This window comes from Kibdelosporangium philippinense, from assembly GCF_021390435.2.
In the GTDB taxonomy this organism is placed as follows: Bacteria; Actinomycetota; Actinomycetes; order Mycobacteriales; family Pseudonocardiaceae; genus Kibdelosporangium; species Kibdelosporangium philippinense.
In genome coordinates this window covers 225,962-283,632 of the sequence record NZ_JAJVCN010000002.1, presented here as the reverse complement: position 1 = coordinate 283,632, position 57,671 = coordinate 225,962, and the positions used below count along the sequence as shown (strand labels likewise).

At 66.0% G+C, this 57,671-nt stretch carries 51 protein-coding genes and 2 tRNA genes (1 of these 53 cut by a window edge); 34 read left to right on the top strand and 19 right to left on the bottom strand.

Translation table 11 applies throughout. The annotated features are described in order from the left end of the window. Both LWC34_RS20130 and LWC34_RS20125 read right to left on the bottom strand, forming a co-directional pair. Nucleotides 1-724: the 5' portion of a ribokinase gene (locus tag LWC34_RS20130; protein WP_233726717.1), read on the bottom strand. Its footprint begins 152 nt before the window's first position; the window shows 724 of its 876 coding nt (coding positions 1-724); its start codon is at nucleotides 722-724; the stop codon falls past the left edge of the window. A gap of 496 nt (nucleotides 725-1,220) precedes the next feature. After that, nucleotides 1,221-3,341 (bottom strand): MMPL family transporter, encoded by a 2,121-nt coding sequence (locus LWC34_RS20125; RefSeq protein WP_233726716.1) that lies wholly within the window; start codon nucleotides 3,339-3,341, stop codon nucleotides 1,221-1,223. Nucleotides 3,342-3,489: 148 nt separating this feature from the next. Between LWC34_RS20125 and LWC34_RS20120 the strand changes: the two genes are divergently transcribed. Next, nucleotides 3,490-4,209 (top strand): TetR/AcrR family transcriptional regulator, encoded by a 720-nt coding sequence (locus LWC34_RS20120; protein WP_233726715.1) that lies wholly within the window; start codon nucleotides 3,490-3,492, stop codon nucleotides 4,207-4,209. 11 nt (nucleotides 4,210-4,220) lie between these two features. After that, nucleotides 4,221-7,352, top strand: coding sequence for a hypothetical protein (locus tag LWC34_RS20115; protein WP_233726714.1), 3,132 nt, complete (start codon nucleotides 4,221-4,223; stop codon nucleotides 7,350-7,352). Here LWC34_RS20115 and leuS read toward each other — a convergent pair whose 3' ends face one another. Next, entirely contained in the window at nucleotides 7,353-10,178 is a 2,826-nt protein-coding gene (gene leuS / locus LWC34_RS20110) for a leucine--tRNA ligase (RefSeq protein ID WP_233726713.1), read from the bottom strand. It abuts the gene before it with no gap. A 145-nt stretch (nucleotides 10,179-10,323) separates the two neighbouring features. Next, on the bottom strand, nucleotides 10,324-11,406 hold the full coding sequence (locus LWC34_RS20105; protein WP_233726712.1) for an esterase-like activity of phytase family protein: 1,083 nt from the start codon (nucleotides 11,404-11,406) through the stop codon (nucleotides 10,324-10,326). Between the two features lie 68 nt (nucleotides 11,407-11,474). Between LWC34_RS20105 and LWC34_RS20100 the strand changes: the two genes are divergently transcribed. Beyond that, nucleotides 11,475-11,888 (top strand): SdpI family protein, encoded by a 414-nt coding sequence (locus LWC34_RS20100; RefSeq protein WP_233728771.1) that lies wholly within the window; start codon nucleotides 11,475-11,477, stop codon nucleotides 11,886-11,888. Here the strand turns inward: LWC34_RS20100 and LWC34_RS20095 are convergent. Continuing rightward, on the bottom strand, nucleotides 11,885-12,469 hold the full coding sequence (locus LWC34_RS20095) for a YqgE/AlgH family protein (RefSeq protein WP_233726711.1): 585 nt from the start codon (nucleotides 12,467-12,469) through the stop codon (nucleotides 11,885-11,887). The two genes, LWC34_RS20100 and LWC34_RS20095, sit on opposite strands and share 4 nt — an antisense overlap. 461 nt (nucleotides 12,470-12,930) lie before the next feature. On the opposite strand from LWC34_RS20095, the gene LWC34_RS20090 reads away from it, so the two are divergent. Further along, nucleotides 12,931-14,232, top strand: a complete 1,302-nt coding sequence (locus tag LWC34_RS20090; RefSeq protein ID WP_233726710.1) for an MFS transporter — start codon at nucleotides 12,931-12,933, stop codon at nucleotides 14,230-14,232. Here LWC34_RS20090 and LWC34_RS20085 read toward each other — a convergent pair. Then, nucleotides 14,143-15,630, bottom strand: coding sequence for a CCA tRNA nucleotidyltransferase (locus LWC34_RS20085; RefSeq protein ID WP_233728770.1), 1,488 nt, complete (start codon nucleotides 15,628-15,630; stop codon nucleotides 14,143-14,145). The genes LWC34_RS20090 and LWC34_RS20085 overlap by 90 nt on opposite strands. 55 nt (nucleotides 15,631-15,685) lie before the next feature. Between LWC34_RS20085 and LWC34_RS20080 the strand changes: the two genes are divergently transcribed. The 9 genes from LWC34_RS20080 (at nucleotide 15,686) to LWC34_RS20040 (ending at nucleotide 26,363) form a co-directional block, all read left to right on the top strand. Then, nucleotides 15,686-16,249: an NUDIX hydrolase gene (locus tag LWC34_RS20080; RefSeq protein ID WP_233726709.1), complete on the top strand. Its 564-nt coding sequence runs from the start codon at nucleotides 15,686-15,688 to the stop codon at nucleotides 16,247-16,249. Continuing rightward, nucleotides 16,246-18,426 carry a DUF6049 family protein gene (locus LWC34_RS20075; protein WP_233726708.1) on the top strand — a complete coding sequence of 727 codons (2,181 nt, stop codon included), beginning with the start codon at nucleotides 16,246-16,248 and terminating at the stop codon, nucleotides 18,424-18,426. Before LWC34_RS20080 ends, LWC34_RS20075 begins: the two co-directional genes overlap by 4 nt. Next, complete coding sequence (gene murJ / locus LWC34_RS20070; protein WP_233726707.1) at nucleotides 18,423-20,231, top strand: murein biosynthesis integral membrane protein MurJ; 1,809 nt, start codon at nucleotides 18,423-18,425, stop codon at nucleotides 20,229-20,231. The genes LWC34_RS20075 and murJ overlap by 4 nt, the downstream gene beginning before the upstream one ends. A 94-nt stretch (nucleotides 20,232-20,325) precedes the next feature. Then, nucleotides 20,326-21,927, top strand: a complete 1,602-nt coding sequence (locus tag LWC34_RS20065) for a protein kinase family protein (RefSeq protein WP_233726706.1) — start codon at nucleotides 20,326-20,328, stop codon at nucleotides 21,925-21,927. Between the two features lie 272 nt (nucleotides 21,928-22,199). After that, a complete protein-coding gene (gene sigM, locus LWC34_RS20060; protein WP_233726705.1) occupies nucleotides 22,200-22,826 on the top strand; it encodes an RNA polymerase sigma factor SigM in 627 nt (208 codons plus the stop codon). Continuing rightward, nucleotides 22,823-23,551 (top strand): RsmA family anti-sigma factor, encoded by a 729-nt coding sequence (locus LWC34_RS20055; RefSeq protein WP_233726704.1) that lies wholly within the window; start codon nucleotides 22,823-22,825, stop codon nucleotides 23,549-23,551. Before sigM ends, LWC34_RS20055 begins: the two co-directional genes overlap by 4 nt. Nucleotides 23,552-23,655: 104 nt before the next feature. Next, on the top strand, nucleotides 23,656-24,654 hold the full coding sequence (gene trxB, locus LWC34_RS20050; RefSeq protein WP_233726703.1) for a thioredoxin-disulfide reductase: 999 nt from the start codon (nucleotides 23,656-23,658) through the stop codon (nucleotides 24,652-24,654). Between the two features lie 14 nt (nucleotides 24,655-24,668). Beyond that, the gene (trxA, locus tag LWC34_RS20045; protein WP_233726702.1) at nucleotides 24,669-24,998 is read left to right on the top strand and encodes a thioredoxin; all 330 of its coding nucleotides are present in this window, start codon (nucleotides 24,669-24,671) and stop codon (nucleotides 24,996-24,998) included. Between the two features lie 222 nt (nucleotides 24,999-25,220). Next, a complete protein-coding gene (locus LWC34_RS20040) occupies nucleotides 25,221-26,363 on the top strand; it encodes an N-acetylmuramoyl-L-alanine amidase (protein ID WP_233726701.1) in 1,143 nt (380 codons plus the stop codon). A gap of 13 nt (nucleotides 26,364-26,376) precedes the next feature. On the opposite strand, the gene LWC34_RS20035 is transcribed toward LWC34_RS20040, so the two are convergent. Further along, nucleotides 26,377-27,006, bottom strand: a complete 630-nt coding sequence (locus LWC34_RS20035; RefSeq protein WP_233726700.1) for a GNAT family N-acetyltransferase — start codon at nucleotides 27,004-27,006, stop codon at nucleotides 26,377-26,379. A 151-nt stretch (nucleotides 27,007-27,157) separates the two neighbouring features. On the opposite strand from LWC34_RS20035, the gene LWC34_RS20030 reads away from it, so the two are divergent. Together LWC34_RS20030 and LWC34_RS20025 are read left to right on the top strand one after the other, a co-directional pair. Then, nucleotides 27,158-28,489 (top strand): aminotransferase-like domain-containing protein, encoded by a 1,332-nt coding sequence (locus tag LWC34_RS20030; protein WP_233726699.1) that lies wholly within the window; start codon nucleotides 27,158-27,160, stop codon nucleotides 28,487-28,489. A 7-nt stretch (nucleotides 28,490-28,496) separates the two neighbouring features. Beyond that, nucleotides 28,497-29,444: a D-alanine--D-alanine ligase family protein gene (locus LWC34_RS20025; RefSeq protein WP_233726698.1), complete on the top strand. Its 948-nt coding sequence runs from the start codon at nucleotides 28,497-28,499 to the stop codon at nucleotides 29,442-29,444. A 347-nt stretch (nucleotides 29,445-29,791) separates the two neighbouring features. Here the strand turns inward: LWC34_RS20025 and LWC34_RS20020 are convergent, their stop codons facing one another. The 8 genes from LWC34_RS20020 to rpmH all read right to left on the bottom strand — a co-directional run bounded on the left by LWC34_RS20020 (nucleotide 29,792) and on the right by rpmH (nucleotide 35,127). Next, nucleotides 29,792-30,784: a ParB/RepB/Spo0J family partition protein gene (locus tag LWC34_RS20020; RefSeq protein ID WP_233726697.1), complete on the bottom strand. Its 993-nt coding sequence runs from the start codon at nucleotides 30,782-30,784 to the stop codon at nucleotides 29,792-29,794. Further along, nucleotides 30,781-31,653 carry a ParA family protein gene (locus LWC34_RS20015; protein ID WP_233726696.1) on the bottom strand — a complete coding sequence of 291 codons (873 nt, stop codon included), beginning with the start codon at nucleotides 31,651-31,653 and terminating at the stop codon, nucleotides 30,781-30,783. Before LWC34_RS20015 ends, LWC34_RS20020 begins: the two co-directional genes overlap by 4 nt. A gap of 62 nt (nucleotides 31,654-31,715) precedes the next feature. Beyond that, nucleotides 31,716-32,375, bottom strand: a complete 660-nt coding sequence (rsmG, locus tag LWC34_RS20010) for a 16S rRNA (guanine(527)-N(7))-methyltransferase RsmG (protein WP_233726695.1) — start codon at nucleotides 32,373-32,375, stop codon at nucleotides 31,716-31,718. Between the two features lie 201 nt (nucleotides 32,376-32,576). Next, nucleotides 32,577-33,134: a Jag family protein gene (locus LWC34_RS20005; protein ID WP_233726694.1), complete on the bottom strand. Its 558-nt coding sequence runs from the start codon at nucleotides 33,132-33,134 to the stop codon at nucleotides 32,577-32,579. A gap of 29 nt (nucleotides 33,135-33,163) precedes the next feature. After that, nucleotides 33,164-34,261 carry a membrane protein insertase YidC gene (gene yidC / locus LWC34_RS20000; RefSeq protein ID WP_233726693.1) on the bottom strand — a complete coding sequence of 366 codons (1,098 nt, stop codon included), beginning with the start codon at nucleotides 34,259-34,261 and terminating at the stop codon, nucleotides 33,164-33,166. Between the two features lie 5 nt (nucleotides 34,262-34,266). Then, nucleotides 34,267-34,593 (bottom strand): membrane protein insertion efficiency factor YidD, encoded by a 327-nt coding sequence (gene yidD, locus LWC34_RS19995; protein WP_233726692.1) that lies wholly within the window; start codon nucleotides 34,591-34,593, stop codon nucleotides 34,267-34,269. After that, nucleotides 34,590-34,967 (bottom strand): ribonuclease P protein component, encoded by a 378-nt coding sequence (rnpA, locus tag LWC34_RS19990; protein ID WP_233726691.1) that lies wholly within the window; start codon nucleotides 34,965-34,967, stop codon nucleotides 34,590-34,592. The genes yidD and rnpA overlap by 4 nt, the downstream gene beginning before the upstream one ends. A gap of 16 nt (nucleotides 34,968-34,983) precedes the next feature. After that, on the bottom strand, nucleotides 34,984-35,127 hold the full coding sequence (gene rpmH, locus LWC34_RS19985) for a 50S ribosomal protein L34 (protein ID WP_173125295.1): 144 nt from the start codon (nucleotides 35,125-35,127) through the stop codon (nucleotides 34,984-34,986). A 504-nt stretch (nucleotides 35,128-35,631) separates the two neighbouring features. Between rpmH and dnaA the strand changes: the two genes are divergently transcribed. The 13 genes from dnaA to LWC34_RS19920 all read left to right on the top strand — a co-directional run bounded on the left by dnaA (nucleotide 35,632) and on the right by LWC34_RS19920 (nucleotide 50,979). After that, on the top strand, nucleotides 35,632-37,161 hold the full coding sequence (gene dnaA / locus LWC34_RS19980) for a chromosomal replication initiator protein DnaA (protein WP_233726690.1): 1,530 nt from the start codon (nucleotides 35,632-35,634) through the stop codon (nucleotides 37,159-37,161). Nucleotides 37,162-39,243: 2,082 nt separating this feature from the next. Beyond that, complete coding sequence (gene dnaN / locus LWC34_RS19975; RefSeq protein ID WP_233726689.1) at nucleotides 39,244-40,380, top strand: DNA polymerase III subunit beta; 1,137 nt, start codon at nucleotides 39,244-39,246, stop codon at nucleotides 40,378-40,380. A 17-nt stretch (nucleotides 40,381-40,397) separates the two neighbouring features. After that, entirely contained in the window at nucleotides 40,398-41,279 is an 882-nt protein-coding gene (gene gnd, locus LWC34_RS19970) for a phosphogluconate dehydrogenase (NAD(+)-dependent, decarboxylating) (RefSeq protein ID WP_308200110.1), read from the top strand. A gap of 1 nt (nucleotide 41,280) precedes the next feature. Further along, nucleotides 41,281-42,441, top strand: coding sequence for a DNA replication/repair protein RecF (gene recF / locus LWC34_RS19965; protein ID WP_233728768.1), 1,161 nt, complete (start codon nucleotides 41,281-41,283; stop codon nucleotides 42,439-42,441). Between the two features lie 61 nt (nucleotides 42,442-42,502). After that, nucleotides 42,503-43,117, top strand: coding sequence for a DciA family protein (locus LWC34_RS19960; protein ID WP_372496555.1), 615 nt, complete (start codon nucleotides 42,503-42,505; stop codon nucleotides 43,115-43,117). A 177-nt stretch (nucleotides 43,118-43,294) separates the two neighbouring features. Then, nucleotides 43,295-45,274 carry a DNA topoisomerase (ATP-hydrolyzing) subunit B gene (gyrB, locus tag LWC34_RS19955; protein WP_233726688.1) on the top strand — a complete coding sequence of 660 codons (1,980 nt, stop codon included), beginning with the start codon at nucleotides 43,295-43,297 and terminating at the stop codon, nucleotides 45,272-45,274. A 48-nt stretch (nucleotides 45,275-45,322) separates the two neighbouring features. Next, on the top strand, nucleotides 45,323-47,923 hold the full coding sequence (gene gyrA / locus LWC34_RS19950; protein ID WP_233726687.1) for a DNA gyrase subunit A: 2,601 nt from the start codon (nucleotides 45,323-45,325) through the stop codon (nucleotides 47,921-47,923). Nucleotides 47,924-48,121: 198 nt separating this feature from the next. Further along, nucleotides 48,122-48,898, top strand: coding sequence for a DUF3566 domain-containing protein (locus LWC34_RS19945; RefSeq protein WP_372496655.1), 777 nt, complete (start codon nucleotides 48,122-48,124; stop codon nucleotides 48,896-48,898). Nucleotides 48,899-48,960: 62 nt separating this feature from the next. Next, nucleotides 48,961-49,034, top strand: a tRNA-Ile gene (locus LWC34_RS19940). 180 nt (nucleotides 49,035-49,214) lie between these two features. Continuing rightward, nucleotides 49,215-49,352, top strand: coding sequence for a DLW-39 family protein (locus LWC34_RS19935; protein WP_168211497.1), 138 nt, complete (start codon nucleotides 49,215-49,217; stop codon nucleotides 49,350-49,352). Between the two features lie 62 nt (nucleotides 49,353-49,414). Further along, nucleotides 49,415-49,487, top strand: a tRNA-Ala gene (locus LWC34_RS19930). Nucleotides 49,488-49,795: 308 nt separating this feature from the next. Beyond that, the gene (locus LWC34_RS19925) at nucleotides 49,796-50,458 is read left to right on the top strand and encodes a lysophospholipid acyltransferase family protein (RefSeq protein WP_233726685.1); all 663 of its coding nucleotides are present in this window, start codon (nucleotides 49,796-49,798) and stop codon (nucleotides 50,456-50,458) included. 11 nt (nucleotides 50,459-50,469) lie between these two features. Next, a complete protein-coding gene (locus LWC34_RS19920) occupies nucleotides 50,470-50,979 on the top strand; it encodes an RNA 2'-phosphotransferase (protein WP_233726684.1) in 510 nt (169 codons plus the stop codon). On the opposite strand, the gene LWC34_RS19915 is transcribed toward LWC34_RS19920, so the two are convergent. Continuing rightward, nucleotides 50,894-51,460 carry a hypothetical protein gene (locus LWC34_RS19915; RefSeq protein WP_233726683.1) on the bottom strand — a complete coding sequence of 189 codons (567 nt, stop codon included), beginning with the start codon at nucleotides 51,458-51,460 and terminating at the stop codon, nucleotides 50,894-50,896. The genes LWC34_RS19920 and LWC34_RS19915 overlap by 86 nt on opposite strands. 68 nt (nucleotides 51,461-51,528) lie before the next feature. Between LWC34_RS19915 and LWC34_RS19910 the strand changes: the two genes are divergently transcribed. Genes LWC34_RS19910 through LWC34_RS19900 form a run of 3 tightly spaced genes read left to right on the top strand, consistent with a single transcriptional unit; the run spans nucleotide 51,529 to nucleotide 53,764 of the window. Next, nucleotides 51,529-52,374 (top strand): LysR family transcriptional regulator, encoded by an 846-nt coding sequence (locus LWC34_RS19910; protein WP_233726682.1) that lies wholly within the window; start codon nucleotides 51,529-51,531, stop codon nucleotides 52,372-52,374. A gap of 23 nt (nucleotides 52,375-52,397) precedes the next feature. Beyond that, a complete protein-coding gene (locus tag LWC34_RS19905; RefSeq protein WP_233726681.1) occupies nucleotides 52,398-53,078 on the top strand; it encodes an IspD/TarI family cytidylyltransferase in 681 nt (226 codons plus the stop codon). Continuing rightward, nucleotides 53,075-53,764 carry a FadR/GntR family transcriptional regulator gene (locus LWC34_RS19900; RefSeq protein WP_233726680.1) on the top strand — a complete coding sequence of 230 codons (690 nt, stop codon included), beginning with the start codon at nucleotides 53,075-53,077 and terminating at the stop codon, nucleotides 53,762-53,764. The genes LWC34_RS19905 and LWC34_RS19900 overlap by 4 nt, the downstream gene beginning before the upstream one ends. 37 nt (nucleotides 53,765-53,801) lie before the next feature. On the opposite strand, the gene LWC34_RS19895 is transcribed toward LWC34_RS19900, so the two are convergent. Then, complete coding sequence (locus tag LWC34_RS19895) at nucleotides 53,802-54,206, bottom strand: DoxX family protein (RefSeq protein WP_233726679.1); 405 nt, start codon at nucleotides 54,204-54,206, stop codon at nucleotides 53,802-53,804. A 120-nt stretch (nucleotides 54,207-54,326) separates the two neighbouring features. Here LWC34_RS19895 and LWC34_RS19890 point away from each other — a divergent pair, with 120 nt between their 5' ends. Further along, nucleotides 54,327-54,866 carry a DUF2020 domain-containing protein gene (locus tag LWC34_RS19890; RefSeq protein ID WP_233726678.1) on the top strand — a complete coding sequence of 180 codons (540 nt, stop codon included), beginning with the start codon at nucleotides 54,327-54,329 and terminating at the stop codon, nucleotides 54,864-54,866. Nucleotides 54,867-55,180: 314 nt separating this feature from the next. Here the strand turns inward: LWC34_RS19890 and LWC34_RS19885 are convergent, their stop codons facing one another. Next, nucleotides 55,181-55,600, bottom strand: coding sequence for a hypothetical protein (locus LWC34_RS19885; protein ID WP_233726677.1), 420 nt, complete (start codon nucleotides 55,598-55,600; stop codon nucleotides 55,181-55,183). A gap of 103 nt (nucleotides 55,601-55,703) precedes the next feature. Between LWC34_RS19885 and LWC34_RS19880 the strand changes: the two genes are divergently transcribed. Together LWC34_RS19880 and LWC34_RS19875 are read left to right on the top strand one after the other, a co-directional pair. Then, a complete protein-coding gene (locus LWC34_RS19880) occupies nucleotides 55,704-56,258 on the top strand; it encodes a peptidylprolyl isomerase (protein WP_233726676.1) in 555 nt (184 codons plus the stop codon). Then, nucleotides 56,251-57,180 (top strand): rhomboid family intramembrane serine protease, encoded by a 930-nt coding sequence (locus LWC34_RS19875; RefSeq protein WP_233726675.1) that lies wholly within the window; start codon nucleotides 56,251-56,253, stop codon nucleotides 57,178-57,180. The genes LWC34_RS19880 and LWC34_RS19875 overlap by 8 nt, the downstream gene beginning before the upstream one ends. On the opposite strand, the gene LWC34_RS19870 is transcribed toward LWC34_RS19875, so the two are convergent. Beyond that, nucleotides 57,169-57,579: a PH domain-containing protein gene (locus LWC34_RS19870; protein ID WP_233726674.1), complete on the bottom strand. Its 411-nt coding sequence runs from the start codon at nucleotides 57,577-57,579 to the stop codon at nucleotides 57,169-57,171. The genes LWC34_RS19875 and LWC34_RS19870 overlap by 12 nt on opposite strands. Nucleotides 57,580-57,671 lie beyond the last annotated feature (92 nt).

The following is a 57,671-nucleotide window of genomic DNA, read 5'->3' as shown; positions in this document are numbered from 1 at the left end:
CCGCACCGGTCGTGTCCACGGCTTCTACCTTGGGTGATTCGACTTGATGGGTGCCGTCCGCCTCGATCACGAGCGCACCACGGGCGCCAAGCGTGACCACGGCCGAGCGCGGCCCAAGGTCAAGAAGGCCGGATAGGTCCTTGTTGTCGCCAAGAAGTTGGGCGGCTTCGTGTTCGTTGACCACGACTGGGTCGAGAGCCGCAAGCGTTTCCGTGGACAGCTTGGCCATTGGCGAAATGTTGACAACCGGCCGGATTCCACGCTTCACAGCCAGCTCGACAGCGTGTTCGACCGTTGCCAACGGCACTTCCAACGAGGCAACAAGCACGCGCGCGTCAGCCAGTTCCACGTCTTGTTCGGCGAGTGCGGAGTTGGCGCCAGGTGAAACGAGGATGGAGTTCTCGCCGTCCGGAGTGACGAAGATGTACGCCGCACCAGTCGGCCGGTCACTGCGGCGAACCAAGGAAGTGTCCACACCGGCCGCACGCAACGATTCCAGCAATAGTTCGCCATACCCGTCACGGCCGACCGCGCCGAGCAGAGCCACCTTCGCGCCGAGTTTGGCGGCCGCGACCGCGGTGTTCGCGCCTTTGCCACCCGGCAGGACGGACGTGTCCGAGCCAAGCACGGTTTCCCCTGGCCCCGGCCGCCTTTCCACGGCGACTACCAGGTCGGCATTGGCCGAGCCAACCACGATAAGATCAAGTCCGAGATCAACACCCACGGGCGACACCTAACCATGCAGTGCTGCTGGCGGTCATGCGCATCTGTTAACGATTGCGGCTCTCTGTGGATGGTTGATGCCACAATGTGAGTGACAGTCGTGTATACCCGTCGGGTACAGGTAGACCCGCGCTGCGACCATCATCGCGGCGTTGGGGTTCAGTTCGCCGATAGGCGTAACTGAACTTCTGTGCTGTCGGTGTCGGTCGTGTAGCCCCCCGAGCGACCGGCACCGACAGCACATAAAAGAACTTCTGCCGACTCCCGCTGCCGGTCGTGTAACCCCGCGATGCCGATCCAGGGCGAACCGGCACCGACAGCACATAAAAGAACTTCTGCCGACTCCCGCTGCCGGTCGTGTAACCCCGCGATGCCGATCCAGGGCGAACCGACACCGACAGCACATAAAAGAACTTCTGCCGACTCCCGCTGCCGGTCGTGTAACCCCGCGATGCCGATCCAGGGCGAACCGACACCGACAGCACATATATGCACCACTAAACCTTCTCCAGTTCCTTCTCAGCCGGTGTATCAACCTCGCTAAGCCCGGCTTTCTGCTGGAGCCGCCGAAGTGGCTGCGGTGCCCACCAGACCGCGTCGCCAAGCAGCCGCATGATGGCCGGGACCAGCGTCATTCGCACAACGGTCGCGTCAAGAATGAGAGCGACAATCATTCCCACGCCGACAAACCGCATCATCGAAAGCTCGGACAACGCGAATGCTCCGGTGACCACGATGAGCAGAAGAGCCGCCGCACTGATCATCCGGCCGGTACGCACCAGCCCGGTCTGAATGGCGTCCGGCGTGCTCATCCCGGCGTGCCTGGCCTCGATCATCCTGGACAGCAGGAACGTCTCGTAGTCCGTGGACAGTCCGAAGACGACCGCGCCGATCAGCACGAACATCCCCGCCTGCAACGGTTCCGGGGTGATCCCCAGCCACGCGGCGCCGTGTCCGAATTGGAATACGAAGACCAGCACGCCATAGGTCGCCGACAGGCTCAACGCGCTCATCAGGACGGCCTTGATGGGCAACAGAAGCGACCCGAACGCCAGGAACATCAAGATCAATGTGGCCGCGACCAGTATGCCGATCATCAGCGGCGCGTTATCCACAATGGACTGGTTGGCGTCCATCACCTCGGCGGTCAGACCACCGACCAGTAGGTCCGGCGACAACGCACGCAACCCATCCACAGCCTGACGTGCCACCTCACCAACAGGTTCGCCAGCCAGCTGGGCATGGATCACCGTGACGCCGTCACGTCCACCGCCGGCCACAGCTTGTTCCACGCCGGGGACTTCGTTCACCTGCAAGACAAACTGGTCCACGTTCACCGAGCCGCGTACGACAATCTCGGCCGTATTGCTGCCTGCCGCAGGGAAGTTCTGGTTGATGGTCTCGATCGCCTGCCTGGTCGGATCGTCCGAGGGCAGCTGCTTCTCGGTCACCGCGCCAAAGCTGACCTTTGCGAACGGCAAAGCCATCACCAGCAGGACAGCCAGGATTGGCAGGGCGAACACGACCGGCCGCTTCGTCACCGCACGACCAAGCCGCGCGAGCCCACGTGGGTCGCTCACCGGCTTGTCGCGCCGCCACGGCAAGGACAGCTTGTCCACCTTGGGCCCGAGGATGCCGAGCATCGCGGGCAGCAGGGTCAACGAGATCACCGCGGCGATCGCGACCGCGGACATTCCGCCGTACGCCATGGATTTCAGGAAGTCGAGCGGGAACACCAGCAGCCCGGCCAACGCGATGACCAGCAATGTCGCCGAGAACGCGATGGTCCGGCCAGCCGTGGCCACTGTGCGGCGCACGGCCTCGGCGGTAGTGCGGCCTTCGGCGAGTTCTTCACGGAACCGCCCGACGGCGAACAATCCATAGTCAATAGCCAGGCCAAGGCCGAGCAGAGTGGCCACGTTGACCGCGAAGTTGTTCACGTCGACCACATAGGACAACGCGTTCAACACCCCAAGCGATCCGGCAATCGCCAGGCCACCGACAAGAACGGGCAGCAGCGCGGCAACCACACTGCCGAAGATCAGCAACAGCAACACCAGCACGACCGGAAGGGAAATGGCTTCGGCCATGGTCAGATCGGACTTGGAACGTTCACCGATGGTGTGTTCCATCGCGGTGTTGCCCGCGATTCGCTCCCGAAGTCCGGCTACCGCCAGCTTGTCCTTGACGCGTTCGAAATTCGCCAGCCGGTCGCTCTCGTCATCACCGGCGAGGGTAATGGTCACAAGGCCATATCGTTTTGCGGCGTCGGCGAGTGCCGGATTTTTGGTTTCCCAGTATGAAACGCGTTGTTTGACAGCATCCGCGGGCAACGCGTTGAGGTTGTCGACGACTCGTGTTGCCAACGCCGGATCGTCGACACTCTTGCCTTGACCCGCGTCGTAAACCACAACGACATCGCTTTCCCGCTGGCCAAGGGCCTGCTCGGCAATCCGGCCCGCTTCCGCTGACTGGCTGGACTCGTTGTAGTACCCGCCTTGTTTCATCCGGTCGAATACGCCAAGACCCCAGAGTCCACCGATCACCGCGAGGACCAGTACCGCGATGAGCACCGTCCATCGGCGGCGATATGCCACCATTCCCCACCTGTTGAACACGTGCTCGTCCTCCCGTTTCGGTGGTGCGTGACGGCAGTCGTTGACTACGGTCGGCGTGAACGAGGCACAACTCGGTAAACACCGTTCACTGTCGCTGAGGGCCACGGTACGGACGGTTAACGGTGTTTACAAGACGATGGAGTCAAGCATGACGGAGCCCACACGGCGCGAACGCGCCAGGGCAGCGACGGATCGCGACATCCGCCAGCAGGCACGCACCCTGCTGATCAACGAGGGACCAGAGGCGGTCACGCTGCGCGCGATCGCCCGTCAGCTCGGGATCACCGCACCGGCGCTCTACCGCTACTACTCCTCGCGTGAGGACCTGGTGCACCACGTCCGGATGGACATCTGCGCCGATCTCGCCGACGACCTCACCGCCGACCTGTCCGAGGTCCCCGAGCACGACACCGTGCTGCAGGTGATGACCATCTGCCGAGGCTTCCGGCGCTGGGCGCTGGCGCACCCGCGCGAGTTCTCGATGATCTTCGCGACCCCGAAGACCGGCGAGGACGACCTGTCGGCCGACCCGTTCGGCCGGATCTTCCTGTCGGTCGCGGGCAAGGTGCTGATCACCAAGCAGCTCACGCCGCCGCCGGACGACTCCGTGCCGCTGCCCATGCGGGCGGACCTTGAAGCCTTCCGCGCGGACCTGCTGTCGACGATCGCGCACTCGGGAGTGGCCGTCCCCGCGGACATCCTGAGCATCGGGACGGCGTACATGATCCTGCAGTTCTGGGTCCGGCTGTATGGCCAGGTCGCGCTGGAGGTGTTCGGTCACTTCCCGATGTTGATCAGCAATACCGAGAACTTCTTCGAGATCATGCTCGCTGATCTGATCGCCGACGCGGGACTGACCAGCGAGTGAAGAATGTCGGCATGTCCTCCTATGCCGACCGCCGCAGGCAGATCACCGCACGCGCGCCGCACACCGACCTGGCTGCCGCGTGGGATGAGGATCCCGACCTTGCTCTCGACATGGCCGAGGTGGTCAACCATCTGCCGACGCTGCACCGCGGGCTGACGTCCGGGGTCGTCGACCGGCAGCGACGAGTCGCGGCATCGTCCAGCCTGCCCCGGCTCAACCCCCATATGGTCGCCGAAGCCCTGCCTGACCTGCCGATGGACGTCCGGCGAGTGCTGTCCCGGCACATCAGGACCAGGCGTCTGTCCGCACTGGCCGACGCCCTGCTGTCATCGGCCCACGACATCTGGGGAGCAAGGGAAGCGGCCCGGCTATTGCCTGTCTGCAGCCGCCCGGTGGTCGAGGAGTGGCTGCCACGGTTGGAGCACGCCGTCTCGATGACCGCACTCGCCAAGCACCACCCAGCCGTGATGCTGGCAAGAGCCCAAGCAGAACTGCCCACTGCGGACCGCGACTCCTGGTGGTCACGACACCTGGCCGCGATCGACGAGCTGATCCCGTACGACCCGGCCGCGGTGCTTGAGCTGATCGAGCGGTACGGGCCGTCCGTCCACATGCCGTTTTCCCTGGCCAAGTCGGCTTATCTGGCACGGGTCGATGCGAGCCGGTTCATCAAGCAGCTGCCGGACCGGACCTACCGGTTGAGCAGGCCCGCATACCGGGCGTTGGTCGACGCGAACCCGCCTGAGCTGGTCTGGCTCGGCCGCCACAACATGCTTCCAGTGCTTCGAGCCATGCCTCCCTCGCGCCGGGAAGCGTTCTGGGACGCGGTCAACGCCGACAAGGACATGAGCCAGGCGACCATCGACTTGCCGACCATGCACGAACTGCCGCGTGCCCGGCGTGTTGCCGAAGCTCGCCGGATGCGCACGATCGCGCTGGCAAAAGGCCAAGAGGGCGCCGCCAACCAGGTCGCCCAGTTCCTGCCGTACGACGAGGCCAAGGAAACCTTGGTTGAGCTGACCCGCGCGGGCGAGGCGACCAGCCGCCTGGTCGGGTACTCGCTGCTGATCGCTTGCGCCGCCAAGGATTTCCGGCTCGACGAGCTGCTGCCATGGCTGGTCGACCGGCTCAAGCGGGACCAGGACCCGGTGCGGCTGGCCGCCTTCCAGGCATTGGCCGCGGCAAGCCCTCGCGCTTTCGGCGAGGCCCGCGAGCTGACGCAGCTCGCCACGGACGCTTTCAACGCGCGCGACCTGTCCTCGTATTCAACCGAGGCGCTGCTGCGGCTGTGCTGCAAGCTGCTGGCGCACAACGACTCACAGGTCGCCCTCGGCATCATCGAGGCCCTGTGGAAACGGGACGGCTGGACAGATCTGCCCCGGCTCGACCTGATGCTCCGGCGCGGCCAGGAACACGAGATCTACCGCGTCCTCAAACCGGTGATCGACGAACACAACGGCTGGACGGTCTACTACCCGCTGCAGAACCTCGTCGCGGCATTGGGCCGTCGCGCTTGGGACATGCCTGACCTGCTCGAACCGCTGTGGCCATCTATCACCGAAGGCGACGAGAGCGACGCCAGGTTCGCTGTGCGGCACCTGCTCGCGGATCCACGCACCCGCGATGTCCGTGTCGCGCGGATCCTTGACGCCGACCCGAGCGCGATCTTCCTGCCCGAGGTACTGGCGGTCGTCCAATCGACCAGGACGGATCTGCTCGACGTGGTGTTCGCCGACGAACCGCCCCAAGGCCGGTTCGCGCCAAGCGATGTCCGGCGGATTCCCTTGGGAATGGGCCAAACCCATCGCTGGCTGCCGTCCCAACGAGCCAGGTACGCGCAGCTCCTCGAGTCCTTGGCGGACTCGGAGCACGCAAGGGAAATCCGCGCGTCGGCGATCCGGACCTTGGGCACGGTTCGTGGCCACAACGCCGTTCGGTATCTGTCCTCGGAAGACGAACTGATCGCACAGGCCGCGCTCGCGGTCCTGCCATTCCACCCCGATCCGGTGGAAGCGTTGCAGCACTTGGTGGACCGGGCCTTGTCAGGCAATCGCGGCCAGGCCGAGCTCACCGCGATGTACACGATCAGGAGATGCGCCCGCCGAGTCACGCCGTCCCGGCTCGCCGAATTGGTTGTCGCGCAAAGCGGTCCTGTGACTGTGCGCAAGGAACTCCTCCGGTTGATCAGCTTCTTCAGGCTGCCGGACGCGGTCGGTTTGCTGCACCAGGCGTGGCATGTCGAGAACCAGCACCGGGATGTGCGTGCCGCGATCACGTTCCAGGCACTGTCCTGGTTGGACGATCCTCCGGCTTGGGAACTGTTGCGTGCGGCCGTAACCGGTCCTCGCGAGGTCGCGATGCAGGCAATCAGGGTCCAGCCGTACACCGTTCCGGTGCGGCACAGAGCAGGAGTCGCGGCACTGATCCACCAAGTCGCGATCGGCTCGGATGACTGGTTGCGCGCCACAGCGATGTTCGGGCTGTGTGACTGGTTGCCCTGGTATCCCGCTGCACTTTCCGCGTTGAGCAACGCGATCACGAATCTCGAAGAGCGCGTGGCCTGGGAGAACGCTGCCCGTGCTCTGCCCTACTTGGTGCAGCGGCCGGAAGTCGCCGCTCACCTGATCGACATACTGCGCACCTTGGCCGAGCTGACCAGCCACGACGCCGAAGCGGACCGGGACCGGCCCGCACTGCAGCGAATCCGCCTGATCTTCCGTTCGCTCCGGAGGTCGAGATGGCATCACGATGTGCACGGCTACGCCCGTGAACTGGTCGAAGCGCTCGCGGACATCGATGAGATCCGGCGAGAGCTGGCCCAACTGCTGCTCGCCACCGGGCGGTTCGACTCAGCCGACCACGCGATCGCGGATCTTCGTGCCGTCGACGAACTAGTTGCCGGTCGCCCAGTGCTTGCGAGCAATGTTCGGTGGAATGCCCAGCCGGGCCAATGGAACGCCGACACGATGCTCGCCGCAGCCAGCAGCGTTCAGAGCGGGCACCTCGCGGTCCGGGTCCTCGCTGCCGGCGGACCGCATTTCGGCTGGCCCGAGGGCTGGCGAGCGCTTCTGAAAGAGCTACGCCAGCACTCGGACGCCGAGGTACGAGACGCCGCCATGCAGATCATGACAGCGTCCGAGTGACTACAGCACCACGTTGACCAGGCGGCCAGGGACGACGATCACCTTGCGGGGCTCGTTGCCTTCGGTCAGCGCGACGATCTTCTCGTCGGCCAGGGCGGCGGCTTTGACCTCGTCCTGGCTCGCGTCCGCGGCCACGGTCACCCGGGTGCGGACCTTGCCGTTGACCTGCACCGGGTACTCGATCGTGTCCTCGACCAGGTACTTCTCGTCCGCGGCCGGGAACGGGCCGTGGATCAAGGAGTCCTTGCCCAGCCGCGACCACAGCTCCTCCGACACGTGCGGAGCCAGCGGGGCCAGCATCAGCACCAGGGGTTCGACCAGGGCACGCGGTGTGCCCGCGGTCGAGCTGTAGTTCTTGGTGATGTGGTTGTTCAGCTCGATCAACTTCGCGCCCGCGGTGTTGAAGCGCATCTCCTGGTAGTCCTCGTGGACACCGGCGATCGCCTTGTTCAGCGCGCGCAGGTCCGCCTCGGTCGGCTCGGCGTCGGTCACTCGCAGCGAACCGGACACCTCGTCGACCACGTTGCGCCACAGTCGCTGCAGGAACCGGTGGGCTCCGACGACGTCCTTCGTCGCCCACGGGCGGGAGACTTCCAGTGGGCCCATGGACATCTCGTAGAACCGGAACGTGTCCGCGCCGTAGCTCTCGCACATCTCGTCCGGCGTGACGACGTTCTGCTCGGTCTTGCCCATCTTGCTGTAGATCTGGGTGACCTCTTGGTCCTGGTAGAAGAACTTGCCGTTCTTCTCGACGACCTCAGCCGCAGGCACGAACTGGCCGCGCGAGTCCAGGTAGGCGTACGCCTGGATGTAGCCCTGGTTGAACAGCTTGCGGTACGGCTCAACCGAGCTCACGTGGCCCAGGTCGAACAGTACCTTCTGCCAGAACCGCGAGTACAGCAGGTGCAGCACCGCATGCTCGACGCCGCCGATGTACAGATCCACGCCGCCCGGGTCGTTCGCGCCGAACTTCTCGGCACGAGGGCCCAGCCAGTACTGCTCGTTCTCCGGGGCGACAAACCGCTCGTCGTTCGTCGGGTCGACGTAGCGCAGCTGGTACCAGCACGATCCGGCCCAGTTGGGCATCGTGTTGGTGTCGCGGCGGTAGGTCTTCTTGCCGTCGCCCAGGTCCAGTTCGACATTCACCCACTCGGTCGCGCGCGACAGCGGCGGTGACGGATCGCTGTCCGCGTCCTCCGGGTCGAACGTGGTCGGGGAGTAGTCGTCGACCTCGGGCAGCTGGATCGGCAGCATGCTCTCCGGCACGGCGTGCGGCAGACCGTCCTCGTCGTAGACGACGGGGAACGGCTCGCCCCAGTAGCGCTGCCGGGAGAACAGCCAGTCGCGCAGCTTGTACTGGATGGTGCCGCGGCCATGGCCGTGCTCCTCCAGCCAGGCGATGATCGTCTTCTTGGCTTCGTCGATGCCCATCCCGTCCAAGAAGCCCGAGTTGACCGCGGGCCCCTCGCCGGTGAACGCCTCGCCTTCGAAGCCTTCCGACGGCGCGACGGTCCGGATGATCGGCAGGTTGAACGCCGTGGCGAAGTCCCAGTCGCGCTGGTCCTGGCCGGGCACCGCCATGATCGCGCCGGTGCCGTAGCCCATCAGCACGTAGTCGGCGATGAACACCGGGATCTTCGCGCCGTTGACCGGATTGGTCGCGTACGCACCGGTGAACACACCGGTCTTGTCCTTGTTCTCCTGACGGTCCAGATCGGACTTCAGGGACGCGGCACGCCGGTACGCCGCAATGGCTTGCGCCGGGTTGGCCGCGCCTCCGGTCCACGTGCTGTCCACATCGGACGGCCACTCGGCCGAGGCGATCGTGTCGATCAGCGGGTGCTCCGGCGCCATGACCATGTAGGTCGCACCGAACAGCGTGTCGGGACGGGTCGTGAAGACCTCGATCTCACCGCCGTCGACCGCGAACTTGACCTGCGCGCCGTGCGAGCGGCCGATCCAGTTGCGCTGCATCGACTTGATCTTCTCCGGCCAGTCCAGCCGGTCCAGGTCGTCGATCAGCCGGTCGGCATACGCGGTGATCCGCATCATCCACTGGCGCAGGTTGCGGCGGAACACCGGGAAGTTGCCGCGCTCGGACCGGCCGTCGGACGTGACCTCCTCGTTGGAGATCACCGTGCCCAGCCCGGGAACCCAGTTCACCGGCGCGTCCGACAGGTACACCAGGCGGTACGAGTTGATGATCGTCTGCTGCTCGGCGACGGTCAGCTCACACCAGTTGCGGCCGTCCGGCGTCCGGCGCTTGTCCTGCGCGAACTCCGTGATCAGCTCGGCGATCGGCCGGGCCTTGCCCGCCTTCTCGTCGTACCAGGAGTTGTAGATCTGCAGGAAGATCCACTGTGTCCACTTGTAGTACTCCGGATCGATCGTCGAGATCCGGCGTCGCTCGTCGTGGCCCAGGCCCAGCCTGCGGATCTGCCGCAGGTAGGTGTTGATGTTGTCCTCAGTGGTCTTGCGCGGGTGTTGCCCGGTGCGGATCGCGTACTGCTCGGCAGGCAGGCCGAACGCGTCGAACCCCATCGTGTGCAGCACGTTGCGGCCCTGCATGCGGTGATACCGGGCGAACACGTCCGTGCCGATGAAGCCCAACGGATGCCCGACGTGCAGGCCAGCGCCCGACGGGTACGGGAACATGTCCTGGACGAACATCTTGTCGTCGGGGACGGGTCCAGCGAGCGGGCCGACCGGGTTAGGCGCCTCGTAGGAGCCGTGCTCCTGCCAGTAGTCCTGCCATTTCCGCTCGATCTCGCCGGCCAGCGCGGCCGTGTAGCGGTGCGCCGGTACAGCGTCAGCGCTTTCGCTCATCGCCAGTCCTTCCCTGGATTTTCGGCCCTGAACAACGCGAAACCCCTCAGCCCTGTCAGGGCATGAGGGGTCGCCGCGCCAACCAGATCCTGTAGGTCAGCGCGGCCGGCGAAGAAGTCGGCGGGCCGTGCCCATGTCAGCGAGTTTAGCGGACCGCCAAAGCGACTATCTGGGTGACCTGGGCGGCGGAGAAGTTGTTGTCGCTGATCAAGATCAACGAACGCTCCCCACCGGACAGCCGCGGTCCCCACGTGATGCCCTCGATGTTGTCCAGCCTGCTCAGCCCGACATCGGCCAGATCCACGAGCAGCTTCTTGCTCATCGGCTTGGCCGTGCCGAGGTCCTGGTCGTAGACGTTGGACGCGCCAACCGTGGACGCCTCGTAAATTCGGATCTTGTTCCCGACGCCGGTCACGAACGCCCGCTCGACCACCAGGTACCTGGTCGGGTCGAGCGGGTCGGCGGCCACGAGCGCGGAGATGCCGTTGTTGCCCGGAGGTGCGGTCGCCGGGACAGGCGAGGCGAACACCGGCTCAAGCGGGTAGGCGTACTGCGCGACCACGTGGCCGGTCCTCGTCTGCACGGTGATCCGCGACAACGCGCCGCTGGTCACGGTCGGCGAGGCGCCGTCCTGCTTGAGCGGTGCCTCGACCGAGGACACCACGAGCGTTCCGGCTGCCGCGTAGGTGAGGCCTTCGAGCACGTCGTTCGGCTTCGGCCCGGTCGTCGGGGTGACGTGCAGGTTGTTCGGCAACGGCAGCTCGCCCGCGAACTTGCCGTCCCGAGTGACGTTTTGGATCGACGGGTCGAGCGAGAAGGGCGCGACGCCGCCTTCCTGCGACCAGGTGTAGCGACCGGTCCACGGATCCACCCGAATCTCCTCCGGGTCGACCGCGCCAGCGGGGTAAGTGGTTCCGTCCTTGCGCAGGAACGGGTGCGTGCCAGTGAACTCGACACCGAGCCCGTTGGCGCCCACGTCGATGCGAGCGGTGTAGAACCGCGCGGGCTGCAGAGCCGACCGGTCGTCGCTGATCAGGACGTACTCACCGGTCTTGGGGTCACGGTCGATCCCGGACAGTCCGCCAACCGTGGTGTCCTGGAAGGTCAATGCGTTTGGCACGACCGTCTCGCCGAGCAAGCGCACCCGTTGCGACGCGGATGCCGGTGCGGCCAGCAAGCCGGTGGTGATGATTGCGGCGGTGGCCGCAGCGATGAAGCGTGCAGACATGGCGTGAAGCACATCCGATGAGGGTGTCCGTTGGGTTGCTTGCAATCGACACTTACCATCGCTTCGTGATGGACGGAGCGCTGGTCGTGGCAGTCATACTCGTTGTAGCCGGCCTTGCCGTCTCTGTGACGGGCGTACTCGCTTTCCTTGAGCGGCTTCCACTGAACAGGTACGCGGGCGTGCGCACCACAGCCTCGATGCGTGACGCGGAGACCTTCCGGGTCGCCAACAAGGTCGCTGGACTGCCCTTCGTCGTCGCCGGGCTGGTCGGCCTGCTCGGCGGAGTGCTGACGTTGGTCCTGCAAACCGGTGGTGTGGTGGCACTTCTGGTCAGCCTTGGCGGGATGATCATGATTGCCATGGCCGGTGGGCTGCTCGGCCACAAGGCCGCTTTGGCCGTGCCAGAGCCCGAACCGGAACTGCCTGCCGGGTGCGCGGGGTGCGCCTGCGGCAACTGCGGCGTGGCCAAGCTGCGCGGCTAGTTCGTCCGCACGTCGCCTGGATGCGTTGCCAGCAAGGCGACTGGCATGCCCTGCCTGCGCAACACCCGGCCCCACAAGTCCTGTGTGGGCGAAGCCAGCACGTCGTTGGGCAACGCGGGGACCACGATCCAGTCGCCGCGTTCGATCTCGCCGCCGAGCTGATCAACATCCCAGCCCGCGTAACCAGCGAACACCCGCAGCCCCTTGACCTTCGACGCCAGCGTGTCCGGATCGGCGTCCAGGTCCACGAGTGCGACCGGCCCCCGAACGCTGATCACGCCCTTGAGGCTCGCCGCGTCCTGGCCCGTGCGCAACGCGGCCAGGCACAGCGCGGTCTTCTGCTCGACCGGGCCACCGACGAACAAGGACTGCGGCTCGCTGACGTGATCACCCCACGCCGGTAAGACCTCGTGCACCGGCACTTCGCTCGGCCGGTTGAGTACGACACCGAGGGTGCCCTCGCCACGCCGATGATCTATCACGTAGACCACCGTCCGGCGGAAGTTCTCGTCGAGCAGGGTGGGCGCCGCCACTAGCAGCGTTCCTGGCTCTACGTCAGCGTCGGGTCGCACAACGCACATGATCCCATCAGCCCCGGGGAACAACTTGAGACCCCAGCTGGTTACAAAAAACACCGGATCATCCATTGGAACAATCCGAGGACCCGGTAACGTTAGTAGCTAGGTCGGCGCGCCAATGTGTCCCCCGGGCTCAACCACAGAAGCCTTCATGGAATACCGGTAACGCAGGAGCCATGTCGCGCCTATCGCCGTGAGGCGACCTTGCGCGCCGACCCCTCGCTCAGGGCGACCCTGCTCGCCTCGCTTTGCTCGGACTCGCCGGGTCGCTCGGAATTATTTTGGGGGGCCAAGCCCCCCAAACCCCCCACGGTGCGAGCTCCTTCTGACCCAGCGCTGGGCACGTTTCGTTTTGACCAGCACTCGGCAGCTGCGCTGCCATCGGTACTGCTTGCGGCTGGATTCATGTGGGCGAGAAGTTGATGTTGGCTGTCGGTTTCCTGTTTTGCGTAGGCTGGACGCTCGTGACACTGGTAGTCGACGACAACAAGAAAGTGCCTGCGCGGCAGCTGCTGGCACTGCGCGAGTTCCGTCGACTCCTCTACCTGCGCTTTTCCTCGCAGTGGGCAGACGGCTTGTTCCAGACCGGACTGGCCGGAGCGGTGATCTTCAACCCCGAACGTGGCGCGGACCCGCTGACCATCGCGACCGGTTTCATGACGTTGCTGCTGCCGTACTCCATCGTGGGCCCGTTCGCGGGCGCGCTGCTGGACAGGTGGGATCGCAGGCGGGTGCTCGTGGTGGCGAGCTTGCTGCGGGCCGTGCTGATCCTGACTGCGACGGTCGGGTTGCTCGTCGGGGCGCCGAGTGGGTTGTTGTTCCTGATGTCTTTGATGGTTCTCGGTGTCACGCGGTTCATGGGCTCTGGTCTGTCCGCGGCCTTGCCGCATGTCGTGCCGGAACGAAATCTGGTGCAGGCCAACTCGATCGCCGTAACCCTTGGCTCGCTTGTGGCCGTTCTCGGCGGCGGGTGCGCGATCGTTCTGCGCAAGGTCTTCGGTGAGGACGACTATGGATCCGGCATCACCACGTCCTTCGCGATCATCGGCACCTTGCTGGCGGTTTTGTTCGCGGTGAGGTTCGCGCGCGGCAAGCTCGGACCGGACGAAGTGGACGAACCGGATGGCGCGTTCATGGCGGTCGCGCGTGGCTTGTTCGACGGGGCCAAGGCGGCCTGGAACGCGCCGCGGGTGGTCGCTGGCTTCGTCGCGTTGTTCGCGCACCGGATCTCCCAGAGCATCGCGCTGCTCATGGCCGTGCTGCTGATGCGCTACTACTTCACCGATTTCGGCTGGCTCAAGGCCGGGTTGACCGGGCTCGGGGAGATCGCCGCGTTCGCCGGGGTCGGGATCTTCATCGCCGGACTGATCACGCCGAAGCTGGTCGACCGGTTCGGCAGGCATCCGGTGATCATCGGCGCGCTGCTGCTCGTGGCCGCCGCGATGGCCGGGTTGGGTCTGCCGATGACCTTGCCGACCATGCTCGGCGCCGCGTTCCTGCTGTTCGGCGCCGGTCAGGTGATCAAGCTCTGCGTTGACGCGGTGATCCAGGCTGACATCGGCGACGAGTCCCGTGGCCGGGTGTTCTCGCTCTACGACATGATCTTCAACGTCACGCAGGTCGCCGCGATCGCGGTGGCCGCGGCGGTCATTCCCGTCAACGGCCACTCGCACGGCCTAATCGTCGCGACGATCGTCTTCTACCTGCTCGGCGCCGTCGGCTACATCTTCGCCAGCCGCAGGGACCACGCCACTCACGTTGTCTAGCGCCCATTTCTGCAACTCGGCCACGGCTTCGTCGTGGTCGAGCGGGCCGCGGTCGAGGCGCAAGTCCTTGAGGAACTTCCAGGCCTTGCCGACCAACGGTCCCGGCGGGAGGCCGAGCAGCCGCATGATCTCGTTACCGTCCAGGTCCGGCCGGACCCTGGCGAGGTCTTCGTCGGCCGCGATCCGGGCGATCCGGGTCTCCAGATCGTCGTACGAACGCTGCAGCGCCTGTGCCTTGCGGCGGTTACGAGTCGTGCAGTCCGCCCTGACCAGCTTGTTCAACCGGTCGAGCAGGTCACCGGCGTCGGTGACGTATCGGCGCACTGCCGAGTCGGTCCATTCGCCCTTGCCGTAGCCGTGGAACCGCAGGTGCAGGAACACGAGCTTGGCGACGTTCTCGATGATCTCCTTCGAGTACCGCAGCTCGCGCAAACGCTTGCGGACCATCTTGGCGCCGACCACCTCGTGGTGGTGGAAGCTCACCCCACCGCCGGGGATGTGCCTGCGGGTGTCCGGCTTGCCGATGTCGTGCAGCAGCGCGGCCAGCCGCAGGATCAGATCCGGCTCGGTGCCGTCCTCCTCGAGGTCGATCGCCTGCTCGAGTACCACGAGTGAGTGCTGGTACACGTCCTTGTGCTGGTGATGCTCGTCGATCTCCAGCCGCATCGCGGGCACCTCGGGCAGCACGTGGTCAGCCAGCCCGGAGTCCACCATCAGCTCGACGCCCCGGCGCGGCTCGATGCCGCACAGCAGCTTCGACAGCTCGACCTGGACGCGCTCGGCGGTGATCCGCTGGATCTGGTCGGCCATCCGCCGCATCGCCTCGACCACGCGTGGCGCGGCCGTAAAGCCCAACTGGCTGGTGAACCGCGCGGCCCGCATCATCCGCAGCGGGTCGTCGCCGAAAGACTCCTCCGGCGTCGCCGGGGTGTCGAGGACCTTGGCCTCCAGCGCCGCCATCCCGTCGTACGGGTCGACGAACTGCTTCGTGGCCAGGTTCACCGCCATCGCGTTGACGGTGAAGTCCCTGCGCTTGAGGTCTTCCTCGATCGAGTCACCGAACTTGACCTCGGGGTTGCGCGAGACACCGTCGTACTGGTCCGCCCGGAACGTGGTGATCTCGCAGGTCAGGCCGTCTTTCGTGGCGCCGACCGTGCCGAAGGCGATGCCGATGTCCCAGACCGCGTCGGCCCAGCCCGACACCAGCCGCATCACCTGTTCGGGGCGGGCGTCGGTGGTGAAGTCCAGGTCTTTGCCCAGTTTGCCGAGCAGCGCGTCACGCACGCTCCCGCCGACAAGGAAAAGGCTGTGACCTGCCTTGGCGAACAAGGCGGACAACTCTTCCGCGACCGGGGAGATACGCATGAGTTCCACTACCGCATTCTGCTTGGCAAGCATCGTCGACACGGCGAATCAGGCTAGTTGACGTGGCGAGACGATTACGATCGAGTTCATGTCCCCGTCATCCGGCCGTCCCGATGGCGCCCGGTCCGGGCGCCGCGGCAGGCGCCGGTCAAGACGGCTGACCACGGTCGATGAGACGTCAGCCGGTGGCCTGGTGATCGACGAGAACAGAGCCAAGGCAGTGGTCATCGGCCGGCTGGACCGCAGGGGACGGCTGCTCTGGTCACTGCCGAAGGGGCACATCGAGGACGGCGAGACGCCGGAGCAGACGGCCGTGCGCGAAGTCAAGGAAGAGACCGGGATCACCGGCGAGGTGGTCCGTGCCCTCGGCTCGATCGACTACTGGTTCGTCGCGGAGAACCGGCGGGTGCACAAAACCGTGCATCACTATCTGCTGAACGCGCTCTCCGGTGAACTGTCCGATGAGGACACTGAAGTGACCGAGGTGGCATGGGTCGCGCTAGATGATCTTGACGATCGGCTGGCGTATGCGGACGAGCGCCGGTTGGTCCGCAAGGCGGTGCAACTACTCTCTGAGCCGACAAACACACCGGATGAGGGTGATCTGTCGTTCTCGGACGGCCTCGATGCGCCGAAGGGTCGAAACCAATGAGTGGGCTGCGTCATGCAACCCGTCACAAGCTTTCCGCCGCAGTCGCGGCGGGTTTTCTGCTGGTCGGATCAGCCCCGCTGACCGCTGCCGCCCAGCCCGGTCCCGAGCCGCTCTACGCGCCGATCGGGCTGGCCCGCACACAGCCGGCGAACCTCCCGTCCCGGCTCAAGCTGGACATCGATCAGCTCGACCCCAGGGTGATCCGGTCGGACACCCCAACGGTCACCATCAAGGGCCGGGTCACCAACGTCGGTGACCGGCGGATCGACCAGGTCGAGGTCCGGCTGCAGCGGGGCGAGGCGGTGACCGACGAAGGCAAGCTGCGCGCCGCGATGACCCAGCCGCCGAGCGCGGAGATCGCCAAACCGCCGTTCACCCAGATCACCAAATCGCTCGGCCAGGGCGAGAGCGCCACCTTCACCGCCACGTACTCGCTAGAGCAGCTGAAGCTTGACCAGCCAGGCGTCTACCCGGTGCTGATCAACGTCAACGGCAGGCCGGAGTACGGCGGCGCGGAACGCCTCGCCGGGTTGAACGTGCTGCTGCCCGTTCTCTCGCTGCCCGGCCGTGGCGCTTCGACGCCGCCATCGCCCGCGAAGATCACGTTGCTGTGGCCGTTGGTCGACGATCACCCACGAGTGGTCCGGCAGGCCTCCGGTGACCAGCAGCTGGTGCTCGGTGACGACGAACTGGCGTCCTCGCTGCAGATCGGCGGCCGGCTCTACGGGATGCTCAACGCGGTCGAGAGCGCCACGAAGAACAACTCCCAGCTGATGTCCTCGCTGTGCTTCGCGGTCGACGCCGACCTGCTGGAGACCGTGCAGGGGATGGCCAACGGCTACCAGGTCCGCACCTTGAGCGGTACGACAGCACCCGGCAAGGGCAGCGCGTTCGCGCAGCGTTGGCTCGTCACCCTGAAGTCGTTGACCGCCGGGCAGTGCGTGATCGCGATGCCATACGCCGACGCCGACCTGTCCGCACTGTCGCGTGCGGGAGCGGCGGATCTGGCGAAGACGGCTGTCAACCAGAGCTTCGCCACGATCGGCAACGTCCTGCAGCCCACGAAGCCGCTGCCGGGCGTGATCTGGCCGATCGACGGCAAGATCGACCAGCGTGCGCTGAGCGATGTCGCCGGTGCGACGCCGACGACCGTGCTCGCTGATCCGGGGCGTCTGAAGGGCGTCAACGGGTCCGCGCCCTACGCCGTCGGCCAGTCCGAACGGGTCGTCCCGATCGACGAGCTGACCTCGTCCTCGCTTGCTGGGGCCGCCGCCGCGGCCACCGGACCGGTCTCGGTGCAGAACGGCCTGGCCACGCTGCTGTTCCGGGCAGCACAGTCCGGCCAGTCCGTGCTGGTCGCGCCGCCGCGGCGGTGGACCGCGCCGGCCAGTGAGCTGACCGTGTACCTGCAGTCGATCGGCCGGATGTTCACCGACCGGCTGGCCACGCCCGTGCCGCTGGAAGACCTGACCGGCACGACGTCCGGCACCGCGACCGGGCTGGACTACCCGGAGCCGGACGTCGCCGCCGAGCTGCCCAGCTCGGTGCTCGACCGGATCGCCAAGGCCAACGGCATCCAGCGGGACCTGCTCGGCGCGATGCTGCCGGACGACACCCGCCCGGTGAACCCGGAAACGCTGATCTTCCCGATCCGCAACAGCCTGCTGCGCGCGAGCTCCGGCGCGTGGCGTGCCAACTCCAGCGGCGGCGACCAGGCCACGGCGATCGCGACGGGCGAGCTCGACGGTCTGCGTTCGCTGGTCACGGTCAACCCGCCGGGGCCGCCGATCACGCTGGCCTCGTCCAACAGCCCGATCCCGATCCGGATCGCCAACAACCTCCCGGTGACCGTACGGGTGAAACTTGTCATCCCGGAGAGCGCGGGCCTGCGGCCGGGCACCGTGACCGAGCGGCCGATCGCCGCCCGCAGCACGTTCACGGACCTCGTACCAGCGGAATTGCTGCGCGCGGGCAAGTTCACCGCGGACGTGTGGGTCACCACACCGGGTGGCACACCACTGGGCTCGGTCTCCAGAATTGAGATTTCGTCAGGGTCCTACGGGACCATCACGGTGGCTGTGACCAGCATCGCCGGTGGCATGCTGGTACTGCTTGCCGCCCGACGCGTCTACCGTCGCATGAAGCAGAAGAAGCACCAGGAGCCCACACCGGCTTGACCAGAGCGAGGACGAACGTGCCCCCCGCTGGCGGCGGCAGACAACAGCAACCCCCGAGACCTCCTGCGCGACGGCCACAACACCCGGCGCAGCGTCCGCCTGCCCGCAATCAGAACCAGCCACCGCCGCGTAACCCGGCGCCGCCTCGGCCTGCCCAGAAACCGGCTGCCCAACAGCCGCAGGCACAGCCGAAGTCGACACAGCCGAGCAAGGGGTCGTTCGGGCGTGCCGTCGGCTCGATGGCGTTGGCCACGCTGATCAGCCGGATCACCGGGTTCCTGTGGAAGCTGATGCTCGCCATCGCGGTGGGCCTCGGCGCGATCAACGACTCGTTCACCGTCGCCAACACGCTGCCCAACATCGTCTTCGAAATGCTGCTCGGTGGCGTGCTGGCCAGCGTGGTCGTGCCGCTGCTCGTGCGGGCCCAGGACGATCCCGACGGGGGCGTGGCGTACACCAACCGCCTGCTGACCGTCGGTTTGACGCTGCTCGCGGTCGGCACCGTCATCGCGACCGCCGCGGCGCCGTTCCTGACCTCGGTGCTCGTCGACGATTCGACGGGGCGGGCCAACACCGAACTGGTCACCGCCTTCGCGTACCTGCTGCTGCCGGAGATCTTCTTCTACGGCCTGTTCGCGCTGCTCACCGCGATCCTGAACGCCAAGCACGTCTTCGGGCCGACTGCGTGGGCGCCGGTGGTCAACAACATCGTGGTGATGCTGACCATCGGGATCTACGCGATCGTGCCAGGCGAGATCTCGCTGAACCCGGTCCGGATGGGCGACGCGAAACTGCTGATCCTCGGCATCGGCGTGACGCTCGGCATCCTCGTGCAGTCGTTCATGCTGGTGCCAGCGCTGCGCCGGATCGGCTTCAAGTTCCGCTGGAACTGGGGCTTCGACGAGCGGCTCAAGGAGTTCGGCGGGCTGGCCCTGTGGATCATCGGCTACGTCGCGATCAGCCAGATCGGCTACGTCATCAGCACCCGCGTGCTGACCGCTGGCGCGCCCGGTGGTGCGGCCATCTACAGCTACGCGTGGCTGCTGCTGCAGCTGCCGTACGGCGTCATCGGGGTCTCGCTGCTGACCGCGATCATGCCCCGGTTGAGCCGTGCCGCCGCCGATGGTGACGATCGCAAGCTGATCACCGACCTGTCGTACGCCAGCCGCCTGTCAGCTGTGATCCTCGTGCCCATCTCGGCAGTCTTGACGGTCACCGGCGCGTCCATCGGTGTCGTGCTGTTCTCGCACGGTGAGAGCAACACGGTTCAGGCCGCGAGGCTCGGTGAATCGCTCGCCGTGTCCGCGTTCGGCTTGCTGCCGTATGCGCTGGTCATGTTGCAGCTGCGGGTGTTCTACGCGATGAAGGACGCCCGGACCCCGACGCTGATCATGGTCGTGATGACCGCGGTGAAGGTCCCGCTGCTCTACATGTGCGAGGCGGTACTGGCGCCGGAGCACGTGGTGATCGGCGTGATGATGATCAACTCGCTGAGTTTCGTTGTCGGCGCGGTGCTCGGGCAGGTCTGGCTCTGGCTGCGGCTCGGGCACCTGAAGACCAAACGAGTCGTCGGCGTGACGCTTTTCTCGATATTCGGCGGCGGGCTCGGCGTCGCCGCGGGGCTCGCGGTGTCGAGTCTGCTCAGCGGAATCCTCCCGGACGCGGCCACACCTAGGGCTTTGCTGTCACTTTTCATCGAGGGAACGGTCGCGGGCGTGGTGTCGTTCGGCGTGCTCGTGGCGCTCAAGGTCGAGGAGCTCAAACCGGCGACGGCCAAAATCACCCGTCTGATTCGTCGCCGCTGAGCTGGGCGACGCTCATGGCTCGTGGGTTTCCCGTAGGCTCGCTACGAGGTATCCGTTGCGCGCGGATAGGTGGCGCGTCAGACGGGAGAGTGCGGTGACGACCAGGAGGACCGACAACAGCAACGACGCGACCGTCAAAGGCGTTCGCGCGCTGGCTGGCGACCTGCTTCCGGGCGGGATAATCGGTGATGGTCGCTATCGTCTGCTGGCTCCGTTCGGAGTCGATCTACGCGGCAACGCCCACCTGTGGCGCGCCCGAGACGGCCAACTACGCCGTGACGTCGCTCTCACTGTCCTGGTCGGTGACCCGACCAACCGCGAAGCGACCGTCGCCGCCCGCCGGACGTTGGAGCGCGCCGCCCACGCCGCCAGGTTCACCAGCCCGTCCGTCTCCCGAGTGCTCGACGTGCTTGGGGTGGGCAGCGGCGTCGACCCGAGCGAAGGCGTGCTCGGTGTCGTGGTCGCGGACTTCGCGCAGGGCACAGACCTCGTCGACCTGATCGCCGAACACCCACTGCCCGCCGGAACCGCGGCCCGCTTGGTCGAACCATTGGCCATCGCGGTCGAACAGGCCCACCACACCGGCCTGGTGCTGGGCGTCGATCATCCCCAGCGCGTCCGCGTGGGCCCGGATGGGGCATTGCGCCTGGCATTCCCTGGCCCACTGCCACAGGCCTCGTTGCAGGACGACGTCAAAGGCCTCGGCGCGATCCTCTACTTGCTGCTGACCGGCCGTTGGGCCCTGCCCGGCGGACCGCCGACCATCCCAGTCGCACCCCGCGAACGCGACGGCTCGCCTGTCTCGCCTGCCTTGCTGCGTAACGACGTTCCGGACGACCTCGCCGATCTGGCGGTGCGCAGCATCGCGGACACGTCGCTCGGCAACATCAGGACCAGTTCCGCGCTGCTGACCGTGCTCGAAGGAATCGCACAGCGAGCCGAACTGCTCGAGCAGCAGACAGACCTGCTCAACCCGGTGATGCCAAGCGGAGATCAGCTGTCCGACCAGGACACGATCTGGACCACGAACAAGCGTCCCCCCAAGGACGACGGCCGCCGCCGCAAGCTGGCCATCGGTGTCACGGCACTGACCGTGGCCACCGTCAGCGTGCTCGCCTGGGTCGGCTTCCAGCTGATCAGCTTCTTCGGCAGCGACCCGGTGCCCGCAGCCGTCCAGCAGACCGTGGCACCCACGTCACCGTCTCCCACCGGCAACCAGCCGCAGAACAATCCGCCACCCGCGCCGAAATCCGCGGGCCCGGTCAAGCCAACCAAGGTCGCGGTCTTCACGGCCAAGGGCGACAAGGACAACGCCCGCACGGTCGGCCGGGTGATGGATGGCAAGCCGGGCACGATCTGGTCGACGCTGAAGTACAAGCAGCCCTTCCCAGCGGCCAAACCAGGCGTGGGAGTACTGGCGACCTTCAAGGACCCGACCAAGCTGGCCCAAGTGATCATCGACTCGCCAAGTGAAGGCACGGTCGTAGAGATCCGTTCGGCTCCAACGGCAACGGCGAAGTTCGACGACACCAAGGTGATCGGCACCGCGACCCTGGTCAACGGCAAGACGGAGATCGCGCTCCCGGCAGCCGAGCCGACCCAGTTCGTGCTGGTGTGGATCACCAAGCTCGGGGTGGACCAGGACGACCAGAACGTCACCCAGGTCCGCGAGATCGAGTTCCAGCTAGCCCAGTAGTGCGTTGCTGGCGAGCCTCGCTTTCCCAGCCCGGCTGGTTGAATCGAATTACCGCGTGTCCGCCCCACCGGCACGGCGTGTCAAACTGCTCGACTCGCTGCCAGCCTGCCTGCTCGCCACCGTGCGCCGCTCGCGGGTTCAACACGCCATGCCGGAGCGGCAGACACGCGCGGGCACCCGTCACGGACTTCTCGCCTGTTCGCTTCGCTCACGGCGATACGTCGCTCGTTACCGGGTGCTTGCGCGCGGGTGGCCACCACTAAGCTGCCCGGGTGACCGCCGCAGCAAGCTCGGACGCAGCGCTGATCGCGTCCCATGCCGCCGGGGATCCACACGCGTTCGCCGAGATCGTTCGCCGCCACAGAGACCGGTTGTGGGCCGTGGCGCTGCGGACTCTGCGTGATCCGGAAGAGGCCGCCGACGCGTTGCAAGAGGCTTTCATCTCGGCTTTCCGCAACGCAGGCTCGTTCCGTGCCGAGTCACAGGTGACGACTTGGCTGCACCGGATCGTGGTGAACGCGTGCCTGGACCGAGTCCGGCGCCGCCAAGCGCGCCCGACTGTCCCTCTGCCGGAGACCGGGCCTGGGGAGCCCGTCACTCCCGGCGATGCCATGGCCGACCGGGAGACCAGCCTTGTCGTGAAGAACGCGTTGGCTGAGCTGTCCGAGGAACAGCGGGTGCCGATCGTGCTCGTCGATGTCGAGGGCTATTCGGTCGCCGAGACGGCCAAGCTGCTCGGCATCGCCGAGGGCACCGTGAAAAGCCGCTGTGCCAGGGGCCGGGCCAAGCTCGCCAAAGTTCTCGGGCATCTACGGAACCCGATTGCTGATGCGAACGTCCCAGGTGAGGCAAGCGAAAAGCGCGAGGGGCGTCCACGGCGTCAGTGGGAGGGGACATGACCGGCATCGGACGGGGGAGCGGCGGGCCGCCGTGGTCGGTCGACCTGCTCGCCGATCTCCAGGCGGGTGCGCTGGACCCTCGTGAGGCCGAGCAGTTGTGGCCACAAGTCAACGCCGACCCGGAGGCTCGGGAGATCCTGGCCGCCCTTGACGCGACGCAAGCGGACCTGCATGCACTAGCGAACGTCCCGGCTCCGCCGATGCCCGCGCATTTCGCGGCCCGGCTGGATGCCGCGATCGCCGCGGAGTCACAGGCCCGCGCTCAGGCAACGCCTGCACCAGTTGTCAGCCTTGACGCGGCACGGAAACGGCGTAACCAAAGGTTGGGTATCGGCATCGGGATCTTCGCAGCGGCCGCGGCGGCGGTCGGGATCACGTTCGCCGCATTGCCCGGTGACACAGGCAACGGCGCACCGCCAGTCGCGCAGGGACCGCTGAACTTCCCGTCCGACTCGATCGGTCCGGAGCAGTTGCAGGCCGCCAAGGGCGGCACCGATTACGGCCCGTTCTCCGACACAGAGAAGCTTGTTGGCTGCTTCCAGGCCAACGGCATCTCGCCGAACGCGGAGCCGCTCGGCGTCAAGCAGGTCACGGTGGACGGTAGGGCGGGCACGCTGTTCGTCTTCGCCTCGCGGCCGCCTGGCACATTCCGGCTGCTCACAGTCGGTCAGGACTGCGGCCCAGGCAACCCGTCGAAGATCGTGAACAGGGAGGGCGTGCGCTAGAACCCCATTTCCCGTCAGTGCTGGCGGTCACCCGGATGGTGCGGAACAACCAGCACCTACGATCGGTTGTCCTAGTTGTCACTGGCGGGAAAAACGGAGGGCAGATGGCGGCGCAAGACGAGGTCCGCAACCTGATCATCGTCGGGTCCGGTCCGGCGGGATATACCGCCGCGGTGTACGCGGCGCGTGCGCAGCTGTCTCCGCTGGTCTTCGAAGGCAGCCAGTTCGGTGGCGCCCTGATGACCACGACCGAGGTGGAGAACTACCCCGGTTTCCGGGACGGCATCATGGGCCCCGAGCTGATGGCGCAGATGCGTGAGCAGGCCGAACGGTTCGGCGCCGAGTTGCGTACCGAGGACGTCGAAGCGGTCGAGCTCGACGGCCCGATCAAGTACGTCACGGTCAACGGCACGCGGTACGCGGCCAAGTCCGTCGTGCTCGCGATGGGTGCCGCGCCGCGCTACCTGCACGTTCCTGGCGAGCAGGAGTTGCTCGGCCGTGGCGTGTCGGCATGTGCCACGTGTGACGGCTTCTTCTTCCGTGGCCACGACATCATCGTGGTCGGCGGTGGCGACTCCGCGATGGAAGAGGCGCTGTTCCTGACCAAGTTCGCCGACACGGTGACCATCGTGCACCGCCGCGAGGAGTTCCGGGCCTCGAAGATCATGCTCGAGCGCGCCCGCGCCAACGAGAAGATCAAGTGGCGGCTCAACGCCGAGGTCATCGAGGTGCTGGGCACCGATGGCAAGGTTTCCGGCGCTCGCCTGAGGGACACCCAGACGGGTGAGACCGAGGACGTCGCCGTGACCGGTGTCTTCATGGCGATCGGCCATGACCCGCGCAGCCAGCTCGTCACTGGCCAGATCGACACAGACGAAGACGGATACGTGCAGGTCAAGGGCCAGACCACCTACACGAACCTCGACGGGGTGTTCGCCGCTGGTGACCTCGTCGACCGCACATACCGGCAGGCCATCACCGCGGCGGGCTCGGGCTGCGCAGCGGCGATCGACGCCGAACGCTGGCTGGCCGAGCACGGCGAAGCCAACGCGCATGAGGCCTCTGAACTCGTCGGCGGCGGTTACGCCCCGACCAACATCTGACACTAGGAGAAACCGTGAGCGGCAACACCGTCGTCGTCACCGACAAGTCCTTCACCGAGGACGTCCTGCAGAGCGAGAAGCCGGTAGTCGTCGACTTCTGGGCCACCTGGTGCGGGCCGTGCCGGATGGTCGCCCCGGTGCTCGAGGAGATCGCCAAGGAGCACGCCGAGAAGATCACCGTGGCCAAGCTGGACATCGACGCCAACCCTGAGGTGGCGCGGGACTACCAGATCATGTCGGTCCCGACGATGATCGTCTTCCAGGGCGGCCGTCCGGTGAAGCAGATCGTCGGCGCGAAGCCGAAGGCGGCGCTGCTCAACGATCTGGCCGACTACGTGGCCTGAGAATTTCAGAAAAACCTAACCCGACCCGGGGCTGGAGCGTCTACTCCGTGTAAGGCGACGAGTCCCGGGTCGTGTCATGCATCACACTTGATCGGGTGATGCCGTGATGGACCGGACGCGGCACGTGACCCTAAGCGGGACCGCACGGCAGGCAGGGCACAATAGCCTGCGACACAACCTGAGAACGTCGGTTTTTGAGAATCTGACCTGAGTGAGGGGTGCATGCGGGAACTCCGCCCCGGTGACGCCGGACCGGCTGTAGCCGAAGTGCGGGCCACGCTCGCCAGCCTGGGCCTGCTGCCCACGGCCAACGGCACGGGCGACCCGTCGGTGTACGACCTCGCCGTCGAACACGCCGTGCGAGCTTTCCAGCAGCAGCGAGGCTTGATCACGGACGGGATCGTCGGCCAGGCCACCTATCAGGCCCTGCGCGATGCGACCTACCGGCTCGGTGGCCGCCCGCTGGCCTACCTGGTCTCCGCCCCCGTGAGTGGCGACGACGTGCTTGAGCTGCAGGAACGCCTGCTGCAGCTGGGGTACAACGCCGGTCGTCCGAACGGTGTCTTCGGCCCACAGACCGAGCGCGCGCTGCGCGAGTTCCAGCGTGACTACGGCCTGACCGTCGACGGTATGTGTGGCGCCGAGACGGTCAGCGCGTTCAACCGCCTGTCCCCACGTGCCAGCGGCGGGCGTCCGGTGCTGCTGCGTGAGCAGGAGCAGGTCCGTAAGGCCGGTCCACGCCTTCGTGGCAAGCGCATCGTCATCGACCCAGGCCACGGCGGCGACGACGCCGGTGTGACCGTCGACGGCATCAAGGAAGCCGACCTGGTGTGGGACCTGGCCCGCCGTCTCGAGGGCCGGATGGTGGCCACCGGGATGGAGGCCGTGCTGTCGCGTGGGCCCGACCAGTGCCCAACCGAGGCCGAGCGCGCGCACTTCGCCAACGAGTCGGGCAGCGACGTCTTCATCTCGCTGCACTGCGACCGCAACGCCTCGCCGCACGCCTCTGGCCTGGCGACCTTCTACTTCGGCACCGCGGGCAAGGGCACGTCCACCCTTGGTGAGGCGCTTGCCGGGTTCATCCAGCGTGAGCTGACCGCTCGTACCGGCATGCTCAACTGCCGTGCGCACGCCAAGACCTGGGATTCGCTGCGGCTCACCCGCTGCCCCGCGGTCCGGCTGGAGCTCGGCTACCTGTCCAACGTCGGTGACCGGTCCAGGCTGGCCGATCCGGCGTTCCGTGACCTGGTCGCCGAGGGCATCCTGGTTTCGGTCAAGCGGCTGTACCTGCTGGGCGAGAACGACCAGCCGACGGGCACGTTCACCTTCGCCGACCTGATGCGGCACGAGCTCACGAAGAGCTGATTTACCCGGGGTTTCAGCGCTGGTAGACCGGGCTGGCGGTGGTCACGGACACCGTGCCGAGCAGCCGCTCCAGCGCTGCCTCCACGTCTTCCTTCCAGGTGATCGCGCTGCGCAGTTCCAGGCGCAGCCGCGGCCACCGGGCATGCGGCCGGACGGTCTTGAAACCGACCGAGGCAAGGAAATCCGACGGCACGACGCAGCTCTGCTCTTCGTCCTCCGGCTTGGCGTCGCCGAAGGACTCGATCGCCTTCACCCCACGACGGGTGAGGTCCTTGGCCACTGCCTGCACGAGCATCCGGCCCAGCCCACCGCCACGGAACTCGGGCAGGATGTGGAAACCGGTCAGCATGACCGCGTCCGGGCTGATCGGGGACGTCGGGAAGGCCAGAGAGCGCGGTACGGCGTTGGGCGGGGCGTAGAGGACGAATCCCACCGGGAGCTTGTCCGAGTAGACCAGGCGGCCACATGAGCCCCATTCCAGGAGCATGTTGGAGACCCAGGCTTCCTTTTCGAGCTCGGTCTCGCCGAAGGCCTCGGCCTGTTCCTTCAGGTGCGGTGCCAGCTCCCAGAACACACAGCCCCTTGAGTGCTTGGGGAGGTGCTCCAGGTTGTCCAGCGTGATGCCGACGACGCGCCGCGACACCCAACCTCCCCGCAGGCCGTGAAGGAATGATGAGGGCATGCGTTAACCACAGGCCCGTCCCCCAGGATAGGGGGATGTGACAAGTGCGGGAAGCACGAAGACCTGATAGAGGCCAGAGTTACACTCGCTTGACTGACGAACGAGGTGGCGTATGCACTCGGAGGAACCAGAGGGCAGTACCAGTCCGGTGCCCTCTACCGGCCAGAATCTCGACCCGCACCTGAGGCGGTACGCGGCACGAGCGACCGGGATGACGGCATCGGAGGTACGAGCGCTGTTCGCAGTCGCCAGCAGGCCAGAGGTGGTCTCGCTGGCCGGAGGCATGCCGAACCTCGCGGCACTGCCCCTCGACTCCCTGGCCAGCGAGGTCGCGGGCGTGATCGCCAACGACGGCCTCGTGGCCCTGCAGTACGGCTCGGCGCACGGCTATCAGCCGCTTCGTGAGCAGATCTGCGAAGTGATGGCCATCGAGGGGATCACCGGACATCCGGACGACATCGTGGTCACTGTGGGCTCACAGATGGCGCTGGACCTGGTGACCCGGATCTTCTGCGACCCAGGCGACGTGGTGATCGCCGAGGGCCCGTCCTACGTCGGCGCGCTCGGCACATTCGCGTCCTACCAGGCCAACGTCGTGCACGTGGAGATGGACGACGAAGGCCTGGTCCCGGAGGCGTTGCGGCAGGCACTGGCCGCAGCTGCGGCAGCTGGCCAACGGGTCAAGTTCCTTTACACGATCCCGAATTTCCACAACCCCGGCGGCGTGACGCTGGCGGTGTCCCGACGCGCCGAGATCCTCGAGATCTGCCGCCGTGCGGGCGTTCTGGTGATCGAGGACAACCCATACGGGCTACTGGGATTCGACGGACAGACGTATCCGGCGTTGCGCTCGATGGACCCGGACAACGTGATCTACCTGGGTTCGTTCTCCAAGACCTTCGCCTCCGGCCTGCGGGTCGGCTGGGCGCTCGCGCCGCACGCGGTGCGCGAAAAGCTTGTCCTGGCGGCAGAAGCGGCTGTGTTGTCGCCGCCGATGCTCAGCCAGCTGATCGTGTCGCGCTACCTGGCCACGCATGACTGGAAGGGCCAGATCAAGTCCTTCCAGCTGATGTACCGCGAGCGCAGGGACGCGTTGTTGAGCAGCCTCGATCAGCACATGCCCGCCGGGTGCAGCTGGACCAAGCCGGACGGTGGCTTCTTCGTGTGGATGACCGTGCCGGAAGGCATTGACACCAAAGCGATGCAGCCTCGGGCGGTCACCGCGAGGGTGGCGTACGTGCCCGGAACCGGCTTCTACGCGGACAGGTTCGGCACCCGGCAGATGCGGCTGTCGTTCTGCTACCCGACGCCTGAGCGGATCCAGGAGGGCGTCCGGCGGCTGGCGGTCGTGCTGGACGAAGAGCTGGAGCTGTACCGCACCTTCGGGCCCGCGGCGCGGCGGATCACGTCCGGAGCACAGACTCCGAGCCCGGACACTGCATAATCCGGGAGTGTCAGATCGAACGGTAGCCGTCCTGTCCGGCGGGCTCTCGCATGAGCGTGACGTTTCACTTCGGTCAGGGCGGCGCCTGTCGACTGCCCTGCGTACGGTCGGCGTGACCGTCGACGAGTGGGATACCGACGGGTCGCTGCTGACCAGACTCCGTACCCAGAAGCCGGACGCGGTCGTCATCGCGTTGCACGGCGGCGAAGGCGAAAACGGCTCGATCCAAACGGTCCTGGAGATGCTCGGCCTGCCCTTCGTTGGCGCCGACTCGCACGCCTGCCGCCGCGCCTGGGACAAACCGACAGCGAAGGCGGAGCTGTCCCGCTCAGGCCTGCTCACCCCGGACTGGGTTGTGTTGCCGCACAGCATCTTCCGCGAACTCGGCGCCCAGGCCGTGCTGGATGCGATGGTCGCTCGCCTGGGGCTGCCGCTGATGCTCAAGCCGGATCAGGGCGGCTCGGCGCTTGGCGCTCAGGTCGTCCGGGACGCGTCTGAGCTTCCGGCCGCGATGGTCAACTGCTTGGCGTACGGCGAGACCGTGTTGGCCGAGGAGTACGTGACGGGCGTTGAGGTGGCCGTGACCGTGATCGACACTCCCGAGGGACCGGTGGCACTGCCTGCGGTCGAGATCGAGCCTGAGGGCGGCGTCTACGACTACACGGCCCGGTACACGGCCGGCTTGACCAACTTCTTCACCCCGGCCCGGCTGTCGCCGGAGGTCGCGGCCCGGGCGGCCGATACGGCGGTGTCCGCACACAAGCTGCTCGGGCTGCGTGACATCTCCCGGACCGACGCGGTAGTCGCCGAGGACGGCTCGATCTACTTCCTTGAGGTAAGCGTGTCGCCGGGACTGACCGAGACTTCGGTGCTGCCCATCGCGACCGAGGCGGCAGGTCGGTCCTTGGGCCAGATCTACGCCGAACTGATCGATCAGGCGATCGCCCGCGGCTGATTCACGTGAAACACAGTAAAGAGCCCCGGCACGTGCCGGGGCTTTCTTTGTGTGCAGAGGTGGAGCTGAGTCTGGCTACGATACAGAGTCAATCTTGCTCTCAGCATCGGCTCGCAGACTCTTCGGGCAACCCCGTGACCGTTGGCGCCGACTCGATCTATCCACTCGGCGCTGACTCACCCACCGCGTCGATCTATCCGTCGGCAACTTTGCCTCCGGCCGACAACTAAGTCCGGGTGCCCGGGGAGCTTTCCTACACTCCTTCGCGCGGTTCGAACTCGGTGTCGCCACCCCGCGCAGAATCGGACATATCGGGATCGTCACCGTGACGTAATGACCTGGGGTGGTTACACGTCCTCTTGCCGAATCCCTTTTGTCCCATTTTGGTTGATGATGTCAACGATCCGTTCAAGATCGTCAACGGAGCCGAATTCGACCACGATCCGGCCCTTCCGCTGACCCAATTCAACCTTTACCCGGGTATCGAACCGGTCGGACAGCCGCTCGGCGAGCTCTTGCAACCCGGGGGCGTGCATTGGCTTGCGGGGGGCCGCCTTCGGCTTCGCGGGCTGATCATGCTTGGCGAGCGTCACCGCTTCTTCGGTCGCGCGGACCGACATTCCCTCTTTGACGATCTGAGCCGCGAGCGCTTCCTGACGCTCCGGGTCTTCCAAACCGAGCAATGCGCGGGCGTGCCCGGCCGACAAGATGCCTGCCGCGACCCGGCGCTGCACGGGAAGGGGGAGCTTCAGCAAGCGGATCGTGTTCGTGATGACTGGACGGCTGCGGCCGATCCGGGATGCCAGCTCCTCGTGCGTCACCTCGAACTCGTCGAGCAGCTGCTGATACGCCGCCGCCTCTTCGAGTGGGTTGAGCTGGACCCGGTGGATGTTCTCCAGCAGTGCGTCGCGCAGCATCGCGTCGTCCGCGGTCTGCCGGACGATCGCCGGGATCTTCTCCAATTCGGCTTGCTGCGATGCTCGCAGCCGCCGTTCACCCATCACCAGCTCGTACGAGCCGCCGCCGAGATCGCGCACCACGATCGGCTGCATCAATCCGAATTCACGGATCGAGTGCTCGAGTTCGGAGAGCGCCTCTTCGTCGAAGACCTGCCGCGGCTGTTTCGGGTTCGGCTTGATCGCGGAGGTGGGGATCTCGCGGTAGACCGCCCCCGCGACCTCACCACCCGGCTCGGGCGCGGGCACGCCACGAGCCGGGACCGGACGCCGGGGGATCGCGGGGCTCGCCGCGTCGGCGTCGGGACCGCTGGGGATCAGGGCGGCCAGGCCACGACCGAGGCCGCCCTTGCGTGCCGGAGGGGCCGCATCCGGCTTGCTCATTCCGCCGCACCTCGTTCTGCGAGTTCACGGGACGCGTCGAGGTAGCTCATCGCTCCCCGCGAGCCCGGGTCGTACGCGAGCACAGTCTGGCCGAAGCTCGGCGCCTCGGACACCTTCACGTTCCGCGGGATGACCGTCTGCAGGACCACGTCGCCGAAGTGTTGACGCACCTCCGCGCTCACCTGGTCGGCGAGCTTGGTCCGGCCGTCGTACATCGTGAGCAGGATCGTGGACAGGTCCAGATCCGGGTTGAGGTGCTTTTGCACCAGGTCGATGTTCTTCAGCAGCTGGCTCAGACCTTCCAGTGCGTAGTACTCGCACTGGATCGGGATCAGCACTTCCTGCGCGGCGACCATCGCGTTCACCGTCAGCAGGCCGAGCGACGGCGGGCAGTCGATGAAGACGTAGTCCGGGCCGAGCTCGTCGAACGCCTCGTCGGTCAGCGCCGCCTTCAGGCGACCCTCACGGCCATGCATCTCGACCAGTTCGATCTCGGCACCCGCCAGGTCGATGGTCGCCGGCACGCACCACAGGTTCGGCGACTGGTCGCTGACCTGAGACGCGTCCTTCAGCGAGACCTCACCGAGCAGCACCTCGTAGATGGACGGCGTGCCGGAGCGGCGCTCGACGCCGAGTGCCGTGCTGGCGTTGCCCTGCGGGTCGAGGTCGATCACGAGCACCTTCAGCCCGTGCATCGCCAGACCGGCGGCGAGGTTCACCGCACTGGTCGTCTTCCCGACGCCACCCTTCTGGTTGGCGATGGTGAAGACGCGGCGATGCGAAGGCTTCGGGAACTGCTTGTCGGGATGTAGGAGCTTGGCAGCCCGCTCGGCTTCCTCCGCGATGGGCGTCCAGTTCACTGGCTGCACCTCCTCGGCGCCCGCGGCACCGTCTCAAGTTTCACGTGGAACATGCTCGGTCCGGTCCTTCCTTATCGCCGCTTGCGGTTGCGCCCGGCAGCCGGTTCAGCGCGCCGCACAACAACAACGGTCGTAGGTTCGGCGAGGAACCCACCACCACACGTCCGTACCTCAGGGTCGACGCCGCCCGCGCGAGCGATCTCGGCCCAATCTCGTTCTATCTCCTCGGCGGCACTCGATCCCTTCAGCGCGACGAGCCGACCGCCGGTTCGCAGCAGGGGGAGACACCAACCGGTCAGCTTGCCCATCGGCGCCACCGCCCGGGCGGTCACCACGTCACGGTTGGCGAGCTGCCGCCGGATCTCTTTCTCCTCGGCGCGGCCACGGACCACCGTGACATCCAGATCGAGCTTCGCCGCGACCTCTTCCAGCCATGCCACGCGGCGCGCCATCGGCTCAAGCAGTACGACGTCTAGATCCGGCCGGGCGATCGCCAACGGGATTCCGGGGAACCCGGCGCCCGATCCGACGTCGACCACGGACGCGCCTTCCGGCACGCACTCCGCCATCGCCACCGAGTTCAACAGGTGCCGCTCCCACAGTCGGTCGACTTCACGTGGACCGATCAGCCCTCGCTCGACGCCGTGCACAGTGAGCAGTTCGGCGAACCGAGTCGCTCGGTCCGAACCGGCGCCGAACGCCTGGGACACCACGTCGGTCATGAGCTCCATCCGATGTTCCACGTGAAACCACGCCAGCTCGATTGTCGCCGATCGGCAACCCTCGCCCCACCGACTCACCGAATCCGAATGGGAGTTTCACGTGAAACACGTGTCGAGTGGGGACCCGAATGAGGATCTCACATCCGGCCGACAAAAAAAGAACGCGGCCCGTCTTATTCGACGGACCGCGTCCAAACTCACTCAATAGAGTCAGGGCTTCGGGAAAATCACCACACGCCGGCGGGGATCCTCACCTTCGCTCTCACTGTGCACGCCCTCGATCTCCGCCACCGCGTCGTGAACGACCTTGCGCTCGAACGGCGTCATCGGCTGCAGGCGCACCTTCTCGCCCGAGCTGACTACCTTCTCCGCGCTCGCCTTGCCAAGATCGCGAAGCTCCTCACGACGCTCGGCCCGCCAGCCGGCGATGTCCAACATCAACCGGCTACGCACGCCGGTCTCCTGCTGCACCGCGAGCCGGGTCAGCTCCTGCAGCGCCTCAAGGGCGTTGCCGCGCGGGCCGACCAGCTTCTCCAGATCGTCACCGCCGTCGATGCTGACGATGGCGCGACCGGCTTCGACATCAAGGTCGATGTCGCCGTCGAAGTCGAGCAGGTCCAACAGGCGCTCCAGGTAGTCCCCGGCGATGTCGCCCTCCTGGACAAGCAACTCCTCACCGGTCGGACCGGACCGCGCCGGCTTCTCCTCGGCGGCGTCGTTGTCGACCTGCCCGCCCTCGGCCCCGAGGTCGGTGTCGGCTGCCGTCACGGTTTCTCCTCTCCAGGCATCGGCTCGCGTCACGGACGCTTCCGGCCTGACTTCTTGCTGCGGGATCGGTCTGGCGTCAGACCGGGAACTTTGGAGCTGCCGCTGTTGGTGTTGTTACCCGCGGCCGGCTTCTTGGCGGCGTTGTTCGCGGGCTTCACCGACGGCTGCTTGGCTGGCCATTTCTTGACCGGCTTCTTACTCGACGTCGAGTCGGTGCTGTCCTCGGTGTCGGTCTCGTCGGACGCCACGGGCTTGGCGGGCGTCGGGCGCTTCTTCGGCTGCGTGGGCTTCTGGCCGACCTTCGGGGCGAGGTTGCTGTTGGTGCGCTTCTCCTGCGCGACGGCCTTCTGCTCTTCTTCCTCGCGGTCGATCTTCTTGTAGATCAGCCACTGCTGGCCGAGGGTCCAGATGTTGTTGCTCAACCAGTAGATGAGCAGACCGATCGGGAAGAAGGCACCGAACACGAGCACACCGAGCGGGAACACCCAGAGGGTGATCTTGTTCATGATGCCGGTCTGCGCGGTGGCGGTCGCCGGGTTCTGCCGGGCCACGTTGTGCTTGGCGGTGAAGTGCGTGGCGATCGACGCGATCACCATCAGCGGCGCCGACACGAGGATGACGGACTGCAGGTTGCCGCCGAGACTCGTCATCTCGTTGCTCGCCTGCGCGATGTAGTTCGACAGGCGAGCGCCGAACAGGTTCGCGTGCAGGTACGACTCGACCTCGTCCGCGCCGAAGTAGTAGTTGCCGGTCGCGTTCGGCACGAAGCCGCGAAGCACGTTGTTCAGACCGAAGAAGACCGGGATCTGCAGCAGCATCGGCAGGCAGCTGCCGAGCGGGTTGACCCCGTGCTGCGACTGCAGTTTCTGCATCTCCTGCGCGAGCTTCTGCCGGTCGTTCTTGTACTTCGCCTGCAGCTTCTTGATCTCAGGAGCGAACTCCTGCATCTTCCGCATCGAGCGGACCTGCTTGACGAACGGCTTGATCAGGATCGCGCGGACGGTGAACGTCAGGAAGACGATTCCCAGCAACCAGGCGACGCCACTGGTCGGGCCGAAGACGGCGCCGAAGACCTTGTGCCAACACCAGAGGATGAAGGACACCGGGTAGTTGATGAAATCGAGCACGGGAGCTACTCCTCGGCGGAACTGTGGTGAGCCGGGGTCCCGGACGTCTTGCGCCGGGGGCGACGGGGTGGCACGGGGTCAATTCCCCCGTTGCTCCAGGGGTTGCAACGCAGTAACCGCCACACGGCCAGCGCCAACCCCTTGATGGCGCCATGGGTCTTCAGGGCATCCACGGCGTATGCGCTGCAGCTGGGGTAGTAGCGGCAGGTGGGTGGCAGCAGCGGTGAGATCACCTTGCGGTACAGGTGGATCGGTAGCAGCAGAACCCAGGCGAGAGGTCCGGTGCGGCGTCGTGTGCCGTCCGTGCTCTCGTGATCGTGAGAATCAGTCACTGTTCCACCGCCAGCTTGAGTCGCCGGACGGCCGCGTCGAAATCATGAGCGAGGTCAGCGCTCGACGCTTGGGCGGCCGGCGGAAGCGCCCGCACGACCAACGAGCTGCCGGGGGCCAGAGTTCCGAGCCGGTCGGCCACTACATGGCGCAGCTTGCGGGACACCCGGTGGCGGACCACCGAGTTACCCACTGCCTTGCTTACAACGAAGCCAACCCGGACGGGGGATCCCGTCCGGGTCAGCGGAGTCTCAGTTGTCGGCTCCATGCTCTGCACCGCGTGCACGACGAGCCGGGGTCGCCCAGCGCGTCGACCGTGCCGGGTCACATGGGCGAAGTCGCCGCTACGCGTGAGCCGGGCGGTTGCGGGCAGCACGGTGCCGTGCCGCCTGTCAGGCCGACAGTTCGGCGCGGCCCTTGCGGCGACGAGCCGACAGGATCGCCCGCCCCGCACGGGTACGCATGCGCAGCCGGAACCCGTGGGTCTTGGCACGACGGCGGTTGTTCGGCTGGAAGGTGCGCTTGCCCTTGCTCACGGCTTCGTTCTCCCGATCTTGTCTTGAGGTCGCGTGTCCCCTGCGGAGGTTGGCCCTCGGTGGACCCGTGCGACGTGGCGGTTGCGATGGCCGAGATCGGGCACGCAGAACACACCCGACGCTAGCGGGAGACCTTTCGAGGGTACGCACCCCGCGGGCACCGACCAAATCCGGGTCGGACTTCCGGCTCGCCGGACCGTAGCCCGGGCGACACGCCGCCGCTCAGCGACCCAGCCCCCGGGCACGTCTTGTGGGCAAGGGCGGCGCTTGTTAGCGTGCGGCTTCCGGTTTGTCACACGGGGAGTGCCAGAGGGGATCAACGGAGCCCCGCCGTGTCACGTCCCGCCACTCGGTACGTTGAACCGATACGGGCTTCGCTGCGGTACGCCGTATCTTCGTGCACAGTTGTGGACAACCCTGTGGATGCGATGAAACGCGACGCCCGCGGGGCGGCGGCTCGCCCGCTTGATCCACAAAAAGTACGAGGGGAGGGGAGCCCGCCAGGTGTCCGAGCACCAGATCAACTTTGGTCTCGTATGGGAACAGGTCGTCCGTGAGCTGTCTGCCGGGATCCTGTCACGCCAGCAACAGGCGTGGATGCGGGTGACACGGCCGATCGGTCTGCTCGACGGCACCGCGCTGCTGGCCGCGCCGAGTGATTTCGCCAAGGAGGCAATCGAGCGCGCGCTGCGTGAACCGATCACCGACGCGCTGTCCCGCAGGCTCGGCCGGAGCATCTCCCTCGCTGTGAAAGTGGACACTGTCGGATCACCGACTCCGGCGGTCGCCCCGCCGGCAGCCGTGGTCGAACCGGTCGGCGTGAGCGCGCCGCTTGCCACGGTCCCGGTCGCGGAGATCGATCTCGACTCCGACAGCGACGAGGTCGACGAAGAAGGTGAGGCGCTCGCCACAGCCAGGGAAGTCTGGCCCACCTTCAACGGCAAACAGCCGGCCGCCGTCGGCCAGCCGTTCACCGCGCCTGCCCAGCCGCAGACCTCGAAGACCCGGTTGAACGAGAAGTACACGTTCGACACGTTCGTGATCGGTGCGTCCAACCGGTTCGCCCACGCCGCCGCGGTCGCCGTCGCCGAAGCACCGGCCCGCGCGTACAACCCACTTTTCATCTGGGGAGAGTCGGGACTGGGCAAGACCCACCTGTTGCACGCGGTCGGGCACTACGCCCAGCGGCTGTTCCCAGGGATGCGCGTCCGGTACGTCTCGACCGAGGAATTCACCAACGACTTCATCAACTCGCTGCGTGACGACCGGAAAGTCGCCTTCCAGCGCAGGTACCGGGACATCGACATCCTGCTGGTCGACGACATCCAGTTCCTGGAAGGCAAAGAAGGAACGCAGGAAGAGTTCTTCCACACGTTCAACACGCTGCACAACGCGAACAAGCAGATCGTGGTCAGCAGCGACCGGCCGCCCAAGCGCCTGGAGACGCTGGAAGACCGGCTGCGGACCCGGTTCGAGTGGGGCCTGATCACCGACATCCAGCCACCCGAGCTGGAAACTCGGATCGCGATCCTCCGTAAGAAGGCCGCTCAGGACCGGCTGAACGTGCCAGCCGAGGTTCTCGAGTTCATCGCGGCCCGGATCGAGCACAACATCCGTGAGCTCGAGGGCGCGCTGATTCGGGTGACGGCGTTCGCATCCCTGAACCGTCAGCCGGTCGACCTCGGCCTCGCCGAGATCGTGCTGCGCGACCTGATCCCGGACTCACAGGTCCCGGAGATCAGCGCGTCCACGATCATGGCGGTGACCGCGGAGTTCTTCGGGGTGACGATCGAAGACCTCTGCGGACCGGGAAAAACGAAGGCGCTGGCGCAGTCTCGCCAGATCTCGATGTACCTCTGCCGAGAGCTGACGGATCTGTCCTTGCCGAAGATCGGCCAGACCTTCGGCGGCCGCGACCACACGACAGTGATGCACGCGGAGAAGAAGATCCGTAAAGAGATGGCCGAGCGCCGCCGGACCTACGACCAGGTCCAAGAACTCACTTCCCGAATCAAACAGCGCGCCCGCGGCTGATCTGAAGGCAATCACGGGCAGGCTTCGCGCCTGCCCGTTTCGCATGCGCGCAGGTATGACCGGATGGGTCAGCATCGCGAATCGTGAACTTTTCTGGGCGGGTGGTTGGGCTCAGGGGTGGCCCCAGAAAAGTTCACGAAGGCCGTCTCGGGCGGATGCCCTCACCCCACGCCGCGCCTCGGTGGCTCCAGCGGACGCTCAGAGGCTGGGCCGTCGGTGGCAAGCGTTTGCCGCTTTGCCGACTGATCATCAGCGCCTCTGAGTTGTGAGATCGGGTCGCCGGACGCGAACCTTGATCACCCGGCTGGCTGGAAGATCAGCGAGGCCTAGAAGGTTTCTGCCGAGCCGAGGCGGTTGAACCCGCGACCTCAGGAGAAAGATCCACCGATCGGGTGCCGCCAGGGCGGCATGGATTGCCTCGGTCAGCGCAACCGCCAGGTGCGGCCAATGTTTCTGGCGATGACTACGGCTCAGAGCTGCACCCCTCACAGAAACTGGCAGTCAAGCCACCGCTCCATCTCCGGCTGCCGCCGCATCAGGCCCACAGCCTCCGCAGAAGGCTGGCAGGTCGAGGCACGGATTCGAACCGCGGCACAGCCGACCAAGCCGCCACCTTTCTCCCAAGAGACCGCAGCTCAGGTCCGCAGCGCCAGCAGGTTCAGAGGCCAAGCCGAGCCGCCGCTATCTCCCGAGAAATCGCAGCTCACGAACACTGCGCCTACAGAAACTCCGGGGAAGGTCAAGGCGCCGATTCAGACACCACGATCAGCCAGGCCAACCGCTCCTGCTCTCGGCCACCGAAGCATCGGCCCATGGCTCCCGCAGAAAATTGGGGGCCCGCGTCGGATCCGGAGTCGAACCTTCGGCGCCTGGCCGCGGCTCAGGCTCGGCCGGGTCCCCGCCGAACTCCGCCTGGCCGACCGCCAGCACCTAGGCCTCGCCATCGGATCTTTCTGCCGGTGCCCTCAGCCCAACCCCGCACCTCGTCCAGAAAGTTTGGCCCGACCGCCACACACCAGCCCAGCCACTACATCGACCGCGCCGGTCCCACAGATTTCTGTCGTACGTGCCCGGCCCAGCCGACGACCGTCCAGAGAAAAGTTCCGACCGCTCGGCGCCCTTGCCCCTTGCCGCCGCAGGTTTCTGCAGGGGCCACTTGGCCCGGCCGACCCTCCTCCACAGAAACTCAGCCGCCGACTCCGCCTCAGGCCCGATCAACCATCACCAGGGGTTGTCCACAGCTGTGGATCCTGCAAAAACCGCCTTCGACCTGGCCCACCCGCAACGCCATCCACAGCATCCGCCATGATCATCATCGGCACAACAGCCTCAGGACAAGACCCACCCTCCCTCAGGGGGAGGCGCGACCCCGGAATCGAGCGTAATCCGGCCGCGTGGGGTTGACCAGGGAAAACGTCGACGAGACCGAGCGAACGGTCCGTTCGCTCGAAGTTCACCCGGCTACTCAACCGGACGGGTGATTGTCGGCGGCCGGGAGCGTGTCTTCGCTTGTCAGCGCGCTGCCGAGTCGATCATCGACCGACCGGCGGCCGCGGTCCGGATGGACCGGGTTCGCGAGTTTTTTGGGGCTGTGGAGAGTTGTCCACAGCCCCAAAAACATGTCTGGAGGCCCTTCGGGGTCACCCAAGGGGGCGATTCGCGTCACTTCTCGCCATACACATCGCCTGGGCACAGATCGACCCACATCTGGGGATGAGCTTGTGGACAACTCCCACATCATGTGGACGGATTGGGGCCGGTCGGGAGTTGTACACCGCCGATCGGGTCTATCCACCGATCACATCCCGTGGTCTTCCACAGGTGCTCGCCACGCTCGACCTGCGCGGACGCCGGGCATCCACACAACCCACAGCCCCTATATCTGTCACTGTTTTAGCTCTTTCAAGGAATCAACAGAACAAAAACAGGGGGCGTGGATGGTTGAGGACAACTCGCTCCCGCCAAAAGCCGACAGCCGAAGCCCCGGATGACGAGACCGCCCGGCACGCTCTACGGTTGGAGCCTCTGCACCTCGAGGTGAGTCACTCCGGGGATCAACAGGTCGAGTCTGAAAGGACCTCCATGAAGATCCGCGTCGAGCGCGACGGTCTCGCCGACGCCGTCGCCTGGGTCGCGCGCAGCCTCCCGTCCAGGCCGCCAGTTCCAGTCCTCGGCGGTGTCCTGCTGGACGCCGGTACGCCGGAAGCCGAAGGCGAAGCGCTGACCATCTCCGGTTTCGACTACGAGGTGTCGGCCACGGTCGGTGTCCCTGCGACGATCGCCGACGGCGGCCGCACTCTGGTCTCCGGGCGTCTGCTCGCCGACATCACGAAGGCGTTGCCGAACCAGCCGGTCGAGATCGCGGTCGACGGCGCGCGTGTCTCGATCACCTGTGGCAGTGCGCGGTTCAGCCTGCCGACCATGCCGGTCGAGGACTACCCGCAGTTGCCGCCGATGCCGCCGCACGCGGGTGAGCTCGCCGGTGAGGTGTTCGGTCAGGCTGTCGCACAGGTCGCCATCGCGGCCGGTCGCGACGACACGCTGCCGATGCTGACCGGCGTGCGCGTCGAGATCAACGGCGAAACCTTGACTCTCGTTGCCACCGACCGGTTCCGGTTGGCGATGCGCGAGTTCACGTGGAAGCCGTCCGGTGATGTCGAGGACGCCGCCGTGCTCGTGCCCGCGCGGACGCTCGCCGACGCGGCCAAGTCGCTGGGCACCGCTGGCAAGACGGTCGAGCTCGCACTGTCCTCAAGCGACGGTCTGCTCGGTTTGTCCGGTACCGGCCGTCGGACGACCACCCGGTTGCTCGATGCGGAGTTCCCTCGCTACCGGCAGTTGCTGCCGAGCGAGCAGACGTCCAACGCGATCATCGAAGTCTCGCCACTCGTCGAGGCGATCAAGCGTGTTTCGCTCGTCGCCGAGCGAGGCACCCAGGTCCGGCTCGAATTCACCGGCGGTGGCTTGAAGTTGTCAGCTGGTGGCGATGACGAAGGTAGCGCCGAGGAAGAGCTGCCCGTTCAGTTCGACGGCGAGCCGGTGACTATCGCGTTCAACCCCGGATACCTGCAGGATGGTCTTGGCGCGTTGCACACCGATCGCGCTGAACTTTCGTTCACGACGCCGAACCGGCCCGCGTTGATCAAGCCGGTCGACGAGAATGGCGAAGTTGTCGCCGGGTACTTGTACCTGCTTATGCCCGTGCGCCTGCCGGGCTGATCAAGGGGAGAACAACCGTGCAGCTCGGGCTCGTCGGCCTCGGCAAAATGGGTTTCAACATGCGCGAGCGTTTGCGCGAAGCCGGTCACGAGGTGGTCGGCTTCGACCGCAACCCGGACGTCACCGACGCGGAGTCGCTCGCTGACATGGTCGGCAAGCTCGATGCGCCGCGTGCGGTCTGGGTGATGGTCCCCGCCGGGGATCCGACCAGGCAGACCATCGAGGAACTCGGAAACCTGTTGTCCGAAGGCGATCTGGTGATCGACGGCGGCAACTCGAAGTACACCGAGGACCAGCGCAACGCCGCCGCACTGGCCGAGAAAGGCATCCACTACCTGGATGTCGGTGTCTCGGGCGGGGTGTGGGGCCTGGCCAACGGCTACGGCCTGATGGTCGGCGGCGCGGCCGAGGACGTCGAGCGGATGCTGCCGATCTTCGACTCGCTACGGCCGGAAGGTCCGCGCGAGGAAGGGTTCGCGCACGCAGGCCCGGTCGGCGCGGGGCATTTCTCGAAGATGGTGCACAACGGCATCGAGTACGGCTTGATGCAGGCGTACGCCGAGGGCTTCGAACTGCTCGACACGGCCAAGATCGTCGAAGACGTGCCCGCGGTGATCAAGGCTTGGCAGCGTGGAACCGTTGTCCGGTCATGGTTGCTCGACTTGTTGGTGCGCGCTCTGGACTCCGACCCGGAGCTCGACGATCTTCGCGGTTACGTCGAGGACTCCGGCGAAGGCCGGTGGACGGTGGCGGCCGCGATCGACAACGCCGTTCCGGCGCCGGTCATCTCGGCCGCGTTGTTCGCCCGTTTTGCTTCGCGGCAAGTGGATTCGCCGGCGATGCGCGCGGTTGCCGCGCTGCGTAACCAGTTCGGCGGGCATGCCGTGCACAAAGCCTGAGGTGTACGTCCGGCAGTTGCAGGTTGTCGACTTCCGTTCGTGGGAGCACGCCGACCTGACATTCGAACCTGGGCCGTGCGTGCTTGTCGGCGCGAACGGCCAAGGTAAGACCAACTTGGTCGAGGCGATCGGGTACACCGCGACGCTCGGGTCGCACCGGGTGTCGACCGACGCGCCGATGATCCGGCACGGTGCCCAGCGCGCGGTCGTGCGCACAGCGGTTGTCAACGAAGGCCGCGAGCTCACGATCGAACTGGAAATCACGTCGGGCAAAGCGAATCGCGCGCGCGTGAATCGCGGACCGGTGCCTCGCCCACGTGACGTGCTCGGGATTCTGCGCACTGTCCTGTTCGCGCCGGAGGACCTGGCGTTGGTGCGCGGCGATCCCGGTGAGCGCCGTCGTTTTCTCGACGACCTTCTTGTATTGCGCGCGCCGAGGTACGCGGGTGTTCGTGCGGACTACGAAAGGGTGTTGCGGCAACGCAACGCTTTGCTCAAAACCGCGGGCGCCGCGCGGCGCGCTGGGTCCAAAGGCGACATTGCGACTCTCGACGTGTGGGACGGTCACCTCGCGACGCACGGCGGGCAACTTCTTGCCGCGCGCCTCGATCTCGTTGCGGATCTCGCGCCGCACGTGTTAGCGGCGTACGCCGGGGTTGCGGGCAGTGACAGCGGCAGTCCCGCGAACATCTCCTATAGGTCGTCGATCGCCGACAGCCTCGAACCGGGCTACGGCGTGCCGGGTGGCGATCGCGCTAATCCGGAAATCGTCGGGGATGCCCTGCTCGCGGCCATGGCGGCGAACCGGTCGCAGGAACTGGACCGTGGTGTCAGCCTGGTCGGCCCGCATCGGGACGAGCTGGAGCTGATCTTGGGCGAGGCCCCCGCGAAGGGATACGCGAGTCACGGCGAGTCATGGTCGTATGCCCTGGCTCTGCGGCTGGCCGCGTATGAACTGCTGCGGGCCGAGGGGACCGAGCCGGTTCTGGTGTTGGACGATGTCTTCGCTGAGCTGGACCGGCGCCGCCGGGCGCGACTCGCCGAAGTGGCCGTTGCGGCCGAACAGGTCCTGATCACGGCCGCGGTGGCGGAGGATGTGCCCAGCGAACTGGCCGGGACCCGGTTCTCGGTCGCGGACGGGGAGGTGCGTCGTGCGGGATGACGATCAGCTACCGAAGATCACCCCCAGTGGTGTGACCCGTCCCACATCTGGGGACAACTCTGTGGATAGTGTGGATAACACGGTGACCGGGAGCGGTTCGAAGGCCGCCAACTCGGACATTTCGGCTAACAAGACCCCCCAATCGGGGGATAGCGCGACCCACGGTGACGGTGAGCTCCGCGGCTCGGATCTCGCCCGCGCCGCCCTGCAGGCCGCCAAGGAGGCCGCAGGCACCCGGCGCAAGGCCGCCAAGGAGAAATCCAAGGTCCCGCACACCGGCTCACGCAAGCGTCGGCGCTGGTCGGGAGCGGGCGCGGATAGTCGTGACCCGCAGAAATTTGGCGCACTTTTGGGTAAAATCGCAGCTGACCGCGGGTGGGGCGACCAACTGGCGAACGGCGAGGTGTTCGGCCGGTGGACCGCGATCGTCGGCGCCGAGATCGCCGAACACGCCAAGCCGCTGTCCCTGCGCGACGGTGAACTGACCGTGCAGGCGTCATCAACCGCATGGGCGACACAGTTGCGGTTGCTGCAACGCCAGCTGCTGGCCAAGATCGCCAAAGGCGTGGGCAACGGCGTGGTCAAACGGCTCAAGGTGCATGGTCCGGCGGCACCGAGCTGGCGGTACGGGCCAAGGCACGTGCCCGGCCGTGGACCACGCGACACTTACGGCTAACCTGAGCGTCTGAACTTGCCTCTCGGCCGGTGTGACCCGCCGAAGTTCACGGTAAGACGTCTGTGAGCAATCTAGAGGTGTCCTAAGGGCGGTTCTGGCGAGCTCTACCAGTAAGATGTAGAGGGGATCAGAAGCAGGCCCACAAAGGCCTCGGCGAGACGAGGAGAACCCACGCCCGTGGCAGCCAATGAGAACGGTAAGAGTTACGGCGCCGAGTCCATTTCCGTGCTCAAGGGTCTGGAAGCCGTGCGGCTCCGACCGGGTATGTACATCGGCTCGACCGGCGAGCGCGGCCTGCACCACCTGGTCCAGGAAGTCGTGGACAACTCGGTCGACGAGGCGATGGCCGGATACGCGACCAAGGTCGAGGTGACCCTGCTCGCCGACGGTGGCGTGCGCGTCGTCGATGACGGCCGCGGCATCCCCGTCGCCCAGCACGAGGAAGAGGGCCGGTCCGCGCTCGAGGTCGTCATGACCGTGCTGCACGCGGGCGGCAAGTTCGACAGTGACAGCTATGCGGTGTCCGGCGGTCTGCACGGTGTGGGTATCTCCGTGGTGAACGCGCTGTCGACGCGCCTGGAAGCTGTCGTGCACCGCGATGGTCACGTGTGGAGCCAGACCTTCGTGGCCTCCGAGCCGTCCGCGCCGATCCACCAGGGCGAAGAGAGCGACCGCACCGGCACGTCGATCACCTTCTGGGCCGACCCGGCGATCTTCGAGACCACGACCTACAACGCCGAGACCATCGCGCGGCGCCTTCAGGAAATGGCGTTCCTGAACAAGGGCCTGACGATCGTGCTGCGTGACGAGCGCGTCTCCGACGAGGAGGCAGCCGAGGACGCCGAGGGCCAGGCCGCGCGGATCAAGGAGCGGACCTACCACTACCCGGGCGGTCTCGAGGACTTCGTCAAGCACATCAACCACGCGCGCGAGGCCGTGCACAAGTCGGTTCTCGCGTTCGAGGCCAAGGGCACCGGCATCGAGGTCGAGGTCGCGATGCAGTGGAACACCGGCTACTCCGAGTCGGTCTACACCTTCGCGAACACGATCAACACGCCTGAGGGCGGCACGCACGAGGAAGGCTTCCGCGCCGCGCTGACCCGTGTGGTCAACGTGTACGCGCGTGACAAGAAGCTGCTCAAGGAGAAGGACGCCAACCTCACCGGTGAGGACGTCCGCGAAGGCCTCGCCGCGATCGTGTCGGTCCGGCTGGCCGAGCCGCAGTTCGAAGGCCAGACCAAGCAGAAGCTGGGCAACACCGAGGCGAAGACCTTCGTCCAGCAGACCAGCAACGAGCACCTGACGCACTGGTTCGAGGCCAACCCGGCCGAGGCGAGGACGATCGTCACCAAGGCGGTCGGCTCGGCGCAGGCCCGCATCGCCGCGCGCAAGGCCAAGGAACTCGTCCGCCGCAAGGGCGCGCTGGACATCGGCGGCCTGCCGGGCAAGTTGAAGGACTGCCGGTCGACCAACCCGGAGGAGTGCGAGCTCTACATCGTGGAGGGCGACTCCGCGGGTGGTTCGGCCAAGGAAGGCCGGGACTCGAAGTTCCAGGCGATCCTGCCGATCCGCGGCAAGATCATCAACGTCGAGAAGGCGCGGATCGACCGTGTTCTGAAGAACACCGAGGTCCAGTCGCTGATCACCGCGCTCGGTACCGGTATCTACGACGAGTTCGACCTGGCGAAGCTGCGGTACCACAAGATCGTGCTGATGGCCGACGCCGACGTGGACGGCCAGCACATCCGCACGCTGCTGCTGACGCTGCTGTTCCGCTTCATGCGCCCGCTGGTCGAAGCCGGCCACGTCTACCTCGCGCAGCCGCCGCTGTACAAGATCAAGTGGCAGCGCGGTGTCGAGCCCGAGTTCGCCTACTCCGACCGGGAACGCGACGGCCTGATCGAGCAGGGCCTGGCCAACGGCAAGAAGCTCGGCAAGGACGACAACATCCAGCGCTACAAGGGTCTTGGCGAGATGAACGCCGACGAGCTGTGGGAGACCACAATGGACCCGGCCAACCGGGTGCTCGGGCACGTCACCCTCGACGACGCGGCAACGGCGGACGAACTGTTCAGCGTGCTGATGGGCGAGGACGTGGAAGCCCGCCGCTCCTTCATCACCCGCAACGCCAAGGACGTTCGTTTCCTCGACGTCTAACCGTCCACAGCAGACCTTTTCACCGGGTAGTCAGACGAAAGAAGAACCGTGACCGAGACGACTCTGCCGCCGGACGGGGACCGCACCGAGCCGGTCGACATCCAGCACGAGATGCAGCGCTCCTACATCGACTACGCGATGAGCGTGATCGTCGGCCGGGCGCTGCCGGATGTGCGTGACGGCCTCAAGCCGGTGCACGTCCGAGTTCTGTACTCGATGTACGACTCCGGCTTCCGCCCGGACCGCGGGTACGTCAAGTGCTCGCGCGTCGTCGGCGACGTGATGGGTAACTACCACCCGCACGGTGACTCGGCCATCTACGACACCCTGGTCCGCCTCGCCCAGGGCTGGTCGATGCGCTACCCACTGATCGACGGCCAGGGCAACTTCGGCTCGCCGGGTAACGACCCCGCGGCCGCCATGCGGTACACCGAGGCGCGGCTGACCCCGTTGGCCATGCACATGCTGGCCGACATCGAGGAAGACACGGTCGACTTCCGCGACAACTACGACGGCCGGACGCAGGAACCGGTTGTCCTGCCGTCCCGTGTGCCGAACCTGTTGATCAACGGCAGTTCCGGCATCGCGGTCGGTATGGCCACCAACATCCCGCCGCACAACCTCCGCGAGGTCGCGGACGGAGTCGTGTGGGCGCTGGAGAACTGGGACGCCTCGGACGAGGAAACCTTGGCAGCGTTGATAACGCGGATCAAGGGACCGGATTTCCCCACGCACGGCTTGATTCTGGGCACGTCCGGCATCGAGGACGCGTATCGGACCGGCCGTGGCTCGGTGCGGATGCGCTCGGTCGTCGAGGTCGAAGAGGACGCCAAGGGCCGGACAATCCTTGTCGTCACCGAACTTCCGTATCAGGTCAACCCGGACAACCTGATCGAGAACATGGCCGCGCTCGTGCGGGACGCCAAGATCGCCGGTATCTCGGAGATCGCCGACGAGTCCAACAAGCGCTCCGGTATGCGGATCGTGATCACGCTCAGGCGTGACGCGGTCGCCAAGGTCGTGCTGAACAACCTGTACAAGCACACCCAGCTGCAGCACAACTTCGGCGTGAACATGCTGGCGCTCGTCGACGGCGTGCCGCGCACGCTGCGCCTCGACCAGATCATCCGGCACTACGTCAAGCACCAGGTCGAGGTCATCGTCCGGCGTACCCGCTTCCGCCTGCGCAAGGCCGAGGAGCGCGCGCACATCCTGCGTGGTTACGTCAAGGCGCTGGACATGCTGGACGAGGTGATCGCCCTGATCCGGCGCTCACAGTCCACAGAGGAAGCCCGCAACGGCCTGATCGAACTGCTGGACATCGACGAGATCCAGGCGACCGCCATCCTGGACCTGCAGCTGCGCAGGCTGTCCGCGATGGAACGCCAGAAGATCATCGACGAGCTGGCCGAGATCGAGCGCTACATCGCCGACCTGCAGGACATCCTGGACAAGCCGGAGCGCCAGCGCGCGATCGTGCGCGACGAGCTGATGGAGATCGTCGACAAGTACGGCGACGACCGGCGTACCCGGATCATCCCGTTCGACGGCGACGTCTCGGTCGAGGACCTGATCGCGGTCGAGGACGTGGTCGTGACGATCACGCGCACCGGCTACGCGAAGCGCACCAAGACCGACCTGTACCGCGCGCAGAAGCGTGGCGGCAAGGGCGTGCAGGGCGCGGGCCTGAAGCAGGACGACATCGTGGCGCACTTCTTCGTGTGCTCGACGCATGACTGGATCCTGTTCTTCACCAACAAGGGCCGGGTCTACCGGGCGAAGGCGTACGAGCTACCCGAGGCCAGCCGCAACGCGCGCGGCCAGCACGTGGCCAACCTCCTGGCGTTCCAGCCGGAAGAGCACATCGCACAGGTCATCCAGATCAAGGACTACGAGGTCGCGCCCTACTTGGTGCTCGCGACCAAGGACGGCCTTGTCAAGAAGAGCAAGCTGTCCGACTTCGATTCCAACCGCAGCGGTGGCCTGATCGGCATCAACCTGCGTGAAGGCGACGAGCTGGTCGGCGCGGTGCTCTGCTCGGCGGAAGACGACCTTCTGCTCGTGTCCGCGGGCGGCCAGTCGATCCGGTTCCACGCGTCCGACGAGGCGTTGCGCCCGATGGGCCGCGCCACGTCCGGTGTGCTCGGGATGCGGTTCAACTCCGGTGACGAACTGCTGACCCTCGGTGTTGTGAGGGAAGGCACATTCGTGCTGGTCGCGACGGACGGTGGCTACGCGAAGCGCACGCCGATCGAGGATTACTCAGTGCAGGGCCGCGGCGGCAAGGGTGTGTTGACCATCCAGCACGACAGCAAGCGTGGCAGGCTGGTAGGAGCTCTCATCGTCGAAGCACAAGATGAGATCTACGCCATCACGTCGGCTGGTGGGGTCATCCGCACCTCGGCCGACCAGGTCCGCAAGGCGGGACGGCAGACCAAGGGCGTCCGGCTGATGAACATCGGCGAGGGCACCCTGCTGGTGGCGATCGCCCGGAGCGCCGAGGACACGTCCAACGGTGACGCTGAAGCCGAGGCCGTCGTCGAAGGCGAGGTCATCGCGGACGGCGAGGAAACGGCTGGCAAGGAAACGACAGCCGACGAGACAACCACAGACACATCCGGCGCGTCAACGGAACAGCCCGCAGAATAGATCCAGTTCGCGGGACACCGCCGACGAGGAGACGAGGACCAGGTCGTGACACCCCCCGAGACCCAGGACGGTCGAGGAACGGACAAGACGCAGGAGGTGGACGTCAACCAGACGTCCACAGTGTCCACCGCGGACCGTTCAGAGCCGGCCGAGCAGCCGGAGGCGCAGTCCAACGGGCAGGGTGAGAAGACCCAGGCCATCAAGCCGGTGGTGGCTGAGGAGGACACGAACGGCGCGCCGCCCCCGTGGCAGCGCGTCACCAGTGACGCCCAGTACGCGGAGGAGCCGGAGGCAGCGGAGGAACCCGCCGAGGAAAAGGCTGAGGACGAGCAGCCTGCTCCGCCGGAGGAGCCCACCCGGCCCCGGCTGGTCGACGAGCAGACCGTGAACATCGCCCGCCCGGTCGTGACCGGAACGGCGGCGCCACGGGCGCTCGGCGAATACCCGCCGGTCGGCCTGCACCAGACCGGACCGCAACCCGCGCTCGGCGGCGGCCCGGCAAGGACAACTGTGAACCTCGGCACAGCGAACAGCGCGGTGCCGGGCATGGCAGGCGCGGCCCAACGCGCTGGCACCGCGCCACCCAGTGCGCTGCGCCGCCCGGGCCGCGGCCCACGCCGGGCAAACCTGCAGATCAAGCGCTTCGACCCGTGGTCTGTGCTGAAACTGGCACTGGTTCTCGGTGTGGCGCTGTTCTTCGTGTGGCTGGTGGCCGTCGGTGTGCTCTACGCCGTGCTGGAAGGCATGGGCGTCTGGGACAAGATCAACGGCACGGCGAACGAACTGTTCCAGGCCAGCGCGAACACCACCGCGGAACCCTTGATCAGCGCAGGCCGGGTCTTCGGCGTCGCGGCGATCATCGGCGCCGTGAACATCGTGTTGTTCAGCGCTTTGGCCACGGTCGCGGCCTTCGTCTACAACGTGTCCGCCGACCTCGCCGGGGGCCTTGAGGTCACCCTGGCGGAGCGGGAGTAGCAAAAGGGGATACCGGTTTTGGGGCGCGGGAAGCCATGCGGTAATCTTCTCGACGTTCCCAAGGGCCCATAGCTCAGGCGGTTAGAGCGCTTCGCTGATAACGAAGAGGTCGGAGGTTCAAGTCCTCCTGGGCCCACGATCGATTGGGTGACGTGTGCCAGCCTTACGGCTGGCCTTCATCGGTCGTCATAATTTTGGGGGGCCCAGCCCTCCATGCCCCCCAGGAAAACGCAGGGCGCTGCGCGCCACGTGGTTGAGCGCGTAGTGTTGGGGATGCGTTTAGGGGAACAAAGCATGTGCCTGAAGGAGGCCTGACGTGAAGAAGCTTCTCGGACTGGTGGCAGTCGCCGGCGCCATCTTCCTGGTGGTCCGCCGCAGCCGTTCCGCGAAGGCCGAGGCCGACCTGTGGCGTGAGGCCACCGCCCCCGCCGGCAACAACGGCGCCGCCAAGTAAGACCCAACCTCGATCAGTGGCCCGCAGCAGACCAAGCGGGCCACTGACCAGGTACCCCACCAGGGGACGTAGCTCAATTGGCAGAGCACTGCCTTTGCAAGGCAGGGGTTAGGGGTTCGATTCCCCTCGTCTCCACTCGACTTTGGACGCCCCTGCTCAGTTGCTTCGCAACTTTCGCCAGGGGCGTCTCGTCATTATGTTGGGGGCCGAGCCCCCCTCAAACCCCCCACGGTGCGTGCTTCTCACTTTCCAGCGCTGGTTACTTTTTCGCTCACCCAGCATGCTTTTTGGTTGGCCTGCGGCGCTGGTGGCGAGGGGATTCGGGAGTTTTTGAGTCAGAGGGGATGAGCTAACCGCGCTTCGTTCGGAGATGCTTGCCAAGGTTTGGGCTGTGCTTGGTTGAACGTGTCCGTGTTGGCGGGGTGCCAGGTATCGTCGCTGGTGTGCGGGAGCGCGGTGGTTTCTGGGTGGGGCTGTTCGCCTCGGTTTTCTATCCGTTCACGTGGGCGTTCGCTCGGCGGAGCGTTCGGGGTGGGGAGCATCTGCCGCGTCAGGGCGGCGCTTTGTTGGTGCTCAACCATCCTTCGTACATCGATCCGGTCGTGGACGCCATTTTCGTGCACCGGCTTGGGCGGGTGCCGCGGTTCTTCACCAAGCACACCTTGTGGAACATCCCGTTGCTGAGCCGCGTGCTTGATGGGGCTGGGCAGATTCCTGTTTACCGGGGCACGGCCAATGCCGGCGACAGTTTGCGTGGGGCGCACGATGCGTTGAAGGCCGGTCGGGTTGTGGTGGTTTACCCCGAGGGGACGTTGACGCAGGATCCGGACGGGTGGCCGCTGGATTACAAGACCGGCATCGCGAGGTTGGCGCTGGCCAACGATGTTCCGGTGATTCCGGCTGCGCGGTGGGGGACGCGGGAGATCTTTGACAGCAGGCGCAGGCGGTTCCGGCCGTTTCCGCGTAAGCCGGTCAACTTGGTCATCGGTGCGCCGCTTGACCTGAGTAGTTACCGGGAACGGGATGTTGACGGCAAGCTGCTGCGCGAAGTCACCGACGTCATCATGGATCGCGTGCGGGATCTGCTGAAAGAACTGCGTGCGTGAACGTCGTCCGGGTGTCGAAGTTCTTGTCGCGGCACCTGCGGCATCGGCCCGCTGAAATCGGGCTCACCCTGGACGAGGGTGGCTGGGTCGACGTCGACGACTTGCTTGAAGCGTGCGCGCAACGAGGTGTTGTGATTTCGCGTGAAGAGTTGGAGCTTGTCGTCGCCAGCAACGACAAGCAGCGGTTTTCATTGGTGGGGAACAGGATTCGGGCGAACCAGGGGCACTCGGTCAGCGTCGATCTTGGACTCGCCCCGGTCGAGCCGCCGACGATCCTCTATCACGGGACCGCAGCGGCTCTTCTGGACCGGATCCGGGCTGACGGGCTGAAACCGATGGGGCGCCAGGATGTTCACCTGTCGTCTGATGTGGACACAGCCAACCGGGTCGGCACCAGAAAGGGAAAGCCGGTAGTCCTTGTCGTGCAAGCCCAATCTATGCACGAGGCTGGGTACGAGTTCCGGCTTTCGGTGAACGGCGTGTGGCTCGTTGCCGAGGTTCCGCCGCGATTCCTGCAGTGACAGCGGTTTCTACGTCCGGCCACGTCAGTGTCGGGATGACCCATTCGGGTGGGTCGGCTTTCTGCTGACCGAACAGGTAGAGGTGCTCGACGACATCCCTCAGGTGCCGCAGCACGTCTTGCCGGTCGTCGATGAAGTGCGTGATGCCAAGCCGCTTGCAGTGGACGGCTTTGTCCGGTCGTTTGCGGCAGAACCGCGCGTTGGCAGCGGGAATTCCGGTCGCGGACCAGAAACCGTTGTGGTCCAACCACTGCCTGGTTCGGGTTTCGATTCGCTCGCCTGCCTTGGACACGATCCAGACTTTGCCGTCGAACAGTTCGGTCAGCCTGGCGAGCGTCTCGAACGCGCCGGGCATCGCCGGGGTCTGCATCGCGTCGTCGACCGTTCCGCTCAGGAATACCGTGTCGTCGCCGCCTGGGTGGGACGCTCCGTCGTTGATCACTCGGCCGAAGTCCACACCGAGCCGTAACTCCTTTCTCATGGGATCAGCTTCAAGCACAGTGAGCTCAATCTGAACTAGCGAAATCCCCAGATCTATAGTTTCAAGTTATGTTCCCGAGTGAGTCGCTCCCTGCGTTCCTTGTGTTCGCTGAGCGGCTGAACTTCACGACAGCCGCCCGTGACCTGCATATCTCGCAGCCCGCGTTGCACGTCAAGGTGCGCAAACTCGCCGAAGCCGTCGGGCATCCCTTGTACGTGCGACACGGCAGACGGCTCGTGCTGACCGCCGAAGGTGAGGCGCTCGCCCGGTTCGCGCGGGAACGGGCGGACCAGATCGACCAGTTCCTGAGCGAACTGGCTGGTGAACAGCGCAGGGTCGCGCTCGCCGCTGGTCAAGGCGCCTACCTGTATCTCCTTGGCGATGTGATCGCGCGTGAGTCTGCGCGGCTGCGTTTGTTCACCGCCTCGCGGGCGCAGACGTTGGCTCTGGTGCGGGACGGGCGTGCGCAACTGGGCATCTCGGTGCTGGACGAACTGCCCGATGACCTGGAAACCTTCAAGCTCGCCACGTACGACCAGGTGTTGGTCGTGCCGCACAGTCATCCGTTGGCGCGGCGCGAGCAGATTCGGCTGAGCGAGCTCGGGGGAATGCGGATGGTGTTGCCGTTGCCGTCTCAACCGCTGCGCGTGACGCTCGAACGTCTGCGCGCGGTCGCGGACATCGAGTGGGAGGTCGCGGTCGAAGCGGGCGGATGGCCGTTGATGATGCACTTCGTCGAACTGGGCGTCGGGGCCGCGGTTGTCAACGGCTGCGTCCGCACTGACTTGGCAAAGGTGCCGATCGTGGACTTGCCGCCAGTGCCGTACTACGCGATCCACCGACCGGGCGCTCCGGCTGACCGGCGAGTGGCGCAGCTGCTGACCCAGATCCGTCGTTCGCTTGGTTCAACGTGAAACAACGGGGGATGATCGTGGGCATGTCTCAGGCGGCCGGGGTGGTCTTGGCGGGCGGGTCCGGTACCCGTGTCGGACGCGATATCAACAAGGTCTACCTGCCGATCGCCGGTCGGCCGGTACTGGCGTGGTCGCTGGAGGCGTTCGCCAGTCATCCGGACATCGGCGCGCTTGTGCTGGTGACACGTCCGCAGGATGTCGAGCACGTCGAAAAGGTTGTCGCCGGGATCGACGTGGACGTCGTCGCCGGAGGTGACACGCGGCAAGGCTCCGAACTCGCCGCGCTCAGGCACTTGTCCGGTCGTATCAACGCTGGCGAGATAGACACCGTGCTTATCCACGACGGCGCGCGTCCGTTGGTCAGCGCCGAACTTGTTGCGGCTGTCCTGCAGGCTGCGAGAAAGTATGGCGGCGCGATTCCTGGCATGGCGAGCGAGGACCTGGCACTCGCGACCGGCGAGCACGTCGTCCCCATCACCGACGAGCTGGTCGCAGTCCAGACGCCACAAGGTTTTCTGGCGAAGCCCCTGCTCTCTGCCTACGAGCGGGCGGCTGAGGAGGGGTTCGTGGGCACGGACACAGCGTCCTGTATCGAGCGGTTCACCGATATCGAGGTGCACTGGGTACCCGGTGAACAGCGCAACCTCAAGATCACGTTCGGGCATGATCTCGTTGTCGCCGAACGGATCCTGGAGTCGCGGTGACGTTGCACGCACACCTGCTGGATTCCCTCGGCCTCGCGCTGACCTCCGGCCGCTACCCGGCAGGCACGGTCCTGCGGCTCGACGAACTGACCACAAAGTACGGCGTGTCCCGAACCGTTGGCAGAGAAGCGGTTCGCGTGCTCGAAGCACTGAAGATGGTTCGCAGCCGACCGAAGATCGGACTCATCGTCCTGCCGGTCTCCGACTGGAACCTGTTCGACCCGCAGCTGATCCGCTGGCGACTGGCCGGCGCCGACCGTGCGCAACTGCTCAGTCAACTGTCCCAATTGCGCGCCGCGGTCGAGCCAGCGGCCGCAGGTTTGGCTGCTATCAACGCATCCGACGAACAACGCGGGGAAATCCTGCGGCTCGCGGACGAGATGCGCAAACACGCCATCGCCGGTGACACGCCCGCGTTCGTCAACGCCGATATCGCTTTCCACCGCCAAGTCTTTGTCGCATCAGGCAACGACTTGTTCATCCACGTCGGCGAGGTGACCGCGGAGGTGTTGCACGGACGAGCCGAGTTGCAGCTGATGCCGCCGAACCTGCAAACGACGGCGCTGGACTGGCACGGGCTTGAGGCTGAAGCCATCTCGCAGGGCAATGCCGTTGAGGCGGAACGGGTTTCGCGGTGCATCGTGCTCGACTCAGCGGCCGAATTGGACCGTCTGCTCAAACCCTGAGTCCTGGCGGCGCTGCCAGGACTCAGGGTCCGTCCGGTCAGCCGGCTACGGGTTGCCGCTGCTTGTTCCACAACCGGGACAACGTCCATGCCCCCGGTCCGAAGAACGCGATCAGCAGGAACACCCAGCTGTACATCGCGGCGAGTTCGCCGCCGTTCTCCAATGGCCACAACGCCTTCGACTGATGACTGGCGAAGTACGCATAGGCCATCTCGCCGGAACAAATCACCGCCGCGACCCGGGTTCCGATCCCGAGCAGCACCGCACCACCAGCGACGAGTTCGATCACGGCCGCGTAAAACGATGGCCACGCCCCAAATTGGACGGTCCGCCCACCCAGCACGCCGAACAATTTGGCAGCGCCGTGGCTGACGAACAGCAACCCGACCACGATCCGGAACAGTGAGAGCAGGTCTTCCCTGCGCCTCAGGACGGCGTCCATCCATACCCCTTACGTATGCAGGATTTGCAAGGTGCGCAGGCTGTTACGCCGCTTCGATCAAGATGGTTCAGCGAGGTACCGCGACGTCACCCGGATGGACTCTGGTTGACTGGCGGACCTATGAGGCGACTGACTTCAGCCCTGCTGCTGGCGTGCTGCCTGGCCGGCTGCTCGACCAGCCCGAACGCCGAGCCCGCGCCACAAAACAGCCAACCACCCCGCACCTCGCCGACAACCACAACGCCAGAAGGCCCGCCACCCGCTCCGGAGCCTGTGGCCGATGGCCCTTGCCCGTACCTGGAAAGCGCGTTCGTCGCGGAGGCCAACGGTCAGCGCGCCACCAAGGTCCGGATATCGGCAGACAAGCCGCATCCCGCGTGCTTCTTCTACCGCGCCGACGGCAGCATCCAACTCACGGCCCGGGTCTACGTCGGAACCGCGAAGAACGCGAAGGCCCTTGTGGACGAAGCGGCTCCGATCGACACCTCGAACCCGGCGACCTCCCCGGCAGGCTGGAAGGGCGGCTCCATCGGCGCGGACAAAGGCTCGGTGTACGCGGTCGCCAAGGAAGGCACCGCGGTGATCGTCACGACCAACCAGGCCCAGTCGATCAAGGCACGCCGCGTGGTCGAGAAAGCCATCGCGACCCTAGGCCTCTGACGCATGACCTTCGGCCCCAGCAATCACGCTCCAGGGTGAACTTCGAACGAACGGTCCATTGGTGAAATCTGGTTGTCCACACCCCGCCGACAACCCTTTGACCAGCCCTTATCCCCGCTAGACTGGCCAGGGGTCGTCCCCCCGGGAGTGGTGGGGGATGTTTGGGGGCGGGATTGTCGGACTGGCGGTAGGCTTGGCGCCTGGTCATGGGAACCGGAGGATGCATCCCTCTGGGCTGGCGCCCGAGCCCAAGAAGGTGGCTGGGCGCGGCGAAACCCCTGTTCAGCCGGGGCGAACAGGGGTTTGCGGGGCCGCTACTTCTTCGGCTGCGTTGTCGACTTCGCTGGCTGCGGACGGCCGTTGTCCTGCTGTTTTGGCATTTCGGCTGGCTTTTCGTCCTCCGCGCGGGGCTCTGGCGGGGCGGCCTCTTCCTCTGTCGGGGCGCTTGCCTTCGCCTTCATCACGGCTGCTGTGCCTGCGGCTGCTACGAGCAGTGCGATCAGCCATGGCCAGCGGCGGCGTTTGGGTTCGGCGCCTGCCAGGTGCTGGGCCGTGGCTTTTGCTTTCTTCGCGCTTTTCGCCAGGTCTTTGCGGGTGGCTTTGGCTTTGCGGGCCAGCTTGCGGCGGGTTCGGCGGGTCTTGGTCGCAACTTCTCCGGCGCTCTCAACCAGCTTGTGCTCCGCCCGGCGGACCGCGTCGACGGCCTTGTCCACCGCCTCTGGGGTCCGAGTCATGTGCCTTCACCTCGCCATAGGGTCGCGGGTCATTAGTTAATAGACAGGTTCCCCATCCTGCCCCTTCCGAACCGTTCTCGCTCTGGATGGCACGATTGAGGGCGTGGCAGACAGCAACGAATCACTCGTCGGGATCAAGGTCACGGCCACCCTGCAGACCACGCTCGGTGACATCCGGATCGCCCTTTTCCCTGATTACGCGCCGAAAACCGTGAAGAGCTTCGTCGGGCTCGCCGAGGGCACGAAGGAGTATTCGCCGCAGAACGCACAGGGCGGCACCTCCGGCCCTTACTACGACGGGTCGATCTTCCACCGGATCATCGACGGGTTCATGATCCAGGGTGGTGACCCGACCGGCACCGGCAGAGGCGGCCCCGGCTTCACCGTGCCGGACGAGTTCACCGCCGAACTGCAGTTCAACAAGCCGTACCTGCTGGCCATGGCCAACATCAACCGGCCGAACACCAACGGCTCGCAGTTCTTCATCACGGTCAAGCCGACCGCTCACCTCAACTTCAAGCACACCATCTTCGGCGAGGTCACCGACCAGGAGTCGCGCAACGTCGTCGACGCCATCTCCCGGGTCGAGACCACTCCCGGTGACGACCGGCCGACCGAGGATGTCGTGATCAACCGCGTGGTCATCGAGCGTGGCTGACCAGGTCTGCGTGCGGCACCCGGACCGGCCGACGGGTCTGCGCTGCACCCGGTGTGACCGGCCGAACTGCCACGAGTGCCTGCAGCCTGCGTCCGTCGGGTTCCAGTGTGTCGACTGTGTGAACGAGGGCAGGCGCACGCAGCGGCGCGCGCGTACAGTCGCGGGCGCTGAGCTGAACACCAAGCCGATCGTGATGCCGATCTTGCTTGTGCTGAATGTGGCGGTTTTCGTGCTGACCGCCATCGAGGCGCAGAGCGTCACCAACAACCAGTTCTCGTACGTGTTCGAGATCGGCGTGCTCTATCCGCCCGCGGTCGCCGGCGGTGAGTGGTGGCGGCTGGTTGCCGGCGGCTTCCTGCACTACGGGGTGATTCACCTCGTCGTCAACATGGTGTCGCTGTATATCATCGGCCGTGACCTGGAGGTGCTTTTCGGTCGAGTCCGGTTCCTCGCGCTGTACCTGGTCTCGCTGCTTGGCGGCGGCGTCGCGGTGTTCGTGTTCGACACCGAACAGGCGGTCAGGACCTCGGCCGGGGTTTTCATGGATTACGGGTGGACGGCTGGTGCGTCCGGCGCGATCTTCGGCCTGATGGGTGCGCTCGCGGTCGCGGTGTTCCGGCTCAAGATGCCGATCGCGCCCGCGCTCGGCATCATCGCGCTGAACTTGGTCTTCACGTTCACGATCTCGAACATCTCGATCTTCGGGCACATCGGCGGGCTGGTCACCGGCGCCGCCCTCGCACTCGGCATGCTCTACCCGCCGCAGCGGATCCGGACCAAAGTGCAGATCGCGACCCTGGTCGGCGCGGTTGTCCTGCTGGTCGGGCTGGTGTTCGTGCGGGACAGCGGGTTCGACCGGCCCGCGATGTGTGTTCACGAGAACTCGCAGGTCACCTGCTACCGGTCGCCGTCAGGTACGTAGGTCACGCAGTGCGTCGGCGACGTCTTCCGGGGCGACGCCGAGATCGAGCCAGCCGAGGACGACCAGGTCGTCCTCGGCGTCGAGCTCAAGCGTGCTGACCTCGCGGCCGAGCCTGCGGGTGCGCGCCAGCCGGACGTTGACCTCCGCCCAGGCCCACTGCCGCTTGCTGGCCAGTCGCCGCAGTACGAGTCCGTTGCTGTCGGCGGCCAGACGGGGCCGCGCGAGGGTGCCGTGCAACGCCAGCAGGGCCGCGACCAGCGCGGCAAGGCTGACAAGAACGCGTCCTGTTGGGTCGTCGGTGATGATCGCCCAGATCACTCCACCGGCCGTTGCCGCCCAACCGACGGCGACCAGGACCGGTGGCGTTGACCAGACAAGACGAGGCTTTGGTGACGTCACGTGACGATGCGTCCTACTTATCCACAAGAGTTGTCCACACTGGGGATGAGTTACATCCTTGTGGTTCAGTGACGCTGGGCTGAACGGGTGTG

Excerpts from the sequence above, each read along its gene's own strand:
- LWC34_RS20120 (WP_233726715.1), top strand. The coding sequence starts at position 3,490 with ATGACGGAGCCCACACGGCGCGAACGCGCCAGGGCAGCGACGGATCGC.
- LWC34_RS20115 (WP_233726714.1), top strand. The coding sequence starts at position 4,221 with ATGTCCTCCTATGCCGACCGCCGCAGGCAGATCACCGCACGCGCGCCG.
- leuS (WP_233726713.1), bottom strand. The coding sequence starts at position 10,178 with ATGAGCGAAAGCGCTGACGCTGTACCGGCGCACCGCTACACGGCCGCG.
- LWC34_RS20105 (WP_233726712.1), bottom strand. The coding sequence starts at position 11,406 with ATGTCTGCACGCTTCATCGCTGCGGCCACCGCCGCAATCATCACCACC.
- LWC34_RS20100 (WP_233728771.1), top strand. The coding sequence starts at position 11,475 with ATGGACGGAGCGCTGGTCGTGGCAGTCATACTCGTTGTAGCCGGCCTT.
- LWC34_RS20095 (WP_233726711.1), bottom strand. The coding sequence starts at position 12,469 with ATGTGCGTTGTGCGACCCGACGCTGACGTAGAGCCAGGAACGCTGCTA.
- LWC34_RS20085 (WP_233728770.1), bottom strand. The coding sequence starts at position 15,630 with ATGCTTGCCAAGCAGAATGCGGTAGTGGAACTCATGCGTATCTCCCCG.
- LWC34_RS20080 (WP_233726709.1), top strand. The coding sequence starts at position 15,686 with ATGTCCCCGTCATCCGGCCGTCCCGATGGCGCCCGGTCCGGGCGCCGC.
- LWC34_RS20075 (WP_233726708.1), top strand. The coding sequence starts at position 16,246 with ATGAGTGGGCTGCGTCATGCAACCCGTCACAAGCTTTCCGCCGCAGTC.
- LWC34_RS20055 (WP_233726704.1), top strand. The coding sequence starts at position 22,823 with ATGACCGGCATCGGACGGGGGAGCGGCGGGCCGCCGTGGTCGGTCGAC.
- trxB (WP_233726703.1), top strand. The coding sequence starts at position 23,656 with ATGGCGGCGCAAGACGAGGTCCGCAACCTGATCATCGTCGGGTCCGGT.
- LWC34_RS20040 (WP_233726701.1), top strand. The coding sequence starts at position 25,221 with ATGCGGGAACTCCGCCCCGGTGACGCCGGACCGGCTGTAGCCGAAGTG.
- LWC34_RS20030 (WP_233726699.1), top strand. The coding sequence starts at position 27,158 with ATGCACTCGGAGGAACCAGAGGGCAGTACCAGTCCGGTGCCCTCTACC.
- LWC34_RS20020 (WP_233726697.1), bottom strand. The coding sequence starts at position 30,784 with ATGAGCAAGCCGGATGCGGCCCCTCCGGCACGCAAGGGCGGCCTCGGT.
- rsmG (WP_233726695.1), bottom strand. The coding sequence starts at position 32,375 with ATGGAGCTCATGACCGACGTGGTGTCCCAGGCGTTCGGCGCCGGTTCG.
- dnaN (WP_233726689.1), top strand. The coding sequence starts at position 39,244 with ATGAAGATCCGCGTCGAGCGCGACGGTCTCGCCGACGCCGTCGCCTGG.
- LWC34_RS19915 (WP_233726683.1), bottom strand. The coding sequence starts at position 51,460 with ATGAGAAAGGAGTTACGGCTCGGTGTGGACTTCGGCCGAGTGATCAAC.
- LWC34_RS19910 (WP_233726682.1), top strand. The coding sequence starts at position 51,529 with ATGTTCCCGAGTGAGTCGCTCCCTGCGTTCCTTGTGTTCGCTGAGCGG.
- LWC34_RS19905 (WP_233726681.1), top strand. The coding sequence starts at position 52,398 with ATGTCTCAGGCGGCCGGGGTGGTCTTGGCGGGCGGGTCCGGTACCCGT.
- LWC34_RS19895 (WP_233726679.1), bottom strand. The coding sequence starts at position 54,206 with ATGGACGCCGTCCTGAGGCGCAGGGAAGACCTGCTCTCACTGTTCCGG.
- LWC34_RS19890 (WP_233726678.1), top strand. The coding sequence starts at position 54,327 with ATGAGGCGACTGACTTCAGCCCTGCTGCTGGCGTGCTGCCTGGCCGGC.
- LWC34_RS19885 (WP_233726677.1), bottom strand. The coding sequence starts at position 55,600 with ATGACTCGGACCCCAGAGGCGGTGGACAAGGCCGTCGACGCGGTCCGC.